This is a genomic window from Chitinophaga rhizophila (genome assembly GCF_019492185.1).
GTDB lineage: Bacteria > Bacteroidota > Bacteroidia > Chitinophagales > Chitinophagaceae > Chitinophaga > Chitinophaga rhizophila.
The window spans coordinates 173,014-230,684 of sequence record NZ_JAICCF010000007.1 but is presented as its reverse complement, the minus strand read 5'-3'; the positions used below and the strand labels follow the sequence as shown (position 1 = coordinate 230,684).

General features: G+C 47.2%; 43 protein-coding genes and 1 pseudogene (2 of these 44 only partly in view). 24 read left to right on the top strand and 20 right to left on the bottom strand.

Annotated features, from left to right (window positions below; translation table 11 throughout):
- The 3 genes from K1Y79_RS29225 to K1Y79_RS29630 all read right to left on the bottom strand — a co-directional run.
- Window positions 1–32, bottom strand: partial view of a hypothetical protein gene (locus K1Y79_RS29225; RefSeq protein ID WP_236059918.1) — the 5' portion only. The gene continues 136 nt to the left of window position 1, outside the view; only the first 32 of its 168 coding nucleotides appear in the window; its start codon is at window positions 30–32; its stop codon lies beyond the left edge, outside the window.
- Entirely contained in the window at window positions 25–378 is a 354-nt protein-coding gene (locus tag K1Y79_RS28690; protein ID WP_236059915.1) for an ISAon1 family transposase N-terminal region protein, read from the bottom strand. Before K1Y79_RS28690 ends, K1Y79_RS29225 begins: the two co-directional genes overlap by 8 nt.
- Before the next feature lie 266 nt (window positions 379–644).
- Entirely contained in the window at window positions 645–797 is a 153-nt protein-coding gene (locus K1Y79_RS29630; RefSeq protein ID WP_394370785.1) for a transposase, read from the bottom strand.
- Window positions 798–1,594: 797 nt separating this feature from the next.
- Here K1Y79_RS29630 and K1Y79_RS28680 point away from each other — a divergent pair.
- A complete protein-coding gene (locus tag K1Y79_RS28680) occupies window positions 1,595–2,593 on the top strand; it encodes an NADP-dependent oxidoreductase (protein WP_220253670.1) in 999 nt (332 codons plus the stop codon).
- A gap of 248 nt (window positions 2,594–2,841) precedes the next feature.
- Here K1Y79_RS28680 and K1Y79_RS28675 read toward each other — a convergent pair whose 3' ends face one another.
- Window positions 2,842–3,660, bottom strand: a complete 819-nt coding sequence (locus tag K1Y79_RS28675) for a hypothetical protein (protein ID WP_220253669.1) — start codon at window positions 3,658–3,660, stop codon at window positions 2,842–2,844.
- Between the two features lie 278 nt (window positions 3,661–3,938).
- Here K1Y79_RS28675 and K1Y79_RS28670 point away from each other — a divergent pair, with 278 nt between their 5' ends.
- Window positions 3,939–4,376 carry a hypothetical protein gene (locus K1Y79_RS28670; protein WP_220253668.1) on the top strand — a complete coding sequence of 146 codons (438 nt, stop codon included), beginning with the start codon at window positions 3,939–3,941 and terminating at the stop codon, window positions 4,374–4,376.
- A 108-nt stretch (window positions 4,377–4,484) separates the two neighbouring features.
- Here K1Y79_RS28670 and K1Y79_RS28665 read toward each other — a convergent pair whose 3' ends face one another.
- Window positions 4,485–6,173, bottom strand: a complete 1,689-nt coding sequence (locus K1Y79_RS28665) for an RluA family pseudouridine synthase (RefSeq protein ID WP_220253667.1) — start codon at window positions 6,171–6,173, stop codon at window positions 4,485–4,487.
- Between the two features lie 144 nt (window positions 6,174–6,317).
- Between K1Y79_RS28665 and K1Y79_RS28660 the strand changes: the two genes are divergently transcribed.
- The 7 genes from K1Y79_RS28660 (at window position 6,318) to K1Y79_RS28630 (ending at window position 17,681) form a co-directional block, all read left to right on the top strand.
- Entirely contained in the window at window positions 6,318–7,151 is an 834-nt protein-coding gene (locus K1Y79_RS28660; protein WP_220253666.1) for an ion transporter, read from the top strand.
- 149 nt (window positions 7,152–7,300) lie between these two features.
- Window positions 7,301–8,821, top strand: coding sequence for a DEAD/DEAH box helicase (locus K1Y79_RS28655; RefSeq protein WP_220253665.1), 1,521 nt, complete (start codon window positions 7,301–7,303; stop codon window positions 8,819–8,821).
- A gap of 47 nt (window positions 8,822–8,868) precedes the next feature.
- Window positions 8,869–10,143 (top strand): polymer-forming cytoskeletal protein, encoded by a 1,275-nt coding sequence (locus K1Y79_RS28650; RefSeq protein ID WP_220253664.1) that lies wholly within the window; start codon window positions 8,869–8,871, stop codon window positions 10,141–10,143.
- A gap of 71 nt (window positions 10,144–10,214) precedes the next feature.
- Window positions 10,215–12,134 (top strand): TonB-dependent receptor plug domain-containing protein, encoded by a 1,920-nt coding sequence (locus tag K1Y79_RS28645; protein ID WP_220253663.1) that lies wholly within the window; start codon window positions 10,215–10,217, stop codon window positions 12,132–12,134.
- 684 nt (window positions 12,135–12,818) lie between these two features.
- Complete coding sequence (locus K1Y79_RS28640) at window positions 12,819–13,043, top strand: hypothetical protein (protein ID WP_220253662.1); 225 nt, start codon at window positions 12,819–12,821, stop codon at window positions 13,041–13,043.
- Between the two features lie 329 nt (window positions 13,044–13,372).
- Window positions 13,373–17,044 (top strand): phosphoribosylformylglycinamidine synthase, encoded by a 3,672-nt coding sequence (gene purL, locus K1Y79_RS28635; protein ID WP_220253661.1) that lies wholly within the window; start codon window positions 13,373–13,375, stop codon window positions 17,042–17,044.
- A 106-nt stretch (window positions 17,045–17,150) separates the two neighbouring features.
- The gene (locus K1Y79_RS28630) at window positions 17,151–17,681 is read left to right on the top strand and encodes a hypothetical protein (protein ID WP_220253660.1); all 531 of its coding nucleotides are present in this window, start codon (window positions 17,151–17,153) and stop codon (window positions 17,679–17,681) included.
- 202 nt (window positions 17,682–17,883) lie between these two features.
- On the opposite strand, the gene K1Y79_RS28625 is transcribed toward K1Y79_RS28630, so the two are convergent.
- The gene (locus K1Y79_RS28625; protein WP_220253659.1) at window positions 17,884–20,268 is read right to left on the bottom strand and encodes a TonB-dependent receptor; all 2,385 of its coding nucleotides are present in this window, start codon (window positions 20,266–20,268) and stop codon (window positions 17,884–17,886) included.
- Window positions 20,269–20,523: 255 nt separating this feature from the next.
- Here K1Y79_RS28625 and K1Y79_RS28620 point away from each other — a divergent pair, with 255 nt between their 5' ends.
- Window positions 20,524–21,075 (top strand): hypothetical protein, encoded by a 552-nt coding sequence (locus tag K1Y79_RS28620; RefSeq protein WP_220253658.1) that lies wholly within the window; start codon window positions 20,524–20,526, stop codon window positions 21,073–21,075.
- Here the strand turns inward: K1Y79_RS28620 and K1Y79_RS28615 are convergent.
- Window positions 21,067–21,306 carry a hypothetical protein gene (locus K1Y79_RS28615; RefSeq protein ID WP_220253657.1) on the bottom strand — a complete coding sequence of 80 codons (240 nt, stop codon included), beginning with the start codon at window positions 21,304–21,306 and terminating at the stop codon, window positions 21,067–21,069. The genes K1Y79_RS28620 and K1Y79_RS28615 overlap by 9 nt on opposite strands.
- Between K1Y79_RS28615 and K1Y79_RS28610 the strand changes: the two genes are divergently transcribed.
- The 4 genes from K1Y79_RS28610 (at window position 21,298) to K1Y79_RS28595 (ending at window position 25,040) form a co-directional block, all read left to right on the top strand.
- Window positions 21,298–21,537: a hypothetical protein gene (locus K1Y79_RS28610; RefSeq protein WP_220253656.1), complete on the top strand. Its 240-nt coding sequence runs from the start codon at window positions 21,298–21,300 to the stop codon at window positions 21,535–21,537. The genes K1Y79_RS28615 and K1Y79_RS28610 overlap by 9 nt on opposite strands.
- A gap of 87 nt (window positions 21,538–21,624) precedes the next feature.
- On the top strand, window positions 21,625–22,149 hold the full coding sequence (locus K1Y79_RS28605; RefSeq protein WP_220253655.1) for a DinB family protein: 525 nt from the start codon (window positions 21,625–21,627) through the stop codon (window positions 22,147–22,149).
- Window positions 22,150–23,270: 1,121 nt separating this feature from the next.
- On the top strand, window positions 23,271–23,918 hold the full coding sequence (locus K1Y79_RS28600; protein ID WP_220253654.1) for an NAD(P)H-dependent oxidoreductase: 648 nt from the start codon (window positions 23,271–23,273) through the stop codon (window positions 23,916–23,918).
- A gap of 276 nt (window positions 23,919–24,194) precedes the next feature.
- Window positions 24,195–25,040, top strand: coding sequence for a class I SAM-dependent methyltransferase (locus K1Y79_RS28595; protein WP_220253653.1), 846 nt, complete (start codon window positions 24,195–24,197; stop codon window positions 25,038–25,040).
- 252 nt (window positions 25,041–25,292) lie between these two features.
- Here the strand turns inward: K1Y79_RS28595 and K1Y79_RS28590 are convergent, their stop codons facing one another.
- On the bottom strand, window positions 25,293–26,324 hold the full coding sequence (locus K1Y79_RS28590) for an alpha/beta fold hydrolase (protein ID WP_220253652.1): 1,032 nt from the start codon (window positions 26,322–26,324) through the stop codon (window positions 25,293–25,295).
- A gap of 303 nt (window positions 26,325–26,627) precedes the next feature.
- Here K1Y79_RS28590 and K1Y79_RS29390 point away from each other — a divergent pair, with 303 nt between their 5' ends.
- Complete coding sequence (locus K1Y79_RS29390; RefSeq protein WP_262903211.1) at window positions 26,628–26,759, top strand: hypothetical protein; 132 nt, start codon at window positions 26,628–26,630, stop codon at window positions 26,757–26,759.
- A gap of 1,019 nt (window positions 26,760–27,778) precedes the next feature.
- Here K1Y79_RS29390 and K1Y79_RS28585 read toward each other — a convergent pair.
- From K1Y79_RS28585 to K1Y79_RS28570, 4 genes are all read right to left on the bottom strand, one after another.
- Window positions 27,779–28,069, bottom strand: a complete 291-nt coding sequence (locus K1Y79_RS28585) for a hypothetical protein (protein ID WP_236059913.1) — start codon at window positions 28,067–28,069, stop codon at window positions 27,779–27,781.
- A gap of 329 nt (window positions 28,070–28,398) precedes the next feature.
- Entirely contained in the window at window positions 28,399–29,565 is a 1,167-nt protein-coding gene (locus tag K1Y79_RS28580; protein ID WP_220253651.1) for a clostripain-related cysteine peptidase, read from the bottom strand.
- Complete coding sequence (locus K1Y79_RS28575) at window positions 29,541–30,362, bottom strand: hypothetical protein (RefSeq protein ID WP_220253650.1); 822 nt, start codon at window positions 30,360–30,362, stop codon at window positions 29,541–29,543. The genes K1Y79_RS28580 and K1Y79_RS28575 overlap by 25 nt, the downstream gene beginning before the upstream one ends.
- Before the next feature lie 78 nt (window positions 30,363–30,440).
- A complete protein-coding gene (locus tag K1Y79_RS28570; protein WP_220253649.1) occupies window positions 30,441–31,379 on the bottom strand; it encodes a hypothetical protein in 939 nt (312 codons plus the stop codon).
- A 271-nt stretch (window positions 31,380–31,650) separates the two neighbouring features.
- Between K1Y79_RS28570 and K1Y79_RS28565 the strand changes: the two genes are divergently transcribed.
- Together K1Y79_RS28565 and K1Y79_RS28560 are read left to right on the top strand one after the other, a co-directional pair.
- On the top strand, window positions 31,651–32,415 hold the full coding sequence (locus tag K1Y79_RS28565; RefSeq protein WP_220253648.1) for a hypothetical protein: 765 nt from the start codon (window positions 31,651–31,653) through the stop codon (window positions 32,413–32,415).
- A gap of 1,329 nt (window positions 32,416–33,744) precedes the next feature.
- A complete protein-coding gene (locus K1Y79_RS28560; RefSeq protein ID WP_220253647.1) occupies window positions 33,745–34,827 on the top strand; it encodes a fatty acid desaturase family protein in 1,083 nt (360 codons plus the stop codon).
- A 107-nt stretch (window positions 34,828–34,934) separates the two neighbouring features.
- Here K1Y79_RS28560 and K1Y79_RS28555 read toward each other — a convergent pair whose 3' ends face one another.
- Window positions 34,935–36,167: a cation:proton antiporter gene (locus tag K1Y79_RS28555; RefSeq protein WP_220253646.1), complete on the bottom strand. Its 1,233-nt coding sequence runs from the start codon at window positions 36,165–36,167 to the stop codon at window positions 34,935–34,937.
- 444 nt (window positions 36,168–36,611) lie between these two features.
- Here K1Y79_RS28555 and K1Y79_RS28550 point away from each other — a divergent pair, with 444 nt between their 5' ends.
- Complete coding sequence (locus K1Y79_RS28550; protein ID WP_220253645.1) at window positions 36,612–38,579, top strand: glycoside hydrolase family 2 protein; 1,968 nt, start codon at window positions 36,612–36,614, stop codon at window positions 38,577–38,579.
- A gap of 301 nt (window positions 38,580–38,880) precedes the next feature.
- A complete protein-coding gene (locus tag K1Y79_RS28545) occupies window positions 38,881–40,098 on the top strand; it encodes an MFS transporter (protein WP_220253644.1) in 1,218 nt (405 codons plus the stop codon).
- 82 nt (window positions 40,099–40,180) lie between these two features.
- Here the strand turns inward: K1Y79_RS28545 and K1Y79_RS28540 are convergent, their stop codons facing one another.
- Window positions 40,181–42,361, bottom strand: coding sequence for a beta-1,3-glucanase family protein (locus K1Y79_RS28540; protein ID WP_220253643.1), 2,181 nt, complete (start codon window positions 42,359–42,361; stop codon window positions 40,181–40,183).
- Between the two features lie 770 nt (window positions 42,362–43,131).
- Between K1Y79_RS28540 and K1Y79_RS28535 the strand changes: the two genes are divergently transcribed.
- Entirely contained in the window at window positions 43,132–43,716 is a 585-nt protein-coding gene (locus K1Y79_RS28535) for a hypothetical protein (RefSeq protein WP_220253642.1), read from the top strand.
- Window positions 43,717–43,819: 103 nt separating this feature from the next.
- Here the strand turns inward: K1Y79_RS28535 and K1Y79_RS28530 are convergent, their stop codons facing one another.
- On the bottom strand, window positions 43,820–44,239 hold the full coding sequence (locus K1Y79_RS28530; protein ID WP_220253641.1) for a substrate-binding domain-containing protein: 420 nt from the start codon (window positions 44,237–44,239) through the stop codon (window positions 43,820–43,822).
- Between the two features lie 92 nt (window positions 44,240–44,331).
- On the opposite strand from K1Y79_RS28530, the gene K1Y79_RS28525 reads away from it, so the two are divergent.
- On the top strand, window positions 44,332–45,252 hold the full coding sequence (locus K1Y79_RS28525) for an alpha/beta hydrolase (protein WP_220253640.1): 921 nt from the start codon (window positions 44,332–44,334) through the stop codon (window positions 45,250–45,252).
- A 1-nt stretch (window position 45,253) separates the two neighbouring features.
- On the opposite strand, the gene K1Y79_RS28520 is transcribed toward K1Y79_RS28525, so the two are convergent.
- The 5 genes and pseudogenes from K1Y79_RS28520 to K1Y79_RS28495 form a co-directional block, all read right to left on the bottom strand.
- Window positions 45,254–46,573 (bottom strand): purple acid phosphatase family protein, encoded by a 1,320-nt coding sequence (locus K1Y79_RS28520; RefSeq protein WP_220253639.1) that lies wholly within the window; start codon window positions 46,571–46,573, stop codon window positions 45,254–45,256.
- 9 nt (window positions 46,574–46,582) lie between these two features.
- Window positions 46,583–48,052: pseudogene (locus K1Y79_RS29220) on the bottom strand (SusD/RagB family nutrient-binding outer membrane lipoprotein).
- A gap of 11 nt (window positions 48,053–48,063) precedes the next feature.
- A complete protein-coding gene (locus K1Y79_RS28505) occupies window positions 48,064–51,321 on the bottom strand; it encodes a SusC/RagA family TonB-linked outer membrane protein (RefSeq protein ID WP_220253636.1) in 3,258 nt (1,085 codons plus the stop codon).
- Window positions 51,322–51,440: 119 nt separating this feature from the next.
- Window positions 51,441–52,418 carry a FecR family protein gene (locus K1Y79_RS28500; RefSeq protein WP_220253635.1) on the bottom strand — a complete coding sequence of 326 codons (978 nt, stop codon included), beginning with the start codon at window positions 52,416–52,418 and terminating at the stop codon, window positions 51,441–51,443.
- Between the two features lie 63 nt (window positions 52,419–52,481).
- Window positions 52,482–53,078, bottom strand: coding sequence for an RNA polymerase sigma-70 factor (locus K1Y79_RS28495; RefSeq protein ID WP_220253634.1), 597 nt, complete (start codon window positions 53,076–53,078; stop codon window positions 52,482–52,484).
- Window positions 53,079–53,276: 198 nt separating this feature from the next.
- Between K1Y79_RS28495 and K1Y79_RS28490 the strand changes: the two genes are divergently transcribed.
- The 3 genes from K1Y79_RS28490 to K1Y79_RS28480 all read left to right on the top strand — a co-directional run.
- Window positions 53,277–53,840 (top strand): RNA polymerase sigma factor, encoded by a 564-nt coding sequence (locus K1Y79_RS28490; protein WP_220253633.1) that lies wholly within the window; start codon window positions 53,277–53,279, stop codon window positions 53,838–53,840.
- Between the two features lie 70 nt (window positions 53,841–53,910).
- Window positions 53,911–54,936 (top strand): FecR family protein, encoded by a 1,026-nt coding sequence (locus K1Y79_RS28485; protein WP_220253632.1) that lies wholly within the window; start codon window positions 53,911–53,913, stop codon window positions 54,934–54,936.
- A gap of 58 nt (window positions 54,937–54,994) precedes the next feature.
- A protein-coding gene (locus K1Y79_RS28480) for a SusC/RagA family TonB-linked outer membrane protein (protein WP_220253631.1) crosses the window boundary here: on the top strand, window positions 54,995–57,671 show its 5' portion. Its footprint extends 617 nt past the window's final position; the window shows 2,677 of its 3,294 coding nt (coding positions 1–2,677); its start codon is at window positions 54,995–54,997; its stop codon lies off the right edge, out of view.

Sequence of the window (57,671 nt, the reverse complement as noted above, 5' to 3'; positions counted from 1 at the left end):
AGTTGTACGGGACTGATGGGATAATTATCCAAATATCCCTTTTAAAAAAAGCCCGAACTTTGTTGTCATTCGTGCTCCTGCTCTTACAAGCGTCCAGTCTCTGGTTACTATTTCTCCGGTCGATTGCACCTCCCAGCGTCTGCGTTTGATGCATAGGGCAACCTTATGTCCCCTAATAGGAAAGTCCTGTACTTGTATTTCTGGTAGAAAACCTTTGGAGTGAAGTAATTGATCTTTGTATTCCTCTGGAACAATATTTTTCTCTTCCAGGAAGATATTAATTCCTTTAGAATCCTTTGTGGTATTGGTTAACTCGAAGTATTCCATAATGCCTGCTGGAAGCATTAATTCTATTAACTGGCGGTAATTCTGATCCAAAATGTCGATTTATACAGCAAAACAACAGCTTTTGATCTAATCCCCAATTTTTCAACTTGATCCCTTTCTACCACTATATTGACAGTCAATTGACAAGCAGCATGACAAGCAGAAATTGTCTTACTACACAATCTATTCCCGTCCTAAGTGTTCAATCGGGGATTAAAGTTGAAACCATGAGACATTGCCATTAGGCATATAGTTTAAAGAGCTTAAAAGAAAGAAGTTCACATCTCTAATTCCTCTTATAGCGTTTCTAAATGATTTTACCTTCGCATTGAAGGGCTCTGCCGCGCGTTGATGGCCCGGTTGTTAAAGAAGTTCAGGATACCCAGATATCGATTTTGTACAGTCCTGGACAGGGTTTTGAAGGGTGATATTCCAGATGCATCTACCTCATTATACCATGATGCGAGTATAATGACCTATAATCAATATTGAACGTATCCTTGCAGCCGAACCGGCGATATATGCAATTTTACATGTATCGTCGTTAACGCAGTTTTGCTAATCTTTGACCAAGATAAACGCCAACAATAACATCGCCCTCGATTAACTGTTTAAACTAGGAAACCTACATCGTTCCTTGTGATATAATATATGCTGTTCGAGGATTAGAGGCGATGGAAAGTATCTATGCTGAAGAATCTTAAGAATAATAAGTTAAGGTTCAGCAAACCTGGAAATAGCGCGGATAGTATCACAAAGAGAACGTTGATCGTATTGAAAAGAGTCTCACACTATTCGTATGGTTTATGATGAAGTGCCACAGAGAGTGGAATATGAACTCACTGAAATAGCTGAAGAGCAACTCCTGTTTGACAGCTGCTATAACCCTGAAATATCAGGCACAAAGATCTTGCTAGGAAAATAGAGAAGAAGTAACGATATATTGACGCGGTTCTAGTCATCAATCCTGCGCGATCTGGCGATAGTAAACAAGCTCTTGCTTATCATAAAGCGATATCGGTTTAGAACACTTGGACCACGGGGTACTTGTATTGAAAGCCTTTTAATTATGGGACTATTGTTACACGCAATCTTACTCAACTGTTTTCTATTTGATGTTCCCCCGAAGATAAGCCACCCCATAACAATGGTCTTTCCGACTTTATGCCTATCTAAGACCGGCTTTGATACATATATACCCGCTAACAACTCAATCGTCCTACTTAGGGCTGGCACGGTATTTATCCTTGTATGTTAAAAAGTAACGATGAAAACGAAACAGATTGTACTTGCATCCAGACCATCAGGGACACCCGAACTGAGCAACTTCAACACTAAGGAAATTACCCTGCCTGAACTCAAGGAAGGAGAAATACTTCTCAAAGGCCTTTTCTATTCCGTTGACCCATACATGCGTGGCAAAATGAACGATAAGAAGTCATATACGCCGCCGTTTAAGCTCGATGAACCTATCGATGGGGGAGTAGTGGCTGAAGTGGTAGAAAGTAAATCCGGTAAGTTCGGTAAGGGTGACGTCGTTATGGGACAGCTACCCTGGCAGGAACTGATCATTACGGCGGAGAAAGGGCTCAAGAAAATAGACGCCAATATTGCACCAGCGAGTTACTACCTCGGCATATTGGGAATGCCTGGCCTCACCGCTTATATTGGCTTTACAGAAATAGGAAAACCTAAAGCGGGCGAAACTGTTGTGGTATCTGGTGCGGCTGGCGCTGTAGGTACTGTTGTAGGCCAGATAGCTAAGCTGAAAGGCTGTAAAGTGATTGGTATCGCTGGTACCGATGAAAAGATCGCTGTCATGAAAGAGAAATTCGGCTACGATGAAGGTATCAACTATAAGTCCACAAAAGACATGAATAAAGCTATTCAGGAACATTGCCCTGATGGCGTTGATATATACTTTGATAACGTTGGGGGAGAAGTGTCTGACGCAGTAATGAGCAATCTTAACTTCCACGCAAGGGTACCTGTCTGTGGACAAATTTCACTGTACAATAGTAAAGAAGTGGAAACCGGACCTCGCCTGCAGCCAATATTGGTTACTAAAAGCGTGTTAATGCAAGGCTTTATCGTCAGTAATTACCAGTCGCTTTTCGAGGAAAGCAGCAAACAAATGGCAGAATGGGTGAAGGAAGGTAAACTACAATCAACAGAAACAATCATAGAAGGATTTGATAAATTGCCGGAAGCCTTACTCGGACTGTTCAAAGGCGACAATACCGGAAAGATGATCGTGAAAGCTTAAGCTGATATGCTTATATCTCATTGGGATCAGGCGTAAGTCTCAAAGTCCCTACAGTTAACCGTTTATCTCTTTTTGTATGGGGCTGTCTCATAAATAACTTTTACCCAAATTTATTCGGGTATCTGATGGAGAGAATTTCCGTATAAGAAAATCTCAATGTCATCGAGTTAATTATGATACAGCCCCATCATAGTAGGGCCTGTCCTATATGGAATCAGGCTGCTGGCATCGCGGCCTTACCCATGGCGCTACCAGCTCTCTCTACACGTCTTATATACAACCCGGGAAGCCGCATTATCTGTTAACACTATGCAATGCTCCTCGCTGTCACTGCCGCCTGGTATATTCCTTATTTCGCGAAAGTTCCTGGGAAAAACACAGATCTCCTGTTGCAGATATTGCTGGAAATCTTTCATCACAGTGAGGAACAAGGCTGACTTTTCTGCTATGTCAAGCCAGGTGTTCTTACCCGCTGGTTGAATAGAATAATGGTGATCAAAACCACGCAGCAGCGTTATGTCCTCTTTCACCCTATCAAATTCACCATTAATGACTGGTCCGTCCGTTGCATAGTCTATGCCTACGGTCGGATAAAACGGGCTGATAATCTTCAGTAGTACATCTTCTTCCTCCGCTGATAACTGCGCCTTCGTCCGGAAGTCGCCCAGGCGGAAGTTATAATAATCTTCCACTACTAATTCCCCATCCGTTGATGTCTGCACAGTAGATGTCGTTCCATCAGGCTGTATCAGGACCCAGCTGAAGCCTGCCGGCTCGTCATCTGTGCATAGTATAGGTGTATTTTCCTGATGGGATAACAAGGTAAGTATATCCACTTGCTGCCTCACCGTCGGTTGATCTCCGGTACCCCAGACTGAATAATAGTATTTAAACTCTTCTTCGTAAATCTGCTGCTCGATGAAAGTGCAGTCCTCCGGTCCGGAGTAATCATACATCTCATTGAGGTCGCGTATCCACCTGAAGGATGTATAGTTAAATGTAGCTGTCAGAAAACGCTCTAAACCGGCCCTATCTAACGGTGATAGTACATTGAAGTATAAATTCATGCTTAGTCTGTCCGCAATTGTTTCGGGTTATCAAATCCCACGTGTAATTACTGCGCTATTACCGGTTGCCGGCATATGGCTTTCCCTGGCAATGCTCATTTCCAAGGTAACAAATATTCCTGTACCTGGCTGTGGACTGGTATAATGAAACGCCTCAAGCCTACAACATACGGTTTATCTTTCATCAGGTCTTGATGTTGAAGTCAGCCACTGACTAATTTACTTATTACTACTCAATCAGCCTGTTGGTACATCCGTTCTTTACTTATCTTTACGCCATGTTCGATATATTAGACAAATACAAGACACAAGACCACTTCTTTCTTACTGACACTAACGACCTGCACACCGTATGTAACGCTCCGGCAGACCAACATGGCGTTTATGTTATTTATGCTTTGAAGAAAGGAAGAATTGAATTGATCTACATAGGGAACTCAGGCAAGCTCGGTAAAGATGGCACTTTTGCCAGCAGAATGGAGGGATTCACTGGTCTGAAAGATGAGATTGTTAACGGTCATCAGTTTGGTAAAACCCCTGCCCACATCGCCTGGAAGAAGCAGATCACCAGAGAAAACATTGAAGCGCTGAATATATACTGGTATGTAACCTATGATGCGAGCCTGAAAGATTGTCCGGAGGTACTGAAGAAGAATATGCTGCGACAACACCATGATCTTTTCGGTGCATTCCCCAAGTGGAATAAATCCGTGTAAAATAATGCCGGGAACACTTCTTCGCCGGCATTTTAGCCACCCTTATCAGCCACATATACAATTGATACCTGTTAGCAGGGTAGGGGTGGATATGACCTTTTCTATTTACTAAAACGCTGCCGCTACCTCAAAACTTACTCTTTCCCTGCTCTTTGGATGTATGAAATCCAGGTAAGCTGCATGCAGATACATCCTTGTTGCTGCTGTACCATACAGGTCATCGCCTATAATCGGGGCATTCAGTCCCAGCTCGTGTGCGGCGTGCATACGCAACTGATGTGTTCTGCCGGTAAGTGGCCAGAAGTCAATCCTGGTTGATGAGGCATACCTCGTCACAACCTTCCATTTCGTGACGCTCTTTTTGCCTGATGTAAAGCACACCAGCTGCCTCGGGCGGTTCAGCAGGTCTGCTGCCAGTGGTAGGGTGATCTCGCCTTCTGCCGGCTCTATCACTTTTGACAACAACGCGGTATAACGTTTGCTAACCGTCCGCTGTAAAAACTGACGCTGTATATGGCGGTGGGCCTCCTGCGTCTTAGCTACTACCAATAAACCTGATGTATCCATATCCAGCCGGTGTACTATCAGCGGCTCGATATTGCCTAATAGCTGCTGTAGCCTGGTATATACCGAATCCTGTATACTGACGCCGGGCACTGAGCGTAATCCTGCAGGCTTATTTACTACTACAAAACTATCATCTTCATATACTACCTTCAGGTCGCCGCCCTGTTCTGGTATACGCAGCAGTGGATTCTCATCTACCGGCAATCCTTCCAGCATATGTGCCAGTATCGGCTTACACTTGCCCGTACATGCCGGGTAAAAGTGTTTATGCTGCCTGATTTCCGATTTCGGCGCTGCTCCCCACCAAAACTCTCCCATGGCAACAGGCTGGTAACCATTGGCAAACGCAAACTGTAACAGCTTAGGAATAGCGCATTCCCCTGCCGCAGCTGGTGGTTTCCCAAGGGCTGTTGCGCTAAAGATCTCCTGCAGGCTTTTGGTCTCTCCATGCCTGTTCAAAAACACATACTGGTCAAACAGCTGCTGCTGCAAAGCGGCCGACCTGTCCTTCCGCTCCGTTTTAAGTGCTTCAATCCTGTCTTCAATGTCGGTCAGTGCCAACTTTATGTCTCCCAGAGCCTGCTCCCACTTGTCCGTAAGTGCCTTCAGCTGGTGCTTATCCCGTAAGCTTTGTCTGACCAGATCCGCTGCTGCTACCTCGTATTCCGCCTGACTTACCTCGCTTTTAAGCGTCTCCCGCACTATTTTCCGGTTGGCCTTGTTCTCCCGCAATTGTGCTTTTAACATCTGCAGCTCCTGCTGAGATACTGCTGACAATCTCTCCAGCTCCAGCTTCATGCCTTGGTAACTACTGTCTTCACTAAGTGCTTTAATACGGTCATTAATGACATTGATCCTGGCCTGTTCCTGTAAAAAGAAGCTATTCGCAGTCAGCATATCAAAGACTGGAGGCACAAACTGGGGATGATCATTTGTCCCGGCCAGTTTGCCGGAAAAGGCAGACAGATAACCTAACTTTCCTGCGGGATCCTGTACCACCAGCACCCCGAACATTTTACCTATCACCAGACCTTCCTGTCCGGCCTTTAAACCGAAGTTATGATCCAGGTCTGTCTGCGCTTCCAGGTACTGTTGCAGTCCGGCGGCTGCCAGGTGCGTCAGAGGATGTGGTTCGTAATAAAAAGGAAAGGTAAACCGCTCAGGTAGTGCGATATCCTTAATGAGTTCCTCCGGAAAATACGTAATCCTCTTATGACTGATGGCTGCCAACTGCTGCTGATTTATTTAGCCGGCAAAATTACCACTTCCCGCTAATTAGATACTAAAATCTTTTAACCCGGATAACCCGGCTACGACCTGCCTTCAACGAAACACGTGCTTCGTCATTCTTGTTTTTTACTGTACATTTCAGGTATGAAACAGCAACCATCTACGGAACCTACGGCTTCATCCTGGCGCTCAAGACTGCACGAGATCATCTTTGAATCAAACTCTGATGCCGGGAAGGCTTTCGATGTCACATTGCTGGCTTTTATCATTATCAGCATCGTTGTTGTTATGCTGGATAGCGTGGCAGAGCTACACGCGCGCTATGGCAGGATCTTCCTTATACTAGAGTGGTTCTTCACCGGTGTTTTTACTATCGAATACCTGCTACGGCTGATATGCATCAGAAAGCCCTGGAAATACATGTTCAGCGTCCTGGGTATCATCGATCTGTTGGCTATTGTGCCCAGTTACCTCAGCTTCGTCTATATAGGCTCTCAATCGCTATTGGTTTTCAGGGCCTTGCGTCTACTCCGTGTATTCCGTATCTTCAGACTGGTACACTTTCTCTCCGAGATGCGCTTTCTCTCTGTCGCTATCCTCAATAGCATCCGTAAAATCAGCATCTTCATACTGTTTGTACTCAGCGCTGTGGTCATCCTGGGTTCAATTATCTACCTGGTTGAGGGGCCATCGAATGGATTCACCAGCATTCCGCAATCTGTATACTGGGCCATTGTCACCATTACTACTGTCGGGTACGGTGATATTGCGCCTGCCACCCCCCTGGGGAAGTTCATTGCCAGCTTCATCATGCTGCTGGGGTATGGGATCATTGCGGTACCTACGGGCATTGTTACCACCGAAATGGCGCTCGCTGCAAAGAGTCATAAACCCCATACTGACGCCTGCCCCTCCTGCGGAAGAGAAGGCCATGACCATGATGCCAGGTTCTGCAAGTACTGTGGCGCTCAATTGTAAGCTCCTCGGCAATGCCGGGACTGCTATCCCGGGTTCCCTTGTTGCTACCGGTATGTGATATACTCCCTTCACATCGCCCGGGTTATTGCCTGCTTTGCCTTGGCCTCAGATTTGATATCTGTACTACATACATCATAAAATGGAAGTACATGATTGAAGTGAATATGGCAACTAGTCTGTACCCTTATCAGCAACGTGATCTGGATATATTGTTTGAGAAACTGACGCAATCGCCCAAAGGAGACAGGATACTCTATCAACTGCCAACAGGAGGGGGGAAGACAAGGATCTTCACAGAAATTGCAAAACGATTTATTAATACTTACCATCAAAAGGTCATCGTGCTCACGCATCGTACGGAGCTATGCAGCCAAACGGGTGCAACGCTCAAGAAAGCGGGTGTGAAAACAAAGATGATCAATAGTGCCGTGAAGAAAATACGCAGCCAGGAAGCGACTGACTGCTATGTGGCCATGGTGGAAACACTGCGTAACCGCCTGAAACAGCGGATGCTGGATCCTTCTAAAATAGGGCTGGTAATTATCGATGAAGCTCATCACAATGCCTTTCAGAAGCTGCTCGGCAAATTTCCTGACGCTATCGTTGTAGGTGTAACTGCTACTCCGCTCAGTTCCAATGCTGATCTGCCCATGAATAAAAGCTATCGTGAACTGATCATCGGTGAAAGTATCCCGAACCTGATCTCCCAGGGATATCTGGCAAAACCTGTCAGCTGGAGATACGACGTGGAACTGAACTCACTGAAAACAGGTATCTACGGCGACTTTACCATTAGCACATCCGATGAGTTATACTCATCCAAAGCCATGCTTGACCTGCTGATGCATGCCTACAAAGCACACGCTGAAAATAAAAAAACACTCATCTTTAATAACGGTATCTTCACTTCCAGGAACGTCTGCAAACTGTTTGAAGACGCTGGCTATCCTGTAAAACATCTCGATAACCGCCAGTCCGCCGCTGAACGTGAAGACATCCTTAAATGGTTCAGAAAGACCAGAGGTGCCATACTGACATCTGTCTCTATTCTTACTACCGGCTTCGACGAACCTTCTATCCAGGCGGTGATCCTCAATCGTGCTACTACCTCTCTTACGCTCTACCATCAGATGATAGGCCGTGGAGCCAGAAGTTTACCGAAAAAGAAAACCTTCACCATCATTGACCTGGGTAATAATATCGAACGCTTTGGTGAATGGAAAGCGCCTGTTGACTGGCAACTGATCTTTGACAGACCTGACGCATTCATCGAACACCTGCATAGTCAGTCGGCAACTGAAGCGCATACAATACCGGCAGATATCCGGTCTAACTTCCCCAACACTTTACAGCTCTCATTCGATATCCAGGGTGCTCACCAGCAAGCGGTGGACGCGGGTAAGAAACCTGCCAATGTTATCAACGACGCCATCCGGCAACATGCCATTATGTGTATCGAAAACAGCGAGTCTATTGCCCAGGCACTGGAATTAACCGAACTGCTGGATCAGGAAATACAATGGCGTGTTAAGCAATATGGTAAATGTCTTGGTAAGGTTACGCGGAACTATACCGACTGGCTGGTATCTGACTATAAATCCAGGCTGAAAACGCTTATCCAGAAAATAATGCAGCGAAACCTCTCAACAAAAACCAAAAAAGCAGCTTAATCACGTATAGCCTTGCAGAAGCCATCCAAATATTGCAACTTGCATATATGGAAACAGCTTTTGATATTATCTCTGTGACAGACGCAATCAAGAGGTATGGCATTGATAATAATATGGGTGAAAGTCCGGAGATGTTTGCAGATATGGTAGCTGCCGACCAAAGTTTCCTGCTATACAGCGGCGACCTGGTTATAGACACCGTTTTTCTGTTACATACGGAAACCCTACCCGAAGGCGTAGCCGGATATGTTATTGACGGTAACTTACACGTGAATGGCAATATCATCAATGAAGAGGGTGACTACGGACCTACTTTATACGTAACCGGCAACGTTACCTGCCGCAGCCTGCTTATAGGCGGATCGCCCGTGCATATTAAAGGCGATGTAACCGCTGAAGAAGTGATCATGCTGCACTACAATCATGGTTGGATGAAATGCCCCGGAACGTTTACCGCTCCTGTAATGATCGTAGATGACTATCACTTCATCCCTGAAAAGAAAAACATTACACAGTTCTACTATAATGATAACGATCCGGATAGTCCGGAAGCCAATGATTGCTTTGAAACAGATACGGAAGACTTCCATATAGCTGCCGGCCTGCAGGCGTTATTGGATAATAAACAGACAACCACATTTGAGGAGTTACGGTACGACCTTACTGCCAACGAATACGTGTTACGCCCCACTCAGCGTAACAGTCAGTACTGGCATTACAAGGTCGCCATTAATTACCGTGATCTGAAAAGGGTACCTGCCGGTTTCCGGTCGCTGAGCATGTGTATAAATGCACTTGCCAGATCCGTATCATCGCTGGCGTATTTCCCCGAAAAGCTGCTCACTCCCGACCTTATCCGCCAGGCTGTAAATATGAGTGGTATGGCCCTGCGTTATCTTCCGGAATCATATATTACAAAAGAACTGTGCTACGAAGCTGTGACCAAAGGTGCTATTCTTGATATCGATATCCCTGAACGTTTCTTTGAAGACCGGTTATTACACCTGCTGATCAGGCACAGCGATTTCCAGATGGAGCGCATCCCTGTAAAGTATGTAACAGAAGACCTGCTGGTAACCTATGTAAAGGCAGGCCGCGGGGCATGGCTGGACAAGTATTGTACTGCCGCAGGTGTGTCCAAACAGCGCGTGTTACAACGGACTATAGCCGACGGCATCCGTTACCTGGAAAACATCTTCGGCTGGCACTTTTCGGCCGAAACCTACAGTTATGCCAGGTCGATCTATGATAATGACACCTATGCCAGCGAGTGGGCCGGACTGATGGAGAAGTATAAAAAGAAGCTGGAACGCCTTCAGTAACAGGCAGATTTACAACATTAGCACAAGTTTGATATTTCTTGTACATTTGCCGCCCATTAGCAAACATAAGCATGTTTTCAAAACTAACCTTGCCCCTGGCTGCCGGCATATTGTGTTCTCTTACACTTGCGGCGCAGGAAAAAATCAGTGAACTGGATGCAGTAACTGTTACTGCCACTGTCAATCCGGTAGTAAGTTCTAAAACCGGGCGCAATCTATATGTCATTAAAGGAGAAGAAATAGCCAGACTACCAGTCCATTCTGTGGATGAAGTACTGCGTTATCTGCCGGGAATAGAGGTACAATCCAAAGGTCCTATGGGTGCAGGTAGTGATATCGTTATCCGGGGAGCCACCTTCCAGCAGGTATTAGTAATTGTGGATGGGGCCAGGGTAAATGATCCGAATACAGGCCACTTCAGTAGTTATATACCCGTCAATCCGGCAGAAATTGACCACATAGAAGTATTAAAAGGCGCTTCATCTGCCATCTATGGCTCTGATGCGGTAGGTGGTGTAATTCATATCATCACAAAAACCTTTGCCCGTACCAGCGGCAGCACGCCGTCAAAGAAGATTACTGCCGGTGTAACCGGTGGCGCTTACGGCCTGTTTAACGCCAATGCTAACGCGTATTATAGCACTGATAAGCTGGCAGTAAACATCGGCGGACAAACAAACAATGCTGATGGTCAGCCACAACGTGGCATTGACGGCTACTTCCACCTGCATACCCTTTCCGGATCCGCCAGCTACCGTTTGTCTGATAACTGGAAACTGTCATACCGCTTAAGCTATGATAGCAGAAAGTTTGCTGCGCAGAACTTCTATACTACCCTCGTATCAGATACCGCAAGCGAGAAGCTGTCTACCTGGTGGCAACAGGCCAATCTGCAATATCGTAAGAACAAAGATGCGTTTAACCTGATCGTCGGGTATAAAAGCATGGACGACCATTATGTCTTTAATCCGCGTTCTATTGCCAATGATAATCGTAGTAAGTTATTTCAATCCCTGGCGATGTATGAACACGCCTTCAGTGATCGTATCAGTCTGATTGCCGGCGGACAGTTTCAACAGAAGAATATCGCATCGAATGACAGGGGAAATCATACTGTAAATCAGGCAGCAGGCTTCGTTTCCATGACCGCTTCCTTATGGGAGGCCCTGACGCTGAGTCCAGCGGTACGTCTTGACTGGGATGAGCGCAGTGGTGCTGAACTGGTACCTCAGCTGAATGCAAGTTACAGAACAGGTAAGTTCCAGATCAGGGGAAGTGCAGGTAAGACGATCCGTAATGCCGACTTCACAGAACGATACAATAACAATAACAAAGCGTTGGTAACCGGCGGTAAGATCGGTAACCCTGATCTGAAGGCAGAGCGCTCATTCAGTTACGAGGCGGGAGCAGACTATTTCGGTAAACACTTCCGGGTATCCTCCACAGTGTTTCAGCGTAAATACAGCGACCTGATAGACTGGACCACTACGCCTTACGCAAATATGCCTTACAAAGGAAATCTGTCTCCTACAGGTTCCTATTCCCTGGCAACAAATATTTCCAGGATGTTGACCAGTGGAGTAGAAACGGACGTACAGTGGACGAAGACGTACCATGAGAAGCATGTCTTTTCTGCAACAGCAGGAGCAATCTGGCTGTACTCTGACATCCAGGAGGGACAATCATCCTTTTACATCTCCTCGCATGCCCGCTTCCTGCTGAACGGTATGTTGCAGTACCGCAATCAACTGTTCGGTATCAGCGTAAATGGGTTGTACAAGGTGAGAGATCCACAGTCAGCCGCTAACATAAAGGGCGTAGTGACCAAGGAATACTTCATTGCTAATGTGAAAGCGGATGTGTTTGTAATCAAGAATGTACTAAGCATATCTGCGGAAGCTGATAATATATTCAATAAGACTTATGCCGATCTGACGGGAGCACAGATGCCAGGACGCTGGTTGATGGGCGGAGTACGTTTGATGTTATAACAGGTATTCTATAGATAAACAAGTAGGTGTCAAAGCCGGAGATCTCATACATCTCCGGCTTTGCGATTTCTGGAGAGTAAGAATTGGATTACCTAGCTGTCTGCCAGACGGGTTACCAGGGTTATTAATCCATGACTCTGCTTATCCGGACCGTTCGTTGGCAAGTGACACATTGCATTGACAGGGAGACATCTGCTTCGGGGTTTCCTGGATCTACAGGGTCAGTTTATCGTTTTGAACAGGCTTTATGTTTTACATGATAGGTTCACCATAAGGTCACCAAAAGGGCACTTCAATATCCCCGGGATATTGAAGTGCCCTTTTGGTGACGAATTAGTGCCGGGATGGATTAAAACACAAAGCCTTTATAAGCCATTATCAATTAGTGTGTTATCATTGTCATTGCGGCGAACGGGCCGGCGGGGCTATCTGTTCAGGACAGGTGTAGCCGGATGGTTGATCGGGATTGCCCGGAAATGGGAAGATGGGTTCGCTGTCTGGAATGCCTATATTCATAGATATTAGCATATTGAATTGTAAATCAGTACGATATGCAAGTGTGGCGGCGCACGATTGATGTCAGATCAGGAAGAATCCAGCCGGCGTATAATTTGCAGGTGAAGCAGGGAGTGATGGACGGAAGAGATGTAGGTATTTATTATACATTTGCCCAAAACAGACAGAATGGAAGATTATGTAATTGTTGTGAACCGGATAGAAGAATTGCAGTTAACGCATGACCGTCAGGCGCTTGAGCTGATATTTGAAAAGGCAAAACGAACGATTATTGGCGGATTGGACGTCATACTTGTCAGGGAGAACAGCAAGGGCGAGCAGGAAAAGTTTGACACTTTCTCTAATGAACAGGATTTTGAAGAATACCGCGAGAAGGTATTTAAGTTCCTGTAGGACAATCGTGCAACTGGCTCGTCATCTTAAATATGCTGTTGATATCTAACGTGTGCACCGATACGTGTGCTAAGATGAGTTGATAGGTCTTCCGGATCATCGCCTGAAAACTGCTATAACATAGGTATTATTTTATTTAAATATATGCCCTCTTTTAGCTATCTGGGAGATGAGAGGAATGGGGGCGCGCAGAAAATTTCTACTCACTGCAAATTAAACTGTTGCTCAACAGGTTTATACGCATATGTTTCACCTCCATCTAATGTTGCTTAAGTGCAATTAATTTCCGTAATTTTGCGCTTTGGTTTTTTAGACTTCAACTCAATATAATGATTCATTTCTTTGTGAACCAAACAGACTTTGTCTATTGTGTTCAAACAGAAAACAACCTTTCTCAGGAAGATATTCAGAAGCTCGAATGGCTCTTCGGTAATGCAAGAAAATCAGATGAACAGACTGTGAACCGTTCCTATGTGGGCCCGCGTGCAGCGATGATAACCCCCTGGAGTACGAATGCAGTTGAGATGACCCAGAATATGGGTATCGGTGGGATCATCCGTATTGAAGAGTTTGAGCCTGTACCGGCAGATTACAATGACTTTGATCCAATGATCTCGCAGAAGTACATTGCGCTGACGCAGGATATCTTTACCGTCAACATCCAGCCGGAAGCGATACTGGAAATCGATGATATCGATGCTTATAATAAGCAGGAGGGTTTATCCCTGAATCCTGAAGAAGTTGAATATCTGAATAAACTTTCCGTAAAGATTGGTCGTAAACTGACTGATTCTGAGGTGTTTGCCTTTTCTCAGGCAAATTCAGAACACTGTCGTCATAAAATCTTTAACGGCACCTTTGTTATTGATGGTGAAGCTATGCCGACTTCGTTGTTCAAGCTGATCAAGAAGACGTCAGAAACTAACCCGAATGATATTATCTCTGCATACAAAGATAACGTGGCTTTCATTAAAGGGCCGCGGGTTACGCAGTTTGCGCCTAAGTCAGCTGATAAACCTGACTACTACGTAGAGAAGGAGTTTGACTCAGTTTTATCCCTGAAAGCCGAAACCCATAACTTCCCTACTACTGTTGAGCCTTTTGCAGGTGCTGCTACTGGTTCAGGAGGAGAGATCCGTGACCGTCTTGCGGGCGGACAGGGAGCTTTACCGCTTGCAGGAACTGCTATCTATATGACCGCTTATTCCCGCTTGCTGGAAGACAGACCATGGGAGAAGGGTATGGAAGAGCGTAAATGGTTATACCAGACGCCGGTTGACATCCTGATCAAAGCATCCAATGGTGCTTCTGATTTCGGAAATAAGTTTGGTCAGCCGTTAATTACCGGTTCTGTACTGACTTTTGAGCATGAGGAAGATGGCCGCAAACTGGGTTACGACAAAGTAATTATGCAGGCCGGCGGTGTGGGTTATGGTAAGCTGGATCAGGCGAAGAAACATACACCACAGGAAGGCGACAAGGTCGTGATCCTGGGTGGTGAGAACTATCGTATTGGTATGGGCGGTGCTGCCGTATCTTCTGCAGATACGGGTGCTTTTGGTTCTGGTATAGAACTGAATGCAATCCAGCGTTCCAATCCTGAAATGCAGAAGCGTGTGGCGAATGCTATACGTGGATTCGTTGAGTCTGATAATAATTCCATTGTTTCTATCCATGACCACGGTGCGGGTGGACACCTGAACTGTTTGTCTGAGCTGGTGGAAGATACGGGTGGTCTGATCGACCTGGATAAATTGCCGGTAGGCGACCCGACCCTTTCTGCAAAGGAAATTATCGGTAATGAATCCCAGGAAAGAATGGGACTGGTAATGGCAGAGAAGGATATTGAAACATTACAGAAAGTTGCTGAACGTGAGCGTGCGCCAATGTATGTCGTTGGAGCAGTAACCGGCGACCACCGTTTTACCTTCCAGTCTTCTTCTACAGGTGTAAAACCAATGGACTTTGCGCTGGAAGACTTCTTCGGTTCTTCGCCTAAGACGTTCATGAAAGATAAAAAGGTAAACCGTTCTTATGCTGATCTGTCATATGATGTGAAAGATGTACCAGCGTATCTGAACCAGGTATTGCAGCTGGAAGCGGTAGCCTCAAAAGACTGGTTGACCAACAAGGTAGACCGTTGTGTGGGAGGCCGTGTTGCTAAGCAGCAATGTGCCGGTCCGTTGCAGTTACCGTTAAACAACGTAGGTGTGATGGCGCTGGATTATAAATCCGGTGAAGGTATTGCTACTACAGTGGGTCATTCTCCGCTGACGGCCCTGGTAGATCCTGCTGCAGGTTCCCGTAATGCAGTAGCAGAAGCGTTGTCGAACATCGTTTTTGCACCATTGAAAAATGGTCTGAAAGGTGTTTCCTTATCTGCTAACTGGATGTGGGCCTGTAATAATGAAGGCGAGGATGCCCGTTTATATGAGGCGGTAAAAGCCTGCTCTGATTTTGCTATAGCTTTAGGTATCAATATCCCGACAGGTAAAGATTCCCTGTCTATGAAGCAGAAGTATCCTAACGGAGATGTAATTGCTCCGGGTACAGTGATTATCTCTGCAGCGGGCAACTGTATTGACATTAAGAAAGTGGTAGAACCTGTATTGCAGAAGCAGGCAGGCTCCATATATTATATCAGTTTATCCGGAGATGCTTTCAAATTAGGCGGTTCTTCGTTCGCACAGATCAATAACAAGATTGGTCCGGATGTACCGACGGTAAAAGATGCTGCTTACTTTGCAAAAGCCTTTAATGCTATACAGGATCTGATTAATAATAGTCAGATAGCAGCTGGTCACGATATTGGCTCCGGAGGTCTGGTCACTACATTGCTGGAAATGTGCTTCGCAGATGTGAACCTGGCGGCAGACTATGATCTGAGCGGTTTGAACGAAGCAGATACTGTAAAAGCATTGTTCAATGAGAACATCGCAGTAGTGTTACAGGCGCAGGACGATGCAGCGTTTGAGAAGGCGCTGGCAGGTGCAGGCGTTAACGCAGTGAAGATTGGTAAGGTAAAAGAAGGCAGTGCAGCAACGTTCCGTAATCATGCGGACACATTCACGTTTGATATTGCTGAAACACGCGATACGTGGTTTAAGACATCATTCCTGCTGGACCAGCGGCAGGCAAAGAATGGAACAGCCCAGGAGCGGTTCAACAACTATAAATTGCAGCCATTAACTTATGCATTTCCTGCACAATTTGATGGTAAGAAGCCTGTAATAGACGCGTCTAAGCCTCGTCCTAAAGCAGCTATTATCCGCGAAAAGGGGTCCAACTCTGAACGTGAAATGGCCAATGCAATGTATCTGGCAGGCTTTGACGTGAAGGATGTACACATGACTGACCTGATCTCTGGCCGTGAAACGCTGGAAGATATTCAGTTTATTGGTGCAGTAGGCGGCTTTTCCAACTCTGACGTATTAGGTTCTGCTAAAGGCTGGGCGGGTGCGTTTATGTATAATGAGAAGGCCAAGAAAGCGCTGGATAACTTCTTTGCACGTCCTGATACATTATCAGTAGGTATCTGTAATGGTTGTCAGCTGTTCATGGAACTGGAACTTATTAACCCGGATCATGCTGAACATGGCAAGATGCTGCATAATACATCTGGCAAACACGAGTCTAACTTCGTATCTGTAAAGGTGCAGGAGAACAACTCTATTATGTTAAAGACCCTTACGGGAGCGACATTGGGTGTATGGATTTCTCACGGAGAAGGTAAATTCAGACTACCGCAAACGGAAGATCAGTATAATATAGTGGCTAAGTATGCATACGATGCTTATCCGCATAATCCTAACGGATCAGACTTCAACACTGCTATGATGTGTGATAAGAGTGGCCGTCACCTGGTAACAATGCCTCACATCGAACGTTCTATTTTCCAATGGAACTGGGCTAACTACCCACAGGGACGTGCAGATGAGGTAAGTCCATGGCTCGAAGCATTTGTAAATGCGAGGGCATGGTGCGTGGAACATCAGCGCTAGTCGATGATATTATTCATAAATATGGAACACCTCACTCAGTAGAGTGGGGTGTTTTGTTTTGGTTATTTTCCATAGATTTATAAGACGTTAACTCAATATGCTGGCTATGAAAAATATCAGAATGATGAAGGTTGTGCCGTTCCTCCTGATGACAGCATTTCTTCTTTCCTGCAATAAGAAAAGAGCTACAGACTTCCGTGATGTGATACTTCAGAAAGAGAAGGATATTTCTGATATGCTGATCCGGAAGACAGGGCTGGAATCCCGTAAACTGGAATGGCTGATTGCAGAAGATTTCGATAAAGCAGCAGCAGTTGTGGATAGTCAGGAGCAGGTATTCAATACCACGATTCATGAGATTGAGGCCCTGGATACGGGGGATCTTGCAGCAGCAGGAGCGCTTAAGCAGGCAGCAGTTGATTACCATATTGCCCTTAAAGAGTTGTACCTGTATCCCCGGCAGGAAATTGCCCGGCAGCAGCAGTTGCTGAAGGTATCAGGACCGGCAGCGGATAGTATACAGCATAGCCTGTTGCAGCTGTACAAGGGAAAACAGCAGCTCTATCAGAAGGTGTATGATACGAATGAGCGATATGTGTATGCTACCCAACAGTTTAATGAGACGCATCGTCTTTAATAGGAGAGATGTAGGTAAATGTTTACCCCCTGCTGGATCAACACTCAGCCGGGCGATGATAGTGTTACGTCCTGTTGAATAAGCGTTTACCGGGTAGTCTGCTCAGTATAAGGCTTGTAATAAGCAATCGAAGGGATCATCCATAAAAAAGCCCCCGGGAGATTGTCTGCGGGGGCTTTCTATATAGTTGATAAAAGGATGGCTAGAATTTGTAAGAGACAGAGAACCGGTAGTTGCGTGGGGCTTCCGCCTGATAGTTATAGGCTGCCAGTGCTGCGTAATAAGAGCCGCTGTACAGGTACTTGTCCAGGATATTGAATACATTGGCCGTGATACGCATTTTATTGCCTTCCCAGAATAAGCCGCCGTCCAGTTTGAAGTAGTCGGGCAGTTTGAGCAGGCCTACGCTCCAGGTATCCGTTTGCCGGCCAGCCATATAGGTGAACCCACCAGAGACGCCGGCACCTCTTAATGCACCGGTACGCAGTTTATAAGTCAGCCAGGCATTGGCCACGTGTTTGGAGTAACCAGGTACTACGTCGCCGACTTTAATGGCAAGCGCCTCAGACACACCTGGATTCACTTTACTAACCTTGGAGTCAGTCAGGGCATAGTTAGCAGTCAGGTCAAGTCCTGGGAGGAGTTCGCCACGGAGGTCAAACTCGACACCTTGCGCCCTGCGCTGACCGAATACAATACTGAGTCCGGAGTTGGCAGGTGCGTTTGGATCTGCCGTGAGCTCATTGTTTTTCAGGATACGGTATACTGCGACGGTAGTATTCCATTTACCTTCCGCCCAGTCTTTCTTGACACCAAATTCGATATTATTACCTGTCAGCGGCTTTAGTTTGCCTACGCTGACATTGCCTGCCTGCGGTGTAAATGCCTGGTCATACAGACCGTAAACAGACATCTGATTATCCACAGAGATGCTAAGCCCTACACGAGGCGTGAAGTGGTTGGCTTTTTGAGCAGTACCGAAGTTGGACTGATGGACATAGGTGTAACGGCCGGCGAGCGTAAGCCTGATCCTGTTATTCAGGAAGCCTAATTCATCCTGCAGGTAAAGACTGGTATAATGCGAGTTGATCAGCCCGAAGCCTGCCGCTGCTCTTGCTTCGAGATTTAGCGTGCGGTCATACACAGGATAGCCGTTGGAGGGCATATCCAGGTTAGGAGCTTTGGGGTCAAAAGGAGCTGAACCGGTATCCAGGGAGTGCGTCTGCGAATAGTCGGCCGCATATTTCTTATCCCCAAGGTCAACACCTGCCAGTATCTTATGTACTATGGGCCCGGTTGTTACCTTTCCATTGAGGAATATCTGTCCGAGGGACATAGCGCTTCGGGCTTCCCAGATGCCTACATTTCTGTAGTATCGACCATCTCTTTCAACAGAGTCTGCCCACATGGAAGTACCATTCTGGTGATAGTTGTAATATGCTGCCTGGGCTGTTAAGCGCCAGTTCTCACTGATCTGATGCTGTACATTGATGGCCAGGCTATGATCATTGATGTGGGTAGGCGGCAGGCCGGAGGGAAGGTCGCTGAACTCCCTTGGATGGGTAGCGTACCCAGTAGGACTAAATATGTAAAATGAGCCCACGTCAGACATGTTTGCACGCTGATATACATACTCTGCTGTGATCCTGGTTTTATCATCCATCTGATAGGAGAGAACGGGTGCGATGGCATACCGGTCATTAAACTCGTTCTGGCGGAAGGAGCCTTTGTTTTGTCCGGAGAGGTTAAGGCGGTATAGTAGTTTGCCATTCTTACTTAGTTTACCGTCGAGGTCTAGTGTGGCACGGTTCAGATTAAAGCTGCCCACAGTATAGCTGAACTCATTTTTGGTCTGGCCGGTGGGCTTTTTGGTAACGACGTTATAGAGGCCGCTGGGATCTCCGTTGGATAACATAAAGCCGGCAGGGCCCTTTACAAACTCGATGTGATCGACAAAGCTCATATCTTCGGTTAGTGGTCCCCAGTAAGAGCTTACGACATTGAATCCATTGCGGAAGGCCTGTACCTGGGAGCCGCGCATCGTGATATTGGCATATAGATCTCCCCAGTGTTCCAGTCTGACAGCACCGCTGACATTACGGATAATACCGTCGCTCATACTGATGATCTGTTGCTCTTTGATGGATTGTCCGGAGACTACCTGTATGTTTTGTGCTACTTGTAGCAGTGGTTCCTGCAGACGCAGTGATTGTGATGGATTATCCATCTTGACACTATTGTGCCGGGCATTTACCATTACCTCTTTTAACTGTGTGCTGCTGATATCGAGCACGAAGTTGACCATATGGTGTTGTCCCGCGGCGATATTGATTTCTTTCTCCTGGGAGGCGATATTAATAGCACTGACGCTGACGGTATAAGTACCTGGATTTACACGGTTAATGCGATAATAGCCTTTATCTGTAGTAGCAGCGGCATAAGAGGTACCCTTGATACTGACAGTTACATAAGCAACAGGTTCACCGTTTCTGGCGGTGACCACACCACTTAAGCTACCGTTCTGTTGTGCAGATGCATTGACTGCGGCTAGTAAAAGCAAGAGGAAAATGGAGGAAAATCTTTTCATAACACTTTGGTTGATAACAATCTGCTACAAAGAAAGCGTAAAATCATCCGAGTGGTTAGAGCTGTACATTGATTTTCCGTATGTCGTAAACAATTTTCCCGATATCGAAAAGTCCGCTACTTGGTTAAGGAGCGCTTGGTTACATTTCTCCTTTTAAAATCCCGGCCTATGCAGGCAAGTCGTTTTTGATCCTTTTTCAGGACAATGATCTTGTTTTGTACACTGGTTGCTGATTACCGTTATGCCATTGCATAGGTGGGGTTGGCCGTAGGTTGGGTGGGTTCAAAGATTAATGGCAAGGCAGCGTGGAATAAGTTCAGCAAGGAGCCATATGTATCTTATGTTGTAATAGAGGGTGGTACATTGTACAGTCAGCATACCAGTAAGGAAACATCGGGGCAGCTGGCAGGTTCAAAGTACGCGAAGCTAGGTACAGCAGTTTGCTTACTGCAATATAGCCTGACAGAAACTTATACAATTGTTTTGGACAAGCGTCTTATCTCAATCAATATGCTGACAAAGATCAATGCCCGGATTGATCAGATTGCGTGGCAGTACTGCGATGTGCCGGTAGCTTATTACCGGATGGGGCATGATTCCTATACCCGGTGTATGGCTGCATGGGAGAAGAGGAATGAAGAGGAAGGTATAGCCGCTAAAACTGTTAAAGAGGCCGCAAAAGGAGGCCTTTTGGTAGTCAGGGACATGGGGGAGGAAAATAGGGTCTTGGTAGAAGTACAACGCTTTAGTGCCGTTTATAGAGGTATGGATTCGGCAGCAGTGATGATGCTGTATGGTTCAATATAGGAATATAAAGGGCAATATGTCTTCAAGTATAAGAGCAGGTATAAGCAGTTGCTGCTTTTTGCAGAAAAGCAGGCAGGGTGAGTGAATGAGCTTGCCGGCTACCTGGAAGAAAGAGGCTAGTCTGTTACCGGATATGGCGGCGTTGCCGGTGCCAGGAAGGTCACTTTCTACGGACGTTGTTACGGCAGTAGCGGCTATGACTGGCCACAGATCAACATTGCTATGTACCATGATATTAAGACGAATAAGATCAGTAAACTGGTAATTACAGGCGCAGCTCTGTCTGTTGAAAGGTTGTTCATAGCGTATTTGGATATTGCTGAAATAAAGTTCGATAAGATACGGGCGAAAGGCACCTTCTACTATGAACTGTTGACAGACAAGATTACGCTCAATGGCAAGTCAGCATTGTCTGTACTGACGATTGCTGCTAATCCGGAAGTAACTGTGGCAGAAGAGTAGGAATAAGCTTATGGGAGGGGAGTGTATCAGTAGGTGTGTTGTCAGTAATATTTTGATACATTTGATGTCAGACATACATATTGCACCATGAAAAGAACTGAATGGTTTAAAAGAAAGTTCCCTGTAATGGATGATAATGGGCTACTACCATCCATAATAGAACGCCTGAGTGGCACCCCTGTACGTATTGAGGAAATAGCCGGTTCTCTGGATACTGACCTGTTGACATTGAAACGACCGGGTAAATGGAGCATCAAAGAGGAAATAGGACATCTGGGCGATATGGAACCATTGTGGGCCGGTCGCATTGATGATCTGAGCAATGGGCTTGCGGAACTACGCACAGCAGATCTGACTAACCAGGCTACACATACCGCGGATCATAACTCAGCCAAGACAATCATGTTGTTACAACGTTTCCGCCAGGAAAGAGAAGCATTAGTTCATAAACTATTCGCCCTGACTGACGGGCAGTTAGAACGGACCGCCTTGCATCCCAGGCTGAAGACACCTATGCGCGTTATTGACCTTGCATATTTTGTAGCAGAGCATGATGATCATCATCTGGCGAGTGTCAGAGAGATAATTAATAGCGCGACGGGACATATATAAGTCTGCGTTGTTATCAGAACGAACTGTGTGATTCTTACCCTGATGAACTGACTGGTAGCGCGAGATCATAATCATCCGGCGAGTGTTAGAGAGATATCTAAGGGCGCGGCGGAGTATGTGTAAGTTTGCGTTCTTATCAGAAGTAACTGGCTAGTAATGGATGGTCATAACCGTCTAGCGAGCCTGAGAAAGATAACTAACAGCATGAAGGTATGTGTAAGTTTCCGTTATTACACAAATGAACAGAGTGATTCTTATTCAGATGAACTGACTGGTAGCGCGAGATCATAATCACCTGGCGAGTATCGGAGAGATCACTTAGGGGGCGATGGGGTCTCTGTAAGCCTCCATTGCTATCAGAAGGAACTGAGTAGTTGAGCATGATCATAATCAACTGGCGAGTATCGGAGAGATAACTAAGGGCGAGAGGGAGTATGTGTAACCCTGCGTTCATACTGGAAGGAATTGACTGGTGGCGGATGGTCATAACCGTCTGGCGAGCCTTAGAAGATAACTAACAGCATGAAGGTATGTGTAAGTCTGCGTTGTTACACGAATGAACTGAGTGATTCTTATCCAGATGAACTGACTGGTAGCGCGAGATCATAATCATCTGGCGAGTGTTGGAGTGATATCTAAGGGCGCGGCGGAGTATGTGTAAGTTTGCGTTCTTATCAGAAGGAACTGGCTAGTAACGGATAGTCATAACCGTCTGGCGAGTCTTGGAAAGATAACTAACAGCATGAAGGTATGTTTAAGCCTGCGTTGTTACACGAATGAACTGAGTGATTCTTATCCAGATGAACTGACTGGTAGCGTGAGATCAGGGTCATCTGGGGAGTGTTAGAGAGATATCTAAGGGCGCGGCGGAGTATGTGTAAGTTTGCTTTTTTATCAGAGGGAACTGACTGGTAGCGGATGATCATAATCATCTGGCGAGTGTTAGAGAGATAATTAAGGGCGTGTCGGAGTATGTATAAGCCTTCGTTCTTACTGGATTGAACTGATTGGTAGCGGATGATCATAACCGTCTGGTGAGTGACAAAGAAATAACTAATGGGGTAAAAGGATGGATATAAGTCTGTGTTCTTATCCGAATAAACTGAACGGCAATTATAGATATGACAGCAACAAGCAAAAGAATATTGATCATTAACGGCTCCCTGCGTGGAGATACGGGCAATTCAGCAGCGATAGCTAGTACTGCATACAACATATTGAAGCATGATCTGCAACAGCAGGTGTTGCGACTAACCTTAACAGATCAGCTGCCATCAGTCCGGGAGGTATATGACCTGCTGGTTAGTTGTGACGGTTTTCTAGTAATCACTGGTGTATACTGGAATAACTGGAGCTCGCCGTTACAGCGGTTTATTGAAGTCAGTACCGCCTTTGAAAACACACCGGCATTCTTTGGAAAACCTGTTGCGTGTGCAGTCTCCATGGACTCTGTAGGCGGTATAGAAGTAGCTGCCAGGTTACAGGCAGTCTTTGGCGGATTAGGTTGCTGGACACCCCCGTGTTCCACTGTGGTTTTGTCCCGTACTGGGCAGGAAGCAATGGCAGCAACAGCAGGCAATGCAGATGATCCGAACGAAGACGTCTGGCGACTTAGTGATTTAAACATAGTGCTGCAAAACCTGACAACAGCCGCAGCTTTATCCCGTAGTAACTGGGTTGCCTGGCCACATAAAGAGCTCAATATACCAGACGGTCCCTGGCCGGCAATGAACGCTTTAGACATGGGATCCCCCAGATTCCTTCCCTGATACTATTGCCAACTGCGCATTTAAATAAGTACAAGTTGAAGAAGCAGGGTAAACTGCCTTTCCAGATATCGTAGGATACATTGCTTATACTTAACTCCTGCCTGGAAGCGAGGTGGTATCATATGTTTAATATGAGCGCTAATCCAGGCATATTGCTATAGCCTGGATTAATGCAAACTTTGTATCTTTATTCTACGTTACTCCCCATTAAATCTCCCTTTGTTTACTACCACTTGAATCCCCGATTGATTATTAACCTCAAAACACGCAACGTTTATGAGCGGATCAACAGGTATGCAGCAAAGTGCTGTCAATCCCAACAAGGCGCTATGGGAGAAAGGCGACTTTACCCGTCTGGCGGAAACTATGCGCGAAAGCGGTACAGAACTGATTGAAAAGATTGGCATTAAGCCAGGTAGTGACATACTGGACCTGGGGTGTGGGGATGGAACTACGGCTATTCCCGCCGCCAGACTTGGCGCAAATGTCTTGGGAATAGACATTGCCCGTAACCTCGTAGATGCCGGTAACAAACGGATCAGGGAAGAAGGGCTTACCAACATCAGCATCAGAGAGGGAGATGCAACCCACCTCAAAGGTGTTGCTGATGCAAGCTTTGACATGGTAGTCAGTGTCTTCGGTGCTATGTTTGCGCCGCAGCCTTTTGAAGTGGCGAAGGAAATGGTTAGGGTTACCCGTCCGGGAGGAAGGATTGTAATGGGCAACTGGATACCTGGCGATCCGACGCTAGTGGCCCGTATACTGAAGATCAGTGCAGCATATACACCGCCACCACCTGAAGGATTTGTAAGTCCGATGCTGTGGGGTGTGGAAAGTAATGTTATAGAGCGCTTCGGGCAAGCAGGTATACCGCCTGAGAATATCTCATTTGAGCGGGATATATATACTTTCATGGCCCCCTTTTCCCCGGTTGCTTTCGTGGACAGATTCAAACGCTATTATGGTCCAACGATGAATGCCTTTGAAGCAGCCGATAAGGACGGTAAGGCTGCTGAGTTGCAACGGGAACTAGAGGTGTTGTTTGAGCAGGAGAACAGAAGCGATGATCTGCAGAAGACAGCCATTCCAGCCACATTTCTAAGGGTCACAGTACAATGTTAGAAATGATAGGTAAGTTCACCAATAACTAAGCTTGCATGGCTAAATGATATCATTGCTGCGGCAGGTAACATGATGATATACTTTCAATAAATGGCGTGACACCAACCGCAGGGAATCACTCAATATTGCTTCCAGATTTTGGCAGATAGGCAGGGGCACGCAGTCTCTATCAAAGGAAAGAAATCCGCTATAACAGCGGATTTCCATTTAAAGCACCGACTTTCTAATGAGAAAGGTAATAGCTCGCTGACTTTATTTCGCAAAACTACTCACTTCAACAATTGCGTCTGCGAAGGCCTGTGGAGCTTCCTGGGGCAGATTATGTCCTATGCCGCCGGTGATGGTATGATGTGCATATTTACCTGAGAACAGCTTTACATAACCAGCAGGATTAGGGTGCGGTGCACCATTGGCGTCTCCTTCAAGTGTAACTGTCGGTACAGTAATGACAGGTCTGGAAGCCAGCTTTTTTTCCAGTGCATCATATTTAGGCTCTCCTTTGGAAATGCCTAGCCGCCAGCGGTAGTTGTCAATGACGATCTTAGTATGATCCGGGTTGTCAAAGGCAGCGGCCGACTGATTATATGTGGCTTCACTGAACTGCCATTTAGGGGAGGCGGTGTGCCAGATCAGCTTATTGAACTCGCGGGTATTGGCTGCATACCCTGCTTGTCCGCGGTCAGTAGCGAAGTAGAACTGGTACCACCAGGACAGTTCTGCTTCAGGAGATAATGGCGTCTTATTGCCCTGCTGACTACCAATCAGGTAGCCACTTACCGATACAAGTCCTTTCACGCGATCAGGCCAAAGCGCAGCCATAATATTCGCTGTACGTGCACCCCAGTCAAATCCGCCAACTACTGCCTGTTGGATATGCAGTGCATCCATAAAGGCAATCATATCTACCGCTACTACTGACTGCTGTCCGTTGCGGGGGGTATTCGCAGCAAGAAAACGAGTAGTGCCGTATCCACGCAGATAGGGTATCAGTACACGGAAGCCTTTTGCCGCCAGGATACCCGATACCTCCTGGTAGCTGTAGATGTCGTATGGCCAGCCATGCAGTAATATAACGGGCGGCCCATCTGCTGGTCCCACTTCTGCATAGCCAACATCCAGCACGCCTGCCTTGATCTGTTTGATAAGTTTGAACGGCGTGCCTGTAGAAGAGATGCGTGCCTGTTGTGATTGAGCGCTTGCACGCTGACTGCCACCTATACTGTATATGGCAAAGAGGAATATTGCTCCAAAGATAAACCTACGGAAGTGATTGTTGCTGTCCATGATATTTTAATTCATTGTGTGTAAATAATGCCTTTGTACCACTCATTTCCCCAACCCTGCATAGCAAATGTAGATGGATACTGTGCTCATTACCAATCCGGTATGTCTTGTAGTGGACATAATAACCCTTGAGTCGGACATTTCAGGGAGCGAGAAAAAGGGGATGAAGAAAATAGGAAAGGAGTAAGCTCAGGAGATTGACCACAAGGCAAATTATCTGCAGCGGCTGAGTGTAGCAGCGGATTTGGTTGCCAATCGTCATAAGATTAAGCAGGGTTATATGCTAAGCGAAGTGCATTGGAAATGGCGGTAGTTGCTCAACACAAATCTATCAGTGTTGCCGGCGACCCGCTGGTAGGAGACAAGCGGTGGAAGAGTAGAATGGTGCTAGAGAACAAGCAGTGGAAGGGTAAAACGGTGGTAGAAAAGAAGTAGCGGAGGGCTAGAACGGTGGTAGGAAACAAGCAGCGGAAGAGTAAAAAGCTGGTAGAAAAGAAGCCGCGGAGGTGTAAAACGGTGGTATAAAACAAGCAGTGTAAGTGTAGAACGCTGGTAGGAAACAAGCAGCGGAAGAGTAGAACGGTGGTATAAAACAAGCAGTGGAAGTGTAGAACAGTGGTATAAAACAAGTAGCGGAAGAGTAAAATGGTGGTAGAAAGGAAGTAGCTGAAGAGTAGAACGGTGGTATAAAACAAGCAGATGAAGAGTAGAATGCTGGCAGAAAAGAAGAAGAGGAGGGTTACAACGGTAGTAGAAAGCAAGCAGCGGAAGAGTAGAACGGTGGTATAAAACAAGCAGTGGAGGTGTAGAACAGTGGTATAAAACAAGCAGTGGAAGAGTAGAATGGTGGTAGAAAGGAAGTAGCGGAAGAGTAGAACGGTGGTATAAAACAAGCAGATGAAGAGTAGAATGCTGGCAGAAAAGAAGAAGAGGAGGGCTACAACGGTAGTAGAAAGCAAGCAGCGGAAGAATAGAACGGTGGTAGGAAACAAGTAGCAGAGGGCTAGAATGGTGGTAGGAAACAAGCGGTGGAAGTGTAGAACAGTGGTAGAAAAGAAGTAGCGGAGGGCTAGAACGGTGATCTCCTCATTAATGAAAGATGTACTAAAGAAGAAGGCAGACCAATAGGGCAGACTGACCACCGCGGTTGGTATATCTGCACCGGGAAGACTTCCTGATATACCTTCACCTGGCGTCAACCCTGCACATCTGATCACTATTAAGTTACTACATGTTGCTTTCTGGGAAGGTATGGACCATAGTTACGCACAAGCGACGTATGAGGTGCTACAAGAAAATAACGGCGGCCATAAAGTAAAGGCAGACTGGGAAGTAGTGCAACAGGTAATTGTTCCATTCCGAAGCAACATCCTGATCCTTCAGGTGCACCAAATTCGGCAGACCGCTGTTTTAATCATCAGGTAAGTTGTCCATCAGCGGGGATGCCCTATGGCTTAGTTCCCTGCGAACGGCGTTCCGAATATACCTACCGCCAGTTCAGCCCACACCAGCAATAATGCAAGCAATATACCTGTGCATAGTATTATGCGGGTGGAAGTTTTCTTTACCTTTCGTAATACCAGCTCTACAAACAGGCCTGTCCCGAATAACAGAAACCCTGCTATTACAAAGTCAGATAATGTCCATACCACTTCAGTGGTAAATTGCATCGCTACTAGTGGCATAAGCAGTAACAGTGCGGCTGCCATCATAATTCCGGTAAGCCTCTGATTAGCTGTGATCATAACATTGTCAGTTTTACGGTAGATAAATAATATGCTATCATAAGAGAACCTGTCTCTATGAAATTCAAGCGGACAATACATGTTGTCCCAAGGATAAAAGCGCTTTGCAATTCAAAGTAAAGGCATATTTATGATACAAACAAAAGAATTTTTATACCTGCCCGCACGGTAATTTCATACCTGATTCAGGTAATTATGTTATCGTCCATTATCTTGAGAAAGGGCAAGTTAACCTTGAGCATGTTCAGCCGGCGCTGATAGACAACCGGAAAGGGTTATCCAATATACCATCTTCGCAATGTAAGTGCTTACTCAACTCAATGGAGCGCTCAGTGGTGAGCGTGTTGAAACAGCCGGCTCCAGCCTGTCGCTTTATCCCATGTCAGCTGCTGATAATAAGCCTTGTATCGGGTGCTTTCATCCTGGGTGGGGAGAAATACACTCAGACCACTATAACGCCGGATAGTATGGTCGAAAAACCGGGTAGTGTGACCGCTGTAGATCACCACCTGCTGCAACTGCTCCAGCACAGGCGCAATTGCCGGCTGACTATAATTCTGTTCCAGATAGTCCGCAAAATCATAGGCGGGTACACCTACTCCCTGCTGGAAGTTCAGGGTCTGTAACTGCTTTAGTACAAAGCCAGGTTTGGGTGTATAAGCATCTACCAATGCAGCGCAGGTGGTAGCAAGTGCGTCTAACCCGGCAGTGGCTGTGAGCGATACGGTAGCGGAGGCCTCCGGGCCAGGCTGCTGCTGGTAATGCCGGATATAATAAGCGGCTGCTGTCGTCAGTTCGGCAACCCCGCCAAACAGGAGTGAGGTCATCTCCTCATAAGGAAAGCCCGTACTCAGTACCTCGGCGGCAGAAGCAAGTATGTACCGGGTATTCTTTCTCAACTCGTATGCTACTTCTATACTACCCATCGAACAGGCATCAAACAGTATAAACTCCAGATCCTTAGGAAGGGCCGCTGCCAGTACGCTGATGTCCATCTCCCGGTTATTATCCGCGCCAAACGATTCAGGTATTGCTATATCCGCAGGCGGTGCCCAAGAGGTGGCGTGCGACCAGAGTATCAGTCCGTAGGAACGGGCAGGATGCAGGCTCCGGGCATCTGCCATCACAGCGGATAGTAATGCCGGGTCAGAAGTATTAGCTAACGGGTAGCTTTTCAGGGTGTCACTGACGATACTCATGCCGGCAGCATATTTTATCTTCAGCAGATAGGCTGCTGCAGTATCAGTTTTAATCAATGCCAGCAGACTGCCATTAAGGTCTTTAGCCCCCTGCTGCAGCTTACGGATACTGTTCAATGCTTCACCGCGAAGGTTATTATTTGCTGCCAGATATACCAGCACCATTCTGTGACCTTCATCATGTACGGGCAAACCTTCTTTATGGCAAGACAACAACATCACCATTGCCAGCAATACTGCACTGTACCGCCAAGTGGTAGTCCTTTTTATCATCAGGGCCATTGTATATCTGTCCATACAGATTGTTGCATGTTTTCCAGGGTAATTTTCTCTTCCGCCGTATCCAGCCTCAGCTTAAACTTGTAGATGGTATTACCCTTTACTGCCTTCTCCGGCAGTATTACGCCAGCGTATGTTTTGTCTGCTACCCTGATCACTACCTTCACTTCCATAGACGGATACCAGTCTCCGGTTACGATAGCCCGGTATTGCTGGGCGCTGCCATTGTACTGAAACGGCGGAAATAGCTTGTTAAATTCGCTGAGGAGTAGTTGTCCGCCGGCAGGCATACCCAGTACCTCAAAATCAAGCAAGGCATTTGCATGTGACAATGACACATTGTTTAACTCCTGACCCGGCACACCTGCATATTTACCTGATAGCATATCTGACATATTCAGGAGTTGCAGGTCTGTCTGTGGATGTATCTCCGGTAGCGGGCTACCTTCTTTCACCGGCAGAAAGGCAATATCATCGACATAGCCTGACCGGTAATAGTAAATGCGCGGCTCTTCTGCGGCAGGCAATGGTGTAACCAGCGTAGAATCGCTTGTAATAAGGAATTTATGCGGATGTTGGGTTGCTTCGCCATGGATTTTACCCTCTTTGACAGTGGCATTATAAAAGCTTCTGCCTACTACCAACCGCCAGTTCGTACGCGCACTAACGTCAGTATTTAAAGGGGTGGCAACGATATTGCTAACCACTATGTAGTTGTCGTCTTCTCTGGTATCAGTGTCTTTCTTACATGCTACAAACAGTGGTAAGAAGCATAATAATATCAAGAGGTACTTTGGGATGGATTGTGTTTTCATTTCCGGGTTATTTTTATCATGTGGTGATTAGCGGACGTGGACCGCTACTCAATATAAAACAAATCAATGAACAATTGCTTAGTTACGGGACTGCAATGTGTTTAGCAATTCAGTAAATGCCGCCGGTGGCGTGAAGCGAATGCTCTTTTCTGTCAGCTCAAACGGTAGCCGCGTGAATGTATTGTGATGATGCCAGTACAGACCATCGCTGATAGATCCCGGACCTTCATTATACATCGCGCTGATAATAGGCATCAGGGTATTGCAGGCATTGACCACATGCAGGTCCAGGATAGGATACAGGAAGATGGCATGCCTGTTGGGAATAGCTACCAGTGCGCCATGAGGGCCGCTGATCTCTGGCAGGCTTCTGATATCCAGGGCAATATTCGGCGCGTAAAAATGATCTGCTTCTGCAAACCAGCAAGCTATATCACCGATCTGCTGCAATCGCAGTGGCGACTCATAACGTTGCCTGATATTGTCAATGCCGATGCGGAACAACTCCTCCTTACTTCTGTTCCAGCCAGCAATATCCTCGATACTGACCGTCTTGACGCAATGTGGCAGATCATACACCAGCATGGCTACAATGTCTTCCGTCACCATAGTAGAAACAGTCACATTTTCATGCAGGGATGCCAGGTAGTCTTTATGGTATAACCTAACGCCAATATATTCTTCCACTAACGAAAACTCTTTAGAGTCCTGCGCAAACTGCGTGTTAAACATCATGATCTGCTCAATCTGATCAAACTGGTGGGCGATCATTTCAGGCCACGTTGCCGGCGACGATTGTTTGCAGCTCTGCGCAAGATTCATCAACCCCAGTCTGTTACCTCCGAAACGATCCGTAACTACTTCTACAACACCGTCTTCGATGGTGTGGGGCAGCTGCCTGTTGTCAAAATATGCCGCCACCAGTGAGATGAAGTTTTCATATTCTTTCACAGTGAAAAAATTGGCCCATACAGGTACCCTGGCTTTATTTTTACCGCGTCTGAAAAAGGAAAACATACCGAGCATTTTTGTGGTGATCAATCGTATAGTAAGATACTGCTTTTATCGATGCGTTGGCTATCCTGTGGCGTTTCAAGCCACAAATAAGCGAAAATTTCGCGGGTATCAAATCCCGGGGCCAGCATCACTGATTATTTCATAATGGCGAGGCTGTAACCTTGCATCTATGTCTGGTTTGCTGATACAAAACCTGCAATATCATTCAGCCGGATCCACCCTGACAGTCTCCTGTAAATGTTAACTTTAGCGACTACCAATACAGACAGAAATGGCAAAACAACAATCACTCATCAGGTTTACCGGTAAACTGGGCAACCTGATTGGCTACGAACGAAATGGCAGACAGTTCCTGCGCCGGATGCCGGAAAAAGTCAGACAAACGCCTGCAACCCGGCTGGCGGCACAACGTTTCGGAATCGCCAGCAGGCGAGGGGCGCTGATCCGCAAAGCTATAACCGGTGAACTGGACTTACGCGGCGACAGCACATATATCAACCGGTTAACACGTTCGCTGATCAGCTCCGGCGGACATGCACTGAAGACGCTGGAAGGCTTCCGTTTCCATCAGCAGGGCTCCATTAGCCGCTTTTTCCATCTGGTACCTAAGCTAACAGCAGATGGTATTTTAGATATCCCTGCACAGGCGATGCCTGTATGCTCCGGCATTGATGCAATAGAAGTGAAGGTGGTTGCGGCAAAGATCAGTTTTTCCAGCGGAGAGATTATCGGTACAACTACGCAAGTCATCGTACTGAATACGGCCAAAAGGTTTGACGGAGCTATGCTTCCGTTGCATGTCCCGGGGCGGGGTACGCTTGTCGTGACTATGCAGGTGCGGGGTATGCGGCAGGGACTGATCATAGGAAATGCCAGATACCTGGCGGCGGATATTGTCGGTGTTATACTACCAACAGTCCGGCGGGAGCGTTTGGGCATCTGCCATCAGACTATGTTACCAGATGCAATGCGCCTGCCACTGACTATTGTGCGTACGCCTTGGCGAGGGGTATATTCTCATGCGCTACTTGAATAATCCGTAATGCCTGATCTGCTTGTGTTGTTGCCTGAATATATTCATTACTCACTGTACACCTCACTTATACCAACTCCCGGCCTTCGTCCCCATATGCCCGCTGCAAAATGTTGCGGAGGGCCGACTATTGCGCTCGCGGCGCCCTGATTTCCGGCTGACCATTCGCTATCACTATTTCCTGACAGAAAAATGCTACCGTATCAAGTCCACGTCTTCGTCTACCTGACTATACCCAGTGTTCGTCTACAGACAAGGGCATTACAGTCTCTCACAGCAAGCGTAACCGCCCGGCAACATCCCATCCATCAGCAAAACGGTATCCGGTATTCCTCCGTAGACAAGGGCATTACAGTTTCTTACTTGAAACAAACCTTCCCGTCCAACTCGCAACCATCAGCAAAACGGTACCCGGTATGCATCCGCAGATAAGGGCATTACAGTTTCTTACTTGCAACAAACCTGGCCGTCCAACTCGCATCCGTCAGCAACACGGTATCCTATATGTATCCGCAAACAAGGGCATTACAGTTTCTTACTTGCAACAAACCTGTCCGTCAACATCCCGTTCATCAGCAAAACGGTATCCTGTATGCATCCGCAGACAAGGGCATTACAGTTTCTTACTTGCAACAAACCTAGCCGCCAACATCCCATCCATCAGCAACACGGTATCGGGCATTCCTCCGCAAATAGTGGCATTACAGTCTCTTACAGCAAGCGTAACCACCCGTCCAACTCGCAGCCATCAGCAACACGCCACCCGGTATTCGTCTACAGATCGCGGCTTTATAGTATCTTACTCTAAGCAAACCTGCCTATCCATCAGCAACATTCCACCCGGTTAAAGTTCTCCGCCGTGAGTTTACCTACCCGCAGAAGCCGACGCCTTCTGTCAAACCTTAACAGCGTTAATACAGCATAGCCGGCACAGCTATGCGGTTACGGGGCTTGCCATAGTCATGGCTGGCGACGTGCAGGCATCCATGTCATATCTCCTGCAAGTTGTTTATCCTGCCCGCTGCGGATTAAAAGCTGTACCTGGAAGTACCGGTGTCAGCCTTATAATCTTCTTAAAAAAATAATATCTAATTTGATAATTTATAATTACATTTAGGATAGATTCTTTGATTTGAGCATGTTGCTACGGAACTATTTTTTATTTCTACGGTAATAACTAATCTTCTCAACTTATAGCGCTCACGCAGGTAGTCTTTAGAATCTAATTTCCTGTAATCTTATTCATCACAACGTTCATTTTTTTGAAACCTACGCCGGATACTTTTGCTTGTACAGCCAGTTCCGTGTTCAGCTAAATATTATACTGCAATTATGTCATTTATTGAGAATGTACTTGCCCGCCCGTCTTATGGGTGGAAAACAAGTGAAGGTACGCTTGTGAAGCCTACAGCCAGACAGCTTTTCGGAGAGTTTTTCAGCAGACTGAATATCTTCGCCACGAGAAAAAACTGGTTACCATTTTTCGCCTGGACAAGTTTATTGTGCCTCCTGCCGGCATTCTTTACCTTCATCTATTTGCAGATACAGGACTTCAACATCTGGTATCTGCTGATCGCTTTCGTGTACGGAATGATCTTTATGGGTACACATGGCACGATCTGGTATCACCGTTATGGTACACATCACGCATACACATTCCGTAATAATTTCTGGCGCTTCTTTACAGCTAACCTGGTGTTTAAAATGATCCCTGACGAGATCTATGTGGTGTCACATCACGTGCATCATTCCCTGTCAGATCAGCCGGGCGACCCTTATAATGCAGAAGGTGGTTTCCTGTACTGCTTCCTGGCAGATGTGAATCATCAGCCTATCGCCAAAGACCTCAGCGAAGAAGACTATAACAAGGCAGTGGCTATGATGCGCCATACCGGTACCAAGGCAAATACTTACGCACAGTACCAGAAATGGGGTTCCATCGCCCGTCCTTTACATACTATACTCGGCACAGCTGCTAACTGGGCATTCTGGATTGCCGTGATGTATGCAATCGGCGGACTATACCTGGCTGTAGCTGTCATGGCGGGTACCTTTGTATGGGGTGTAGGTGTAAGAACCTTCAACTATGAAGGTCATGCGAAAGGTGAAACAAAACATGTAGAAGGTTTTGATTACAACTTCAAAGATAAATCTATCAACCAGTGGTGGCCTGGTATCGTTGCAGGAGAATGGCATAATAACCATCATCTTTATCCTGCCAGTGCACGGTCCGGTTTCCTGAAAGGACAGGTAGACTTTGCCTGGTATTATATCAGAACGATGAAATTCCTCGGCGCTGTCACTGCCTGCCGCGATTCCAAACAACAGTTCCTGGAAACATACCATAAGCCTTACCTGGAAGAAGTAAAACGCCTGAAGCATGCAACAGTTGCGCCGGCGAGGGCAACCAGGTAGTCCATCTTTATCCATCTTTCTTTGCCATAAATAAAAAGGAGCTGCAGATCTGATCTGCAGCTCCTTTTGTGTTCTTATACAAGCTTTCTTTCAGCGCATGTGTGCAGCTATTTTACAAATTTGTTCACCACTTTATTAAGGGTGAGACCCTGCACGATCACCGAGAAGATCACGATGATATAGCTGGCGGACAGGATCAGCTCTTTGTAAGGGGAATCTGGTAACGACAGTGCCAGTGCAACGGAAATACCGCCCCTTAAACCTGCCCATACCAGTATCGCCGTGTTGTTCACTGACATGTTCAGTGAACGGCGTAATGCCAGTGCTGGCACCAGAATACTAACACCTCTTGCGATCAGTACGAACAGTATCGACAACATACCGATGAACCAGTAGTGACCGATAAATGGTAATACCACAATCTGTAAACCAATCATTACGAACAGGATGATGTTCAGCAATTCGTCAATTAACTCCCAGAACTGATGCAGGTACTTTTGGAGGCCGGCATTGGTTTTTGCTCCGATAGAGGAACTACCCAAAATCAAACCTGCCGCTACTGCAGCCAGTGGAATAGAGACGTGTAACATACTACCTAGTACAGATATCGCCATTACCATGGAAATAGAAACCAGGATAGCGGTCTGGAACTCATGGATCTTCTTGGTAAGATAGCCCGTGATAAATGCTACGCCGGCACCAAGGGCCAGGCCGCCAAATACCTCTTTAGCAAATAACTCTGTGGCATGTCCGAAGGAGAAGGTGGCTTCCTGCGCCGCAACTTCGCCGATCGTTACAAACAGGATCAGGCCCACACCATCATTCAATAATGATTCGCCGGAAATGATCGTTTCCAGCGATGAAGGTATCCTGGACTTCTTCAATACCGATAGTACAGCTACGGGATCCGTCGGAGATATCAATGCGCCAAACAGGAAACAATATACCAGTGGAAGATCTATACCCAGCATGGTGGTGGTGAAATCAAGCAGAAAGCCGAAGATAACCGTCGAACCAACTACGCCAATAGTACTTAATATCAATACAGGCTTACGCTGTTCCCGCAATTTCTTGTACTCAAAATGAAAGGCACTCGCAAACAGCAGGAATGCCAACATGATGTCCAGCAGTGTTTTAGTGAAATCAATACTGCTCGTGAGCTCACGGATGAAATTGAATGCCGTGGGAAACGCTTTACCTGTAACCAATATAAATACAGACAGCAGAATGGACACGAACATTACGCCGATAGCACCAGGTAATTTGATAAATCTTAGATTGATGTAGGAAATTAATGCGCTGATAGTGATGAGAGCTGTAATGAGTGTAAACGTATCCATTCTATTATTCATTTGGTGAAGCGGTGAATATACAAAAAAATCCCAGCCAGGCCCAATCTGCTTTGTGATTTATATGATTAGATATTACGAAAACTTATAAATGTCTCCCGGCCAGGCTCTTTCCGCCCTTTGCCCAACCGGCGGCTAATCGCCTTCAGGAGCGACAAACACGCCCTGAAGCACGCCATTCTCATACTCCCGCAATGCAACTGTACATCATCCGCAGTAAATTTTTACCTGCCGGTAGCCCGCCTTACCCGTGCACGCGCCTGTATCAGCATCACCACGTAGATACATCACAGCTTCACGGGACCGTAATAATGTACATCTTTTCGTCATAACGTCCATTTTACGCCTGCATTTATAGTACTATTTTAGCCCACGTATTGAATGTAGCCGTTGATAAAAATGACATCTTTACAAATTCCCATTAACCAGTTATCTATGCGCAGATTTCTTTTCAGCTTAGTATTTATCTTATCCGGTTTATCCCTGTATAGTCAGTCTCCGCAAGACGTCAGTCTTAACGGCACGTGGTCTTTTATTACGGATAAGGATGCAGTCGGACTGCAATCAGGATATCCAGGCGGACTTCCCCCTGCCGCGATACAAGTACCGGTTCCTGGCACCTGGAATATACTTGCAGGATTGGAAGACTACCAGGGAACAGCCTGGTATCATAAGAAATTTGTAGCTGGTAAAGACTGGGCTACGAAACGCGTGCTGTTGCACTTCGGTGCGGTATATCATGATGCTGTTGTCTTTGTAAATGGTAAAAAGGCCGGCGAACACCTGAATGCCGGATATACCCGGTTTACACTTGAAATATCCGCCTTTCTCAAACCCGGCGCGTCTAACGATATCGTTGTGTCAGTCTCCAATCAGCTATCTGCTGTCAATCTGCCTTACATGGCCTCGTTTGACTGGCCCAATGATGGGGGCATCACCAGAGATGTAAGTTTACATATCACTGATGCATTGGCCATCAGTCAAGTACGGGTAACGCCGTCGGTGGATTTCCGCGACAGTACCGGCGCAGCTACTGTAAGCGTAGCCCTGTTTGGTGCAGCTCCAGATGCCGCAGATCTGAGCTTTGTCCTGAAGGAGAAGAAAAGTGGTAAAGTGCTGTTTGACGGGAAGAAGTCAGTCGTTAACAAGGATCATACTTTCACATTTGATATCCCTAAAGGGAAAGTTACCCCCTGGCATTTTGATCATCCTTTTCTGTACGAGCTGACCGTAACGGCACATGCGAAAGGGAAGGTGTCTGACAGGAAGACAGTACGTTTCGGCTACCGGACGGTAGAGATCAAAGGCAATCAGCTACTGCTCAACAAAGAGCCTGTGCGACTGCCAGGTATCGAATACATGCCCGGCAGTAACCCCCAGTACGGCGCTGCGGAGCCGCGGGAGTATATTGACACTGTCGTACGCCTGATGAAGCGGATGAATATTGTTATCACCCGGTTCCACTGGCAGCAGGATGAAGCATGGCTTGACCTGATGGACGAGGCGGGCATCCTGGTGCAGGAGGAGATACCCTGGTGGCAGGCTCCGGCTAAACTTACGCCGGCACTGATGACGACCGCTCAGCAACATCTCAATGAGATGATCCGGGCTCACTACAACCATCCCTGTATTTTCGCGTGGGGTATCAATAATGAGGTGCGTTCCACACAGGCAGACAACCAGGCCTTAAAGACATTTGCGCATAACCTGGATAATACCCGGATGGTGACTGTGATAGGCAATCACCTGGACACAAATCTGGAGAAAGACCCTTCACTAATGGCTGATCTTCCTACGTGGAATGAATATGTGGGCACCTGGAATAAAGCGAAGCGGGAAGACCTTCCGGGAAAATTCAACAACATTGAAAAAGTGCTGGATAACAGGCCATTGCTGATTACAGAACATGGTTTGTGCGAGCCGGCATTTACCGGGGGCGATGCGCGAAGGGCGGATGATATGTTATACCATATCAATGAATGGCGTAAACAGCCTTTCATTGCCGGGTTTATTTATTTCTGCCTGAACGACTACCGTACGCAGATGGGAGAAGAGGGGATTGGTAAATTCAGGATCCGGCGTCATGGCGTTGCGGATGCCAGTCTGCAACCTAAAGCTACCTTGTCAATATTACAGCAGCTTTGTAGTCCGGTGGATATTACTAAAGTGGTCAAGAACAGTGAGACGGCAGCGGATATCGCCATCATGGTCAAACACACAATTCCTTCCTACACATTGAGAGGCTATGTACTGGAGTACCGCACAAAAGCCGGCGATATGCAAAAGATACCGCTGGCAGATCTTAAGCCGGGAGATACCGCAGCCTTTCAGCTAAAGGATGTGAATGTGCGATATGCATTTGAAATCAAAAGACCTACCGGTGAGGTAGTGGTAGCTTATTAGTATCAATGACTGACAGATCAGCACACGACTGTGGAACACTTTTGCCTGCTCCCGGTTGATATAGTGCCCGGGCCGCATGAAAGAGCCGTGATGGCATCCGGGAGTGCTGTAGTAGTTTGCCGGATATTGGTTGGTAAAGGCCGGCATCCGGGCTACCTTGTTCGCAAATGGCCAGCAGCAGGTCCCCAAATACGGTGCGGACTACCATTCTTTGAATTTTGCAATAATTAATTTGAATGATAAAACGGTAATTGAAACAGCCTGCTTTACTTTTGTTGCATAAATTCTAAGGACGTATAGTATGTTACAGAGTGCATCAGACAAGAGGAAACGTATTGCAACAACGCTGGCTTTTATTTCAATTCCGCTATCGGGATTCGTCACGGATATTTATTTACCATCATTTCCTGCAATGGCCAAGGGCCTCCACGCAGAGGAAAGCGCTATCCAGCTGACCCTGACCTGCTTTTTCATTAGCTATGGCATCTCGCAGTTGCTGGTAGGGAGTCTGCTGGACAGTATCGGCCGTTTCAAGCCAGCGATGTGGGCCCTCGGCGCGCTGATTGTTACCTCCCTGCTGATTGGTATGACCAACAACGTACACCTGATCTGTCTGCTCAGGGTATTACAGGGTATTGCGGTAGCATTTGTGGTGATCTCCAAACGCGCCTTCTTTGTAGATATGTACAGCGGGGATAAACTGAAGAACTACCTGAGTTATTTCACGATTATCTGGTCCTGCGGCCCCATTGTCGCGCCCTTCCTCGGCGGCTACCTGCAGCAGTATTTTCACTGGCAGGCCAATTTCTACTTTCTTGCTATCTATGCAGGGCTGATGCTGATATTTGAACTGATCTACAGCGGGGAGACCATCGCCTTACGTAAACGCTTTGATCTGGCACGTATAAAAGCAGATTATACCATGGCGCTGGGCAATCTCAGTTTCGTAATGGGAATTGTTATTCTCGGACTGGCTTATTCCGTAGTGCTGGTCTTCAATATCGGCGGACCGTTTGTTATTGAGAACACCTTTCACTTCAGTGCTATTGTAACCGGGTATTGCACCCTTATTCTGGGTTTTTCCTGGATGATCGGGGGAATAATCGGAAAACGACTGATCCACGTCAATTTCGTGCGTAAAATCACTGTGGCATCGACTACGCAGCTACTACTGATCATCCTGTTGCTGGGGGTAGGTTATGTGGCTCCGCAATTGTGGTGTTTCATGATCTTCGCGTTTATCATACACATCTGTTCAGGCTTCCTGTACAACGTACACTTTACTGATACCATGCTTTTCTTTCCGCAGCATGCGGCGATGGCTTCAGGATTGCTTGGCGGGCTGGTATATGTCATTACTTCACTATCAAGTTTTGTACTGGCAAAAACAGGCAGGATGACTACCCACCAGGATATGGCGCTGCGATACCTGTTGCTGTCCGGTGTATTGAGTGCGGTGGTGTGGTTGGCAGTCAGCAGACGTAAAGCCGCCCTGCTGAAAACTGCTGTCGCGGTCTGATCGACGGAGAACGGTCATCTTCTAAAGCAGGAAGCCTCCGGTGGTACACCGGAGGCTTCTTATGTGTATGACAGCGGTGCTGTTATTGTTTCAGTATTTTGGTCTTACTGATGGTTCCATCTTTACGTTCAATGGTGACAATGTAAACACCTGGTGTCAATGAGGATACACTCAATGTATTACCAGGGTTCTTCACTTTGATCACTTCTTGTCCGCCGAGGCTGTAAATGCCAAGCACCTTCACTTTTTCATTGCCTCTGATATATAGCTGCTCACTTACCGGATTGGGTGTGAGTGTCACGGCGTTATCTTCCGGAACAGGCTTGTATGCCTGTGTCTGTGCCCTTGCGCCGGCAGCGGCGGTGATCGTGAAATAATTCAGATTAAAGCCGCCGGTAGTAGTGGCAAGTCCCAGGTTATAGGTACCTGCGGGCAGCGTCACGGTATGGGCCGCATTACCCCAGTTCTGCCAGCCGCCGGTATTAGGCAGCGTTACAGCGCCCAGTTGGGTGGCTCCGGCATCTTTTTCCAGTCTCAGTACCATGTTTGCATTAGGCGTAGCTACCCGGTAGTCAATGCGATAAAGGCCGGTGGATGGAATGGTGACTTCGTAGGACATCCAATCACCCGCGTCTATCCAGCCAACGTTTTGTCCGCCGCCGGCATCCGTGGTGGCTTCCACATCCACCCCTGACATGAAGTTGTAATTTTCTGCCTGGATAATGTTACCCGTAGTTGTATTGCCCTCTACTTTCAGTGAGGTAGCGAGGTCATTCCAGCCATTATCAACCAGGCAGGCGTCGTCAGCGGTGACAGTCAGCGAGGTACCCGTGAAGTTATCGTTCTGGTACAGGGTTACCTTGTAACCGGCAGCTACTTTCAGCGAAGAGATGTCATCGTTAAGGATGCCCAATGTATTCAGCTGGCCCAGGGTATAGTTACCAGTAGTGAGGTTGACCGCCGTTCCCGTATAGTTGCAGTCTTTGTAGACAGTCACGGGACCTGTTTGTCCGACACCGGCAAACCCGCCGATCGTTACTGTTGCTCTAATAGCAGAAGAAGCATTGATAGTAGACGACTGATCAAACACATCATCATAACAGAAACCGTAACTTTTGCCCTGGTAGGTAATATCGGTACGATGCCAGAAGCTGGAATACCAGTTGTAGGGAGAGAGCTTGTAGTATTTGGATGGCGTGCCTACATCCTGGGTAGCGCCTGCTGGCAGGTTCAGGTCGATGGCGTGCCGGTTCATAGCTGCGCAGAGCTGTGCCTGTACAACCTTATCGAGGGCTTCGCCGGTAGCCAGTGCGCCACTGCCTTCCAGTACTTCGATATTGGTGGGCTTGCGGGCAATGACACCTACTTTGCCGTCGGAAGCGCGGGTGAAGGTAAAGACGTTACCGGATACACGGCCGCTCCATGTACCGGCATCACCTGAATTAAATACCAGGTTATTGTTCTGGTACCTGGCCCAGATAGCATCGACGTAGGCATTGTAATAGGCAGACTGCGCCCCGCTCAGGAAAGCGGTTGTTTTGGAGGGACATTTGATGATACCGTTAGTAGCATCGTAACAGGCTGCAAACGCCGCCGGCGCATTGGCCTGCCACAGCGAAAGGATCTGGTTGTGCGGCAGTATCTCGCCCACTTTCTGATAGAAGCCTCCGTTGCCCCATACTTCTAGTCCCATGGGATAGTGGTAGCCATCCACACGGGTCGTATTGGACCAGAGGCCGTTAGGAGCGTTGGCCACCTCGATGATTTCGTACCGGATGCCCTGGTTGGGATCCGTCGGATTGGCCAGATTAGGCGCAGCGTAACCGCTTGGCGCACCTGATGCACCAAAAAAGTAAAGAAACAGCTGCGAGTTGAACGAAATCAGGATACGGCAGCCTTTAATGCCGGGAATACTGACCGTTTTGTTAGGGATCTCACTGAGCCGTGCAAAACAATTGGCATACAATCCGTTACCGCCAGGTCCCATATTACCGTTGATGACAGGACCAGGTACGGTGTTGTTGGATGGACTCATGAGATTGACCGCACCGGTTTTCGGATTGATCCAAACGTAATTGTCGTTGACGATTCCGACAATGCCTACATACACATTCGCGTCGGCATACGCTGAATTGTTGTAGAGGGTAAAAGGCACCGGCGCTTGCGCCATTACATGGTTACTAACCGGTAAAGCCATAGCGAGTACCAGTACCAGGTGGGCGCAACAGGCCCTGACGAGGGAAAAGAAAGGTCTGATTTTCATAGTTGGGTTTTTACGTGAACAAAGATCTACCCTAATTTACCGCAATTTCCGGGTACAACCCTGTACCAGGATGCGGGATGCAGTATAATATTCCCTGTCTCTATTATTTGGCGATGAATACTACGGCGCTTGCGGCCATGTCAATGCACTGAATATGAATACTTCGCCCCGGGAACGTGGCGGCGGAGAGGCAGGGTCGTGGGGGTGTTCGATAGTACTCATTCCTGTGACGGTTAGTGGGAGGAGAGGTATTCAAGCCTGTTGCTTAATAGGATGCTTTGCCGGGCTGGCGGCGGAGAGGAGGAAACGTGGGGGTGTTGGATAGTACTCATTCTTGTGGTGCGTGGCGGGTAGAGAGGTGTCCAAGCCTGTTGCTTAATACGATGCTTTGCCGTGCTGGCGGCGGAGAGGAGCGGATGTGGAGGTATTGGACAGTATTCATTCCTGTGGCGGTTAATGGGTAGAGAGGTGCTTAAGTCTGTTGCTTAATACGATGCTTTTCCGGGCTGGCGGCGGAGGGGAGGGGATGTAGGGGTATTGGATAGTACTTATTCTTGTGACAGGAGGCGGGAGGAGAGGTATTCAAGCCTGTTGCTTAATACGATGATTTGCCGGGCTGGCGAGGGAATGGAGGGGATGTAGAGGTATTGGATAGTATTCATTCCTGTGGCGCATGGCGGGTACTGAGGTGTCCAAGAAAGACCCTGTAATACTGATTTCTCAATGAACTTTACAATAAAAACTATAGTTTCGTTGCATAACCAGATACCTTGAAAAGAATACTTTTTATCCCGTTACTGTTGATTGTTTCTCTGTTACATGCGCAATCTGTTAAGCCGGTAAAACCTGCACCGGGCGACCAGCAACTTCCGAATCATTGTGTAAGAAAGCATACTTATGGTCCTGAAACGCGCATGACATTCCACCCATTTGACAAGGCTGCTCAGATACAATTGATCTCCTTTGATGGAGTAGTGACGATATCTGACAAAAAGCAGTTTGAGATATACAGTGCAGACCCGCAGATGCTAGAAGATACGGTGATGCCGCTGGTAGTGAAGGAAAGGGTGTTACTGAACGCGGAACAGATCGGACAACTTACGGACCTGTTGTTTAATTATGGCTGTACAGGCGCACATACTGTACATGACTGCTATATACCACATCACGCGATTACTTTTGCAGATGCTGAAGGAAAAGCGTTGGCCTTCATAGAGATATGTTTTCAATGTGCCAATACGCGAGAAAGCGATTCAAGGTTTCATATGGAACCGTTGTGCGCAGACAAGCTGGCCATGATTAAAGCTTTGTTCAGAGATGCAGGTATAAAGTTTGGAGTTAGCGATAGGAGTTAGGACTTAGCTGTTATACCGGTAGCCTGTAAGCGTAGCTGTGATACGGCTGATTGTTCATTGCAATATGCTGGTGTCAGGAGATAGTTGCTTCGCCTATCATTAGTCAGGTCGGCTGCTGCACGGATGGTGCTTTTCTGATGGAATAGTCGTTTTTTACTGATGCCTGTATTTTCAGTAACCGCATTTCAGCCGCTTCGCGGCCTGTTTCGGCGGTAGGTTGAGCAAGGCTTGTTAAACCAGGATATTCCAGGCCGGCAGAGCCGTCTTTAAGAAAGCCGGCAATCGCGTTATCTCCGGGAATACGCAATCCCTTGTTTCTGATCACTATCATGGCGGTGGTAGCAGTAAGGTGATTAAGTGCAAATAGAGCGTCCGGCGGGTTGTTCTGTTCCACGAAATTTTTCATGTAGATCTTTACCTTTTCTTTGGTAAGATCGTAAGACAGCATCAGATCCAAATTGTATGGGATACCCTGCTTCTTCAGTGCATCCAGGTAGCCTTGTCTGCGCAGGCGTGTATTCACCAACTACGCTGGTCCGGCAATATGTAGTATACATTTTCTGCTATTATTAAAAACAGATTTATTAACTATCTTCCGCAACGAAAATATTCCACATGAAGATACGTTTATGGCATTTGTTAGCCATTACTTTAACAATGCCCGCAATTGCCAGCGCACAGGAGTTTATGCCCTTATATCCTGATAGTGTAGTCAATAGTCGTAAAGCTCCCAACCAGGAAATAAAAAATGAGAAAGAAGGCAGCCTGTCTTTCCAAAAGGTGTCTGTTCCTACTGTGCAGCTTTTTCGTGCACCACCTGATAAAGCCAATGGAACGGCGATGGTGGTTTGTCCGGGCGGAGGCTATACCTTTCTTGCTTATTCACACGAGGGCATCAACTTCGCCCGAAAACTCAATGATCTTGGTATTACGGTGCTGGTATTGAAATACAGGATGCCTGATGATGCTACCATGTGGGATCGTAATACAGGGCCTTTGCAGGATGCACAGCAGGCTATCCGGCTGCTGCGGCAGCATGCGAAGGAGTGGCATGTAGATGTTAACAGGGTAGGACTGATGGGCTCTTCTGCCGGTGGGCATCTGGCTGCCACAGCCGGTACGCATTTCGATAAAGCATATATTCCAAATCCCGAAGGCACAAATCTGCGTCCCGACTTCCTCGTACTTGTATATCCGGTGGTGAGTATGGAAGACAGTCTTACACATAAGGGGTCTAAAAAGAATCTGATAGGCGATGATGCCCCGGCAGAAAAAGTGCATATGTTTAGTAACGAGCAGCAGGTAACTTCCCGTACGCCGCCCACGTTCCTGGTACATGCCAGCGACGATAAAACAGTTGTCGTAGGTAACAGTATTGCGTTTTATACAGCGCTTGTTCAACACAAGGTTCCCGCAGAATTGCATGTCTACCAGCGCGGCGGACACGGTTTTGGGTTGCGCACCAGTAATCCTGACGAACATTGGTTTGAACGACTGGAAAACTGGTTACGCGGTAATCAATGGCTGAATAAATAAGCTATTTTGATATTTTCTTTCCTTCTATACAGCTGTTCGGTTTGTTGCGTCGCTTTTTGAGGGTAAATGAATCGAACAGTTCTCCTGTAGCAAGATGGGAGCTGAATGCCAGTGTATCTCCTTCAATGGTAATCAGCTGATATAGCTGCAGATGTCCGGCTACTACATCCGCCCATTCCATTTTCTCATGTTCATACATCTTTGAGCCGCTTACGGATACTACATACATGGTGCCGTAAGGGGCAATATGCCGCATGCCTCGTCCGTAAGCATGGTCGTGTCCCTGTAATACAATGTCTACGCGATACTTATCAAATACAGGCTTGAAATGTGTTTGTACTTTCTCATTATAGCGCCCCTTCTTGGTAGAAAAGACCGGATGGTGCATCGTCACTATTGTCCACTGATGAGGGTTATTTTCCAGCGTTGCCTCCAGCCATTTTACCTGCATTGCGATGAGCGTATCTGACGTTGCTTCTTCCATCATCATCGTATTCAGTGAAATAATGCGTACACCCTGGATGTCTGTATAAAATACAGTGCCTTCCAATGCCGAATGACCGGTACCATTAGCCGGCAGACCAAATTGCGGTTTCCAGAAAAGGGAGAGGTGAGGTAGCCCGTCCTCATGCGTATATTCATGATTGCCCGGTGTCACCAGTGAGGGAATGCTGCCATGTATATATCCTCCTGCTTCAAACCATTGCCCCCATTCATCGTCATTATTGGCACGGTTAACAAGGTCTCCTGCGTGGATGACAGCCTGTGCATCCGGTAACTGTGCATAGGCTTTTCTGAGTACACGGCTCCAGAACGGACGGATACCTACCTGTGCGTCTCCCAGGTAGATAAGGGAGGTCTTACCAGGCATTGCTGATGCCGTTCTGAATTGCAGCCATTCGCTCCAGCCGCTATCGCTACCTACCCGGTAAGTGTATAGTGTATCGGGTTGCAATCCGGTAAGCGTGACCTGGTGATAAGTTACATGTAGTTGGTCGAAGTGAAAGGGAGTACTGTTTGCATTGACTTTGGTAGCCTTTGCCGCGAATGCAGGATCTGCATCGGCAGTAGTGTATTCTACAAATGACGTTTGTATGCCAGCTGCACTACGCCAGTTAATACCAGCGCTGGTAGCAGGGTCTTTTGTGACGGTAAGTATGATACGGTCGGGGAATTGTGTAGCCGCGTATCCATCCGCTTGTTCAGGTATAGACGTAGTAGCAGAATCAGCAAACGCTGCTGCCCCCGTTAAAGGGAGCAGCGCGCCTGCTTTCACAACGCGTGATAAGAAACTACGTCTAGCTAATGTGTCAGTTTTCATCGTTTATCTTTATTGCAGGTACCACATTTTTGTATTAATATCATCCGGACCAAATACCCTAACTGCTGCCTGGTAGTTATCAAAGTTCACATCCTGCTCAGTGGTTGGCCAGGCATATCTTACCGGGAACTTTGGCTGGAATGCCATAGGTCCTGTCGTAAATGCCGGGTACCCCGTACGGCGGAAATCAAACCAGCCTTCTGCGCCACGGAATGTCATCGCAATCCATTTCTGTGTAATCAGCTGTTCAAGGCTGCCATTGTACTTAACGGCAGCTTGTTCATAATAACCGCGTTTCGCTGCTTCTGCAGTCAGGCCATAGTATTCCATGGATGCACTGATACCATTATTATACATACGCTCTGCAGTTGTACCGTTCATTGTAACCTTGCCTCTTTGCAAAGCCTCGGCAATGATGAAACATACTTCCGGATACACCATCAGACTGGCTTTTAATAAGGTCGGTTTATCCTGTCTGAAAAAAGAAGATAGCGTGGACTGGTGTGCCTCTCCGCCATTATAGTCTGCCGGATTAGTAACTGCATGCGGGATGCCTACGTATGTGTGCTGGTCTACGGTCGCGCCTTCTTTGCTGGCTACCGGTGCAATCCAGCATTCAAGCCTGGGATCATTCCGTGCGGTCAGGGCGTCTACCAGCTCTTTGCTGGCTTTCGTTTTCAGGAAGTCATTGTCTATCATGTTCAGTGGTCCGCCGGGCCAGCTATCATCTTTCTTGACACCCAGGTACGGTACCTCGGCATTATCTGCATTACTTTCCATGATAGGGTACTCTTATTTGTTGTTCAATATTTCCTGCATCTCCGTGAAAGCAGTTGTGTAGTTCTTTGAGCAACGCAGCAACATACGCAGGCGAAGAGAGTTGGCCAGCTTGCGCCATTTGAGGGCATCGCCGCTGAACATAGCATCTGCGGATGCGTTCAGGCCATTGCCTGCTGTCATTAACTGGGTGTTGGCCTCCTTCAGTAATGACAGCAGACTTTTATAAACATCTTCCTGGCGGTCATAGGTGGGTTTGATATTACCGTTTTCTACAGACTGCAAAGCTTTTGAATAAGGTATATCGCCATAAAGGTCGGTGAGATAAGCAATATTGAATGCAAGCAGCACATTGCCGGCAGCTACGTATGCCGGCTGACCGGTAGCCGCGCCTTCCTGTTGCATGGTTTTAATGACCATAGCACGTTGGTAGATGTCTGACCAGTCTACCGACGTCCATCGGAACAGTTCATAGTCGTTGTTACGGATCAGGGTAATGTAACGCCCCAGCGCAGCTGGTCTTCTGGTAAAACCGTTTTCTGCATAGGCATAGGCCGTCTGTGTCACAGCCTCCGTAAGGTGATATTCCGGTCTGGTTACCGACGGACTGTTAGGATTTGTGTTGATGTCTTCAAAACCCTTCGTACAGGAAGTGAATGTAATAGCCGTGAGTAGGCTGTATAGTATATTAGCTCGTTTCATGATATTGCAGATTAAAAGTTACAGCTGAGTTTTGCACCGTAAGAGCGGGTACCCGGCAAGGTCCAGTGACCTACGCCCTGATAGCGCTGATTGGAAAGGCTCATAGTGATCTCAGGATCATACCCGTTTCTGGCCGCCGTCCACGTATAGAGATTACTACCGATCAGCGACAAGGATAAATTACTCAGGAATGGAATGCGCTGCAGAAGGATATTGTTGAAGGCATAGGTCAGCGACACTTCCTTCAGCTTGACATATGTGGCTGTATAGGTCTCGTTCTCGTAGTATTTCCAGTATTTGTTGTCGTAGTAGGTGGCTGCATCAATGATCTTATCATTCGGACGGTACGAACCATCGCCATTGTCAAGAACTCCTTCCATCAACATTCCATCGTCCCGCAATGTACCATTGGCATCTGTCCATGTCAGTCCGCCGTGCGCGGCATCTCTTCCGCGCAGCGTATTCTTAGTACGGCCGTCCTGGATCAGGCTTTTTGCTACATAGGAATAATACGAGCCGCCTTTGCGCCAGTCTATCAGAAAATTCAGGGTAAGACGCTTGTATTGCAGATTGTTATTGAAGCCTATCATGAAGTCGGGGTTGTAGTTACCGATCTTTACAAACTCGGCATCCTGCTGCTGTAAGCCATTGCTGTTCAGTAACGCCTGTCCGGCATATGGGCCTTCTTTCACTTTCACCCAGCTTCTGGTGTAGAAATCGCCCATTTTAGTACCCTCCCTGATCAGGTACTGGATGTTACTTCCATCTGTGCTGCCTAACATATAGCTGGTCACTGCCGGAGTAAGTGTAATCACCTTGTTGACATTGCGGGTGAAGTTGATGTCAGACTTCCAGGTGATAGCGCTTTTTACCGGTACGAGATTCAGGCCTACTTCCCAACCGCTGTTCTGGATATTGCCGGCGTTAATCAGCATTGTACTGGCGCCAGAAGCAATAGTAGTAGGTACCTGGATGATCTGATTGCGGTTATTGGTCTTATACCAGGTTAGATTAAAGCCTATGCGATCTTTAAAGAAGCTGGCGTCAATACCTGCTTCATAGGAAGTGGCTATTTCCGGTTTCAGTAAACTGTTCTTCTGGTTGAAGCTGATAGTAGCCCGTTTCACACTGCCCCAGTCTGTACTGAATGGCACGGTGTTGTACAGCTGATAGGGGTCGGTGTCAGCACCTACCTGCGACCAGTTGGCACGTAGCTTCAGGTAAGACAGTTCCTGCCATTTGATGTTCAGTATATCCGATACGATAGCGCTCAGTGACACCGAAGGGTAGAAGTAGGAATTGTTGCCTTTAGGAAGGGTACTGCTCCAGTCATTGCGCGCAGTCAGGTTCAGGAAGAGGTAATTGTTATAGCTGACTTCACCAATGCCATACACGCTGTTGATACGTTTCCTGGTATATGACTGCGTGTTTACCAGGGAGCCTGCTGCTGCATTAGACAGGTTATATACGCCAGGTAGGGTGAGGATGCCTGTAGACTGTGCATTGGTCATCACTTCCTGGTCCATGCGGTTACCGCCTGCTGCAACGGATACCTTCAGCGGACTTTTAATAACCGGCTTGTAGGTCAGCAGGAAGTCGCTGTTCTGCTCCTTAAAGTGGTCATTCTTTACTACATAAGCGCCTCTGGGATTTCTCTTGGCACTAAATGGTCTGCGCTGATCTTCGTTCAGCGCATAGTAATCCAGCCCGGTGCGTACCATGAGTGTCAGGTCGGGTCTGATATCAAAGGATGCCTGCACATTGCCGGTGATACGGTTACGGGTATAACTGTTCGTTTCTTCATATGCGATCAGCCATGGGTTATCATCAGTACTGTAAGGATTGTATTGTTGCAATCCTTCTCTGCCAGGTACCCAATAGTTGCGCAATGCATGTATATCAACATTCGGTGTAAGTTTATATACCTGCATCGTCACACTCTCTGTATAGGCGGAGGGGCGGTTGTCACTACGGTTATTGGTATAAGCAAGGTTAGTACTTACATGGATGGATTTGTTCAGGTGGTAAGTGCCGGAGAAGGTCAGGTTGTCACGTTTCAGGCCGGTATTAGGTACAATACCTTTGTTCTGCATATTGCCATAAGACAAGCGGAAATTGCCAGCGTCTGTACTTTTAGATACCGCAATATTGTTGGTAAAGGTCTGGCCAGTGCGGAAGAAGTCTTTTACCCTATCCGGATGGGATACCCAGTCAAGCGGCACGGGCTGGCCGTTTTCATCTAAGGGACTGTTCCACTGTACCAGTTTACGGCCGGTATTCAGTTTCGGTCCCCATGCCCCTGTGCTGATAGTATTGTCTGAACCGGTCCAGTCTCCGGAGCCAAATTCATGTTGGAAATGGGGAAACATCCATGCTTTGTCAAACATAGCGGTGGAGTTGAAGCTTACACCCAATCCTTTCTTAGCAGCGCCTGATTTGGTAGTGATCAGGATTACTCCTGAACCGGCGCGGCTACCATACAGGGCGGCGGCGCTTGCACCTTTCAATACGGTGATGCTGGCAATATCGTCTGCGCTGATATCGCTGATAGGACTGCCATAATCAACAGTCTGTTTGCCATCAACTGCCTGTGAAGGGTTCTGTATAGCCGGCGCTACTGGTACGCCATCTACTACATAAAGGGGCTGATTGTCTTTGCTGATAGAGGACTGTCCGCGGATAGTCACCATTACACTGGACCCGGGATCTGCGCCTGTACTACGGACGCTTACACCAGGTACCCGTGCTGCCAGGCTGTTCATGACGTTTGGTTGTGGTACGTCGCTGACATCTTTAGCAGATAGTTGCGTAACGGCATAGCCAAGGTTACGCTCACTTTTTTTGATGCCGAGCGCTGTTACGACTACTTCTCCCAGTGCTTTGGTAGAGGGTTGCGGTAGCTCCATGGATGCAGAGACGGGTGTGCCAGGAGGTGTTTTCTGTGCAACGGGTATGACGCTCAGGATGGCATAGTTGTTCAGAATGCGGCATTGGATGGAGGCATCGGCAGAGAGCCAGTCAAGTGCTTCTTTCAAAGCAACAGGGTTCTTACGGATGCGGATAGTACGAGATAATAAGGCATTGACATCTTCGTCAAATGTGAATTGAAGCTGCTGCTGGCTTTTCACCTGCTGAAGGAACTGCTGCACGGTGAGGGCGCTGCCTTTGAAAGTGATCATTCGTTCCATGGGCTGCTGCGCCGATAGTTGGCTGCATACAGTCAATAGGATGACCAGCATCAATAAACGATGCGTTAAAAATGTTTTCATTATTTTACACTTGAATCTTTTGCAGGTGGTTCATGCCTGCATACAATGTTACTTGGCTGATAAACCAGTCAGTTGCTTAAAGCGCCCCGCTGCTACGGGGCGTTTTTTATTATTGTGGCCTAGTACACTTCAATGTGGCCGTTCACTTCTTTATAGGTAAACCCTGCCGTCTCAGAGAGGATGTCCATCACAGCAGACAAGGGCATGTGCTCAAAGTCGGCTGTCACGCGCTTCTTTTCCAGGGCTGCACGATGTATAATAATCTGTTGACCATACCACTTCTCCAGTTCTGTGCAGACTTCTTCCAGCGTGGCCTGATCGTAGGAAAGCCGGCCCGCTGTCCATGAAACCAGGGACCCTGCGTCAACTTTCAGCACATGATAGGCAGCGTTGTCTGTACGTATAGTGATCTGCTGGTCAGGTTGCAGGTCGGAAAGTACCTGTTGCTGTGCATCCATCAGTCTGACCTTACCCGATACCAGTACTACTTTCAATTCATGCTGATGTGGTTTTTCGGCTATTTCAAAGGAAGTTCCCAGTACCTGTGTGGTATATTGCCCGGTGGCAACTGTAAATGGCTTACCGGCAACGGTGGCTACTTCAAAATAGGCACGTCCTGTTAGTTGCAGTGCTCTCGTTGTATGGTTGTATTGGTTATTATAGCGGATTTTCGCGCCTGGAAACAATGTCAGCTTAGTGCCATCCTGCAGGTGTACGGTACGCAGCTCCTGCGCAGCGGCAGCTATTTCTGTCCAGGCAACAGGCGTAGTCTGAGGTCGCCGGTGTATATAATACAGTAGGACAGAAGATACCAGCAGCAGTAAGGTAGCCGCGACTACCAGTGCAGGCCACACAGATTTACGGCGGTGTTCCCTGATACCTGCGATCATCCTGAACTTGTCCCAGTCGGCAGGTGCCGCAGGCGTTACTACTATATTACGGGTGTTTTCCCAGGCAGTCTGCATACAGGCCTGCACCAGCAACGGATGGGTATCTGCTGCAATGTATGCTTCTACCGCCGCACGGGTTGAGGCGTCTGTTATTGTACCTTCAAAATAGGCAATGAGTGTTGCCCTGCCAGGTTGGTAAGTGTCCATAATTGCTGATTCATGCTAAAGGACGTCGGGAGGGAAGGCAGTCAACTATCTACAATAGTTGAATTAATATACAGTTAACATTGGTACAGCAACCAATGCTACGAAGGGGAGGAAGTCGGCGTAGTCCTGCAGCTCGGTACGCATAAACTTCAGGGAGGACGCAATATGATTCTGTACGGTGAAGATAGAGACATTGAGCAGCGAAGCTATTTCTGCATAGCTCATACCTTTTTCCCTGTTCAGGATAAATGCTTCCCGGCGGCGTGGAGGCAGTTTATCCAGGCACTGACGATATCTGCGAAGCAGTTCCCGGTAGCTGATCGTATCATGAATATCTTCGTGTGCAGGGGTCTCCTCAGTTGTCTCGCTGAGTGCAGTGGTAATAGTCTTCTTCCGCCTGATCATGCTAATGACCTCATAACGCATCATTGTAAACAGGTAACTGTCGAAATCCCGGACACTACTAATACGTGCTTTCTGCTGCCATATCTTCAGTAACACGTTCATGGCCAGTTCTTCTCCTGTGGTCTGATCGCCGGTAATGCCGGCTGCATAGCGCTTCAGGCGGGGGAAATAATGTTCAAATAAAGGCTTAAAGCAGGTGTCATCGCCAGTCAGCCAGTCATTCAGCAATGTCTCAGTCAGCGGAGTGAAGTCCATCAGGTCACTGTTTAGATGCCAGCAAATATAGAAGTAGTATGTTAAGGCAGTATTAATAATAAAATGTCATACTGACAGGTAGTGGGCTGGTATTTTTCCCGATTGCGTAAATTATTTTCCCTGATCGTCGAAAAATATCGCTCATCCATTGAGAACTTTGCCAGCTCTTTGTATTTTGTAAGGTAAATATTATAGCTTTTGGATGCACCAGCACTTTGGAGAAGTATGATCAATGGAGATCAGTCCGCATTTCTGGAACTGTATAATGAGTTCTATCAGCCATTATATGCCTTCGGATTTCGTGTACACGGTAATGCGCAGTTGGTAAAGGACTGCATCCACGAAGTATTCTGTGAAATATGGTCTGGCAGGGCAACACTGCCCCTTGTGCAACAACCCAGAGCTTACCTGTTCACCTATGTTAAGCGGAAGATCCTCAAAGAAGTAAAAGTGCTCAGTATCAATACAGATGAAGTGGTTGATACCCAGCATGGCATAGAGCAGTCATATGAAGATATGCTGGTCAGTGCTGAACAGGATGCGGAAATGAAAACAAAGCTCCAGCATTTTATGAGTCAGCTTTCCGCTACGCAACAGGCTATATTACGTCTCAAATACTATGAGAACCTGACCTACGAACAGATTGCTGCACAACTGTCCCTTCAGCCCCGCACCGTATACAATAAATTATATGAAGCGCTGAAAACCATGCGCCAATGCCTGCGGGTGCTGCTTTTACCGATTCTTTTGGCCATGGCTTAAAAAAAAGTTCAGCAATCCGGGGTAAAAACGAAGCATTTCTTGCACTGGTTATAAAAGGGACATTCGTTTCATGGATTTTAAACTTTATAAGGCGGAGGATTTTGCGGCAGATGAGTCATTTATCAGATATTTCCAGCAATCAGACGAACAGGATGTCCAATTCTGGCAGAACTGGATCAGATGTAATCCGGACAGACTTACAGAGATAATCACAGCTGAAACAATGCTGGCCAGGCTGCTGGGTCACATACCACAACAGGAACTCGAAGCAGAACAGGCCAGAATGATGGCTTTCCTTGCACAACAGCCGGTTGAACAGCCTCCTGTGCAGCCTTTAAATATACCACCTGCACCGAGACATATGTTACGTACCGTACTGGCAGCGGCTGTACTGGCCGGCATCCTGATAGCTGCAGGATTATGGTTATTATCAGGCCGGCAGCGACAATATACGCCCCTGCAATGGACATCTTTCAGCAGCGCTCCTACGCAGCGTACAACTATAGAACTGCCTGATGGTTCTACTATCCAGCTGAACGCCAGTACGCATATCAGGTATGCCCAGACGGCGGCAAAAGACTCTCTGATCGTAGCGCTGGACGGTGAAGCTTTTTTCACCATTGCCCGTAACGACAAACGCATATTCATTGTGCAGGGTGGGGATATGATCGTAAACGTATTGGGTACTTCCTTTAATATGAGCTACTATCCTGAATCGGGTAAAAGCAGGGTAGCACTGGTAAATGGTAAACTGAAGGTAGTGGCTACCAGCCCCGAAGGCATTATTCTCGTACCTAATGAAGCCATTACCTATCACGCCGGCCAGACCACTTTGTCAAAAGCAACCTTTGACGCAACAACAGAACTGGGCTGGAGAGAGAATAAGTTATACTTCGATCATGCGGACTTTCCAGAGATCGCTTTGCAGCTGAAGCGCCTCTATAACATCACCTGCATTAACAGGTCTAAAGTAGTGAACATGCAGTATACCGGCCATTTTGATAACGTCGGATACAAACAGGTAGTGGCCAGCATCTGCTATGCCAACGACCTTCGATACACAACAGCAAACGATACAGTATTTATACAACAGTGACATTGAGAACATTTATCTCCTGACGATAAATGGGACAGCTACGTAAAGCGCATAGCATATGAACAACATTCTTCCGATCATCCGGAGGCAGCTTCTGTACTGCCTCGGGGTACTTATTATCTTATTGGCTGTACAGCTGTCGGCTATGGCGCAGTCCATTAAGCCGTGGCAGCAGTATAACGTGAAGATCAATGCCAGCCAGCAGCCACTGAAGAATATTTTCGCCAGCCTGGAGATCCAAACGGGTATCTCTTTTAACTACGATGAGAATACCGTCAAAGGTGATCAGATCATCAATATGCAGTTCAAAGGAACGCTGGATCAGGCGTTGCAACAGCTTGGCAGAGTATCCAATATTACCTTCCGGCAGATAGGTAACGCCATTACCGCTGCTTACCGTGCGCCTAATGCGGCCGACAGACAACTGAACGGTATCGTCTACAGCAAGAATGACCGTCAGCCCTTACCTGGTGTAAGCGTCGTTATCAAAGAAACAAAGGAAGCAACTACCACCAACGGTAACGGAGAGTTCTCTTTCCGCTTCCCGCAGGAAAGACCTGCCACCTTCACCCTTATCTTCCGCTATATCGGTATGGATGCACAGGAAATAGTAGTCACCTCGCAAAACAGGGTATCCGCCTACCTGGAAGACAATCCGCTCAAAGTGGCTGAAGTAGTCGTAACCAGCTCTTACACCAAAGACAGACGCAGGGAAGAAGTAGTAGGTAGTATCAGTCAGCTCAACTCTGCGGCATTGCAGACAAGCAGACCTATAGAAAGTATTGATAAGATGCTGGAAGGTATGATTGCCGGCGTCTATGTTGAAACAAATACAGAACTGAATACGCCGGTGAAAGTGAACATCCGCGGACAAGGTTCACTCACTGCCATGATGAATGGCCGTACCACTTCCTCACAGCCGCTCTACGTGATAGACGGTATCCCATTGTATGAACAGCAAAGAGGCGATGAACCAGGCGGATTTGCCAATGAGAACTATCTCAATCCGCTTTCTAACATCAATCCTGCTGACGTAAAGTCAATCTCTGTACTGAAAGATGCGGCTGCATCCGCTATCTATGGGGCCAATGCTGCCAATGGCGTTATCATCATCACTACCAAAGGCGGAGCCAGCGGCAAGACTAATCTGAACGTAGACTATAAAACCGGTGTATCCAGCTTTATCAATCAGATTAAGTACCTGAACGGTTCACAATATCATGAGCTGCTGAAAGAAACTTACATGAACAATGGTATGACGGACAATGCAGCTGACCAGTTGGCGGGTAGCAAGACGATTGATACAGACTGGTTCGGACTCACTAATCGTAATGCCAGCTACCATAATGTGAACATGGACCTGAGTGGTGGAAAGCAGGGTACTACTTTCCGTCTCTCTGGTGGATACCTGAAACAGAATGCCAGCTCCCTGGCCAATGATCTGGAGAAGATATATGCCCGTATCAGGGTAGATCATGAAGTGAGCAATAAGATGAAACTGACAGTGAACTTAAGTCCGACGCTGACTGCACAGAACAGCCTGAACATCTTTAATACGGTCATCCTGCCGCCAAACGTGTCTCCCTATAATGCTGACGGGTCTTACAACGATCTCGCCGGACTGAATGTGCCTAATCCTGTAGCGGTGTTAAACCAGAATACAGACACACACAGAGGTTTTGCTATGACAGGATCTGTCAATGGTAGTTACCAGGTAGCTGATGGCTTACAGGTAATGGCCAATGTAGGGGCTGACTATTACTCCAATAGCGAGAATATATTCCAGTCGGCGCTTAACGCTACCGGCCGCACCCGTAATGGCTTTCTGCAGATCTTCGACCGTCGCAACCTGGGCTGGGTATCCTTTATCCAGGCGTCTTATGAAAAGAACCTGACGCCAGATCATCATATATACGCACTGGCAGGTACCCAGGCGCAGAGTCAGCGTACCGACCTGCTGAGAGGTACCGGCGCTGGCTTCACCTATGACAAACTGCGCAACCTGAACAATGCAGCTACGCAGACCTCCGCTTCTTCTACCATGGAGAATGCAACAGTGTCCTACTACTCACAGGTTGCCTACGACTATAAAAAGAAATATTACACCTCTGTCAATGTCAGGGCGGATAAGTCGTCCATCTTCGGCGGAGACAAACAGGTGGCCCTGAACTCATCCATAGGCTTGGGCTGGGTGATCTCTAATGAGAACTTCCTGCTCAACAACAGCAAGCTTACCTTCCTGCGCTTACGTACCAGTTATGGAAGCACCGGTAACAGCCGTATAGGTACTTATGCTGCCAGAGGACTTTACCTCTTCGGTAGTAATAACTATCAGGGTAACACAGGCGCAGTACCTGATGGCACGGCTGCACCTAACCCGGATCTGAGCTGGGAAAAGAACTATAAGTTAAATATTGGCCTGGATATCACATTCCTGGGAAGGATCTCTGTTGTGGCGGAATACTACAATAATACAATCCGGGACATGATCTCCAGTATCAATGTTGCACCGGAAACCGGCTTCACCATGATGAGTGTGAATGCTGCCGATATGCGTAACAAAGGCTTTGAACTAACCATCAACAGCACCAATATCCAGCGTAATAATTTCACCTGGAATACTGTCTTTAACCTGGGCTTCAACAGAGGTAAGATCCTGCGCTTCAATGACGGGTTTACGCCAATGTACTCTTCTACCAGCATGACGGTGGCCCAACCCGGTATCAGCACCTCTA

Coding starts and splice junctions, on each gene's coding strand:
- K1Y79_RS28640 (WP_220253662.1), top strand. CDS start 12,819: ATGGAAGATTATGTAATTGTTGTGAACCGGATAGAAGAATTGCAGTTA.
- K1Y79_RS28560 (WP_220253647.1), top strand. CDS start 33,745: ATGTCATTTATTGAGAATGTACTTGCCCGCCCGTCTTATGGGTGGAAA.
- K1Y79_RS28680 (WP_220253670.1), top strand. CDS start 1,595: ATGAAAACGAAACAGATTGTACTTGCATCCAGACCATCAGGGACACCC.
- K1Y79_RS28540 (WP_220253643.1), bottom strand. CDS start 42,361: ATGAAAATCAGACCTTTCTTTTCCCTCGTCAGGGCCTGTTGCGCCCAC.
- K1Y79_RS28655 (WP_220253665.1), top strand. CDS start 7,301: ATGATTGAAGTGAATATGGCAACTAGTCTGTACCCTTATCAGCAACGT.
- K1Y79_RS28555 (WP_220253646.1), bottom strand. CDS start 36,167: ATGGATACGTTTACACTCATTACAGCTCTCATCACTATCAGCGCATTA.
- K1Y79_RS28605 (WP_220253655.1), top strand. CDS start 21,625: ATGAAAAGAACTGAATGGTTTAAAAGAAAGTTCCCTGTAATGGATGAT.
- K1Y79_RS28575 (WP_220253650.1), bottom strand. CDS start 30,362: ATGAAAACACAATCCATCCCAAAGTACCTCTTGATATTATTATGCTTC.
- K1Y79_RS29390 (WP_262903211.1), top strand. CDS start 26,628: ATGGCGGTAGTTGCTCAACACAAATCTATCAGTGTTGCCGGCGACCCG.
- K1Y79_RS28570 (WP_220253649.1), bottom strand. CDS start 31,379: ATGTTTTCCTTTTTCAGACGCGGTAAAAATAAAGCCAGGGTACCTGTA.
- K1Y79_RS28625 (WP_220253659.1), bottom strand. CDS start 20,268: ATGAAAAGATTTTCCTCCATTTTCCTCTTGCTTTTACTAGCCGCAGTC.
- K1Y79_RS28645 (WP_220253663.1), top strand. CDS start 10,215: ATGTTTTCAAAACTAACCTTGCCCCTGGCTGCCGGCATATTGTGTTCT.
- K1Y79_RS28565 (WP_220253648.1), top strand. CDS start 31,651: ATGGCAAAACAACAATCACTCATCAGGTTTACCGGTAAACTGGGCAAC.
- K1Y79_RS28485 (WP_220253632.1), top strand. CDS start 53,911: ATGGATTTTAAACTTTATAAGGCGGAGGATTTTGCGGCAGATGAGTCA.
- K1Y79_RS28520 (WP_220253639.1), bottom strand. CDS start 46,573: ATGAAAACTGACACATTAGCTAGACGTAGTTTCTTATCACGCGTTGTG.
- K1Y79_RS28660 (WP_220253666.1), top strand. CDS start 6,318: ATGAAACAGCAACCATCTACGGAACCTACGGCTTCATCCTGGCGCTCA.
- K1Y79_RS28600 (WP_220253654.1), top strand. CDS start 23,271: ATGACAGCAACAAGCAAAAGAATATTGATCATTAACGGCTCCCTGCGT.
- K1Y79_RS28505 (WP_220253636.1), bottom strand. CDS start 51,321: ATGAAAACATTTTTAACGCATCGTTTATTGATGCTGGTCATCCTATTG.
- K1Y79_RS28580 (WP_220253651.1), bottom strand. CDS start 29,565: ATGGACAGATATACAATGGCCCTGATGATAAAAAGGACTACCACTTGG.
- K1Y79_RS28585 (WP_236059913.1), bottom strand. CDS start 28,069: ATGATCACAGCTAATCAGAGGCTTACCGGAATTATGATGGCAGCCGCA.
- K1Y79_RS28595 (WP_220253653.1), top strand. CDS start 24,195: ATGAGCGGATCAACAGGTATGCAGCAAAGTGCTGTCAATCCCAACAAG.
- K1Y79_RS28525 (WP_220253640.1), top strand. CDS start 44,332: ATGAAGATACGTTTATGGCATTTGTTAGCCATTACTTTAACAATGCCC.
- K1Y79_RS28650 (WP_220253664.1), top strand. CDS start 8,869: ATGGAAACAGCTTTTGATATTATCTCTGTGACAGACGCAATCAAGAGG.
- K1Y79_RS28500 (WP_220253635.1), bottom strand. CDS start 52,418: ATGGACACTTACCAACCTGGCAGGGCAACACTCATTGCCTATTTTGAA.
- K1Y79_RS28675 (WP_220253669.1), bottom strand. CDS start 3,660: ATGAATTTATACTTCAATGTACTATCACCGTTAGATAGGGCCGGTTTA.
- K1Y79_RS28590 (WP_220253652.1), bottom strand. CDS start 26,324: ATGGACAGCAACAATCACTTCCGTAGGTTTATCTTTGGAGCAATATTC.
- K1Y79_RS28550 (WP_220253645.1), top strand. CDS start 36,612: ATGCGCAGATTTCTTTTCAGCTTAGTATTTATCTTATCCGGTTTATCC.
- K1Y79_RS28630 (WP_220253660.1), top strand. CDS start 17,151: ATGAAAAATATCAGAATGATGAAGGTTGTGCCGTTCCTCCTGATGACA.
- purL (WP_220253661.1), top strand. CDS start 13,373: ATGATTCATTTCTTTGTGAACCAAACAGACTTTGTCTATTGTGTTCAA.
- K1Y79_RS28495 (WP_220253634.1), bottom strand. CDS start 53,078: ATGGACTTCACTCCGCTGACTGAGACATTGCTGAATGACTGGCTGACT.
- K1Y79_RS28670 (WP_220253668.1), top strand. CDS start 3,939: ATGTTCGATATATTAGACAAATACAAGACACAAGACCACTTCTTTCTT.
- K1Y79_RS28610 (WP_220253656.1), top strand. CDS start 21,298: ATGTACCATGATATTAAGACGAATAAGATCAGTAAACTGGTAATTACA.
- K1Y79_RS28545 (WP_220253644.1), top strand. CDS start 38,881: ATGTTACAGAGTGCATCAGACAAGAGGAAACGTATTGCAACAACGCTG.
- K1Y79_RS28615 (WP_220253657.1), bottom strand. CDS start 21,306: ATGGTACATAGCAATGTTGATCTGTGGCCAGTCATAGCCGCTACTGCC.